Source organism: Nonomuraea sp. NPDC001684, assembly GCF_053596515.1.
The window spans coordinates 1-56,698 of the sequence record NZ_JBSFGJ010000010.1; the positions used below are offsets into that span (position 1 = coordinate 1).

51 protein-coding genes and 1 pseudogene (1 of these 52 cut by a window edge) are annotated in these 56,698 nt (G+C 67.1%); 20 read left to right on the forward strand and 32 right to left on the reverse strand.

Annotated features, from left to right (window positions below):
• Positions 1 to 616, reverse strand: a 616-nt coding sequence (locus tag ACWCSD_RS03770; protein ID WP_449912903.1) for a YczE/YyaS/YitT family protein, incomplete at its 3' end; no start/stop codon positions are given.
• A gap of 75 nt (positions 617 to 691) precedes the next feature.
• Positions 692 to 2,452, reverse strand: a complete 1,761-nt coding sequence (locus ACWCSD_RS03775) for an adenine deaminase C-terminal domain-containing protein (RefSeq protein ID WP_449912905.1) — start codon at positions 2,450 to 2,452, stop codon at positions 692 to 694.
• Positions 2,453 to 2,681: 229 nt separating this feature from the next.
• Between ACWCSD_RS03775 and ACWCSD_RS03780 the strand changes: the two genes are divergently transcribed.
• Positions 2,682 to 3,593: a LysR family transcriptional regulator gene (locus tag ACWCSD_RS03780; RefSeq protein WP_352360897.1), complete on the forward strand. Its 912-nt coding sequence runs from the start codon at positions 2,682 to 2,684 to the stop codon at positions 3,591 to 3,593.
• 26 nt (positions 3,594 to 3,619) lie between these two features.
• On the opposite strand, the gene ACWCSD_RS03785 is transcribed toward ACWCSD_RS03780, so the two are convergent.
• The 3 genes from ACWCSD_RS03785 to ACWCSD_RS03795 are packed head-to-tail and all read right to left on the reverse strand — an operon-like array spanning position 3,620 to position 10,035.
• Positions 3,620 to 9,346: a WXG100-like domain-containing protein gene (locus ACWCSD_RS03785; RefSeq protein WP_449912909.1), complete on the reverse strand. Its 5,727-nt coding sequence runs from the start codon at positions 9,344 to 9,346 to the stop codon at positions 3,620 to 3,622.
• Between the two features lie 6 nt (positions 9,347 to 9,352).
• Positions 9,353 to 9,655 carry a hypothetical protein gene (locus ACWCSD_RS03790; RefSeq protein WP_397155777.1) on the reverse strand — a complete coding sequence of 101 codons (303 nt, stop codon included), beginning with the start codon at positions 9,653 to 9,655 and terminating at the stop codon, positions 9,353 to 9,355.
• On the reverse strand, positions 9,652 to 10,035 hold the full coding sequence (locus ACWCSD_RS03795; protein ID WP_397155779.1) for a YbaB/EbfC family nucleoid-associated protein: 384 nt from the start codon (positions 10,033 to 10,035) through the stop codon (positions 9,652 to 9,654). Before ACWCSD_RS03795 ends, ACWCSD_RS03790 begins: the two co-directional genes overlap by 4 nt.
• A 436-nt stretch (positions 10,036 to 10,471) precedes the next feature.
• Here ACWCSD_RS03795 and ACWCSD_RS03800 point away from each other — a divergent pair, with 436 nt between their 5' ends.
• The 4 genes and pseudogenes from ACWCSD_RS03800 to ACWCSD_RS03815 all read left to right on the forward strand — a co-directional run bounded on the left by ACWCSD_RS03800 (position 10,472) and on the right by ACWCSD_RS03815 (position 12,339).
• Complete coding sequence (locus ACWCSD_RS03800; protein ID WP_352360905.1) at positions 10,472 to 10,624, forward strand: hypothetical protein; 153 nt, start codon at positions 10,472 to 10,474, stop codon at positions 10,622 to 10,624.
• Between the two features lie 549 nt (positions 10,625 to 11,173).
• Positions 11,174 to 11,674: a hypothetical protein gene (locus ACWCSD_RS03805; protein WP_449912914.1), complete on the forward strand. Its 501-nt coding sequence runs from the start codon at positions 11,174 to 11,176 to the stop codon at positions 11,672 to 11,674.
• Between the two features lie 64 nt (positions 11,675 to 11,738).
• Positions 11,739 to 11,972: pseudogene (locus ACWCSD_RS03810) on the forward strand (transposase); the annotation flags it as partial.
• Between the two features lie 34 nt (positions 11,973 to 12,006).
• Complete coding sequence (locus tag ACWCSD_RS03815; RefSeq protein WP_449912983.1) at positions 12,007 to 12,339, forward strand: hypothetical protein; 333 nt, start codon at positions 12,007 to 12,009, stop codon at positions 12,337 to 12,339.
• A gap of 325 nt (positions 12,340 to 12,664) precedes the next feature.
• Here the strand turns inward: ACWCSD_RS03815 and ACWCSD_RS03820 are convergent, their stop codons facing one another.
• The 3 genes from ACWCSD_RS03820 to ACWCSD_RS03830 form a co-directional block, all read right to left on the reverse strand.
• Positions 12,665 to 12,982 carry a hypothetical protein gene (locus ACWCSD_RS03820; protein ID WP_397155783.1) on the reverse strand — a complete coding sequence of 106 codons (318 nt, stop codon included), beginning with the start codon at positions 12,980 to 12,982 and terminating at the stop codon, positions 12,665 to 12,667.
• Positions 12,983 to 13,525: 543 nt separating this feature from the next.
• Positions 13,526 to 14,068, reverse strand: a complete 543-nt coding sequence (locus ACWCSD_RS03825; RefSeq protein WP_352360931.1) for a dihydrofolate reductase family protein — start codon at positions 14,066 to 14,068, stop codon at positions 13,526 to 13,528.
• Entirely contained in the window at positions 14,065 to 14,850 is a 786-nt protein-coding gene (locus ACWCSD_RS03830) for an alpha/beta fold hydrolase (protein ID WP_449912917.1), read from the reverse strand. The genes ACWCSD_RS03825 and ACWCSD_RS03830 overlap by 4 nt, the downstream gene beginning before the upstream one ends.
• A gap of 134 nt (positions 14,851 to 14,984) precedes the next feature.
• Here ACWCSD_RS03830 and ACWCSD_RS03835 point away from each other — a divergent pair, with 134 nt between their 5' ends.
• Complete coding sequence (locus ACWCSD_RS03835) at positions 14,985 to 17,780, forward strand: ATP-binding protein (protein WP_449912919.1); 2,796 nt, start codon at positions 14,985 to 14,987, stop codon at positions 17,778 to 17,780.
• A gap of 159 nt (positions 17,781 to 17,939) precedes the next feature.
• Here the strand turns inward: ACWCSD_RS03835 and ACWCSD_RS03840 are convergent, their stop codons facing one another.
• Complete coding sequence (locus tag ACWCSD_RS03840) at positions 17,940 to 18,329, reverse strand: STAS domain-containing protein (RefSeq protein WP_449912922.1); 390 nt, start codon at positions 18,327 to 18,329, stop codon at positions 17,940 to 17,942.
• A 434-nt stretch (positions 18,330 to 18,763) separates the two neighbouring features.
• Between ACWCSD_RS03840 and ACWCSD_RS03845 the strand changes: the two genes are divergently transcribed.
• Positions 18,764 to 19,204: an ATP-binding protein gene (locus ACWCSD_RS03845; RefSeq protein ID WP_352361107.1), complete on the forward strand. Its 441-nt coding sequence runs from the start codon at positions 18,764 to 18,766 to the stop codon at positions 19,202 to 19,204.
• 23 nt (positions 19,205 to 19,227) lie between these two features.
• Here the strand turns inward: ACWCSD_RS03845 and ACWCSD_RS03850 are convergent, their stop codons facing one another.
• From ACWCSD_RS03850 to ACWCSD_RS03875, 6 genes are all read right to left on the reverse strand, one after another.
• Positions 19,228 to 19,743, reverse strand: coding sequence for a DUF5994 family protein (locus ACWCSD_RS03850; protein ID WP_449912923.1), 516 nt, complete (start codon positions 19,741 to 19,743; stop codon positions 19,228 to 19,230).
• The gene (locus tag ACWCSD_RS03855) at positions 19,740 to 20,696 is read right to left on the reverse strand and encodes an acyl-CoA desaturase (RefSeq protein WP_449912926.1); all 957 of its coding nucleotides are present in this window, start codon (positions 20,694 to 20,696) and stop codon (positions 19,740 to 19,742) included. Before ACWCSD_RS03855 ends, ACWCSD_RS03850 begins: the two co-directional genes overlap by 4 nt.
• A 198-nt stretch (positions 20,697 to 20,894) precedes the next feature.
• Positions 20,895 to 21,980, reverse strand: coding sequence for an AI-2E family transporter (locus ACWCSD_RS03860; RefSeq protein ID WP_352360940.1), 1,086 nt, complete (start codon positions 21,978 to 21,980; stop codon positions 20,895 to 20,897).
• Between the two features lie 273 nt (positions 21,981 to 22,253).
• Complete coding sequence (locus ACWCSD_RS03865; protein ID WP_352360942.1) at positions 22,254 to 22,643, reverse strand: STAS domain-containing protein; 390 nt, start codon at positions 22,641 to 22,643, stop codon at positions 22,254 to 22,256.
• A 95-nt stretch (positions 22,644 to 22,738) separates the two neighbouring features.
• Complete coding sequence (locus tag ACWCSD_RS03870; protein ID WP_352321808.1) at positions 22,739 to 22,861, reverse strand: hypothetical protein; 123 nt, start codon at positions 22,859 to 22,861, stop codon at positions 22,739 to 22,741.
• A gap of 190 nt (positions 22,862 to 23,051) precedes the next feature.
• The gene (locus tag ACWCSD_RS03875) at positions 23,052 to 24,056 is read right to left on the reverse strand and encodes a tyrosine-type recombinase/integrase (RefSeq protein WP_449912930.1); all 1,005 of its coding nucleotides are present in this window, start codon (positions 24,054 to 24,056) and stop codon (positions 23,052 to 23,054) included.
• A gap of 151 nt (positions 24,057 to 24,207) precedes the next feature.
• Here ACWCSD_RS03875 and ACWCSD_RS03880 point away from each other — a divergent pair, with 151 nt between their 5' ends.
• The 4 genes from ACWCSD_RS03880 to ACWCSD_RS03895 all read left to right on the forward strand — a co-directional run bounded on the left by ACWCSD_RS03880 (position 24,208) and on the right by ACWCSD_RS03895 (position 27,618).
• Positions 24,208 to 24,789, forward strand: coding sequence for a DUF5994 family protein (locus ACWCSD_RS03880; protein WP_449912933.1), 582 nt, complete (start codon positions 24,208 to 24,210; stop codon positions 24,787 to 24,789).
• Positions 24,790 to 24,908: 119 nt separating this feature from the next.
• Entirely contained in the window at positions 24,909 to 25,232 is a 324-nt protein-coding gene (locus ACWCSD_RS03885; RefSeq protein ID WP_352360947.1) for an STAS domain-containing protein, read from the forward strand.
• 98 nt (positions 25,233 to 25,330) lie between these two features.
• A complete protein-coding gene (locus tag ACWCSD_RS03890) occupies positions 25,331 to 26,260 on the forward strand; it encodes an acyl-CoA desaturase (protein ID WP_397155804.1) in 930 nt (309 codons plus the stop codon).
• 86 nt (positions 26,261 to 26,346) lie between these two features.
• Entirely contained in the window at positions 26,347 to 27,618 is a 1,272-nt protein-coding gene (locus tag ACWCSD_RS03895; protein WP_449912938.1) for a PP2C family protein-serine/threonine phosphatase, read from the forward strand.
• A gap of 124 nt (positions 27,619 to 27,742) precedes the next feature.
• Here ACWCSD_RS03895 and ACWCSD_RS03900 read toward each other — a convergent pair whose 3' ends face one another.
• The 8 genes from ACWCSD_RS03900 to ACWCSD_RS03935 form a co-directional block, all read right to left on the reverse strand.
• Positions 27,743 to 28,564: a class I SAM-dependent methyltransferase gene (locus tag ACWCSD_RS03900; protein ID WP_449912940.1), complete on the reverse strand. Its 822-nt coding sequence runs from the start codon at positions 28,562 to 28,564 to the stop codon at positions 27,743 to 27,745.
• Between the two features lie 4 nt (positions 28,565 to 28,568).
• Positions 28,569 to 29,213 (reverse strand): TetR family transcriptional regulator, encoded by a 645-nt coding sequence (locus ACWCSD_RS03905; protein WP_449912941.1) that lies wholly within the window; start codon positions 29,211 to 29,213, stop codon positions 28,569 to 28,571.
• A gap of 157 nt (positions 29,214 to 29,370) precedes the next feature.
• Positions 29,371 to 30,345 (reverse strand): LysR family transcriptional regulator, encoded by a 975-nt coding sequence (locus ACWCSD_RS03910; protein ID WP_449912942.1) that lies wholly within the window; start codon positions 30,343 to 30,345, stop codon positions 29,371 to 29,373.
• A gap of 97 nt (positions 30,346 to 30,442) precedes the next feature.
• On the reverse strand, positions 30,443 to 30,655 hold the full coding sequence (locus ACWCSD_RS03915) for a hypothetical protein (RefSeq protein WP_449912943.1): 213 nt from the start codon (positions 30,653 to 30,655) through the stop codon (positions 30,443 to 30,445).
• Positions 30,656 to 30,769: 114 nt separating this feature from the next.
• Entirely contained in the window at positions 30,770 to 30,943 is a 174-nt protein-coding gene (locus ACWCSD_RS03920; protein ID WP_449912945.1) for a CsbD family protein, read from the reverse strand.
• A 132-nt stretch (positions 30,944 to 31,075) separates the two neighbouring features.
• Positions 31,076 to 32,065, reverse strand: coding sequence for an acyl-CoA desaturase (locus ACWCSD_RS03925; RefSeq protein ID WP_449912947.1), 990 nt, complete (start codon positions 32,063 to 32,065; stop codon positions 31,076 to 31,078).
• A 19-nt stretch (positions 32,066 to 32,084) separates the two neighbouring features.
• Positions 32,085 to 32,303 carry a UBP-type zinc finger domain-containing protein gene (locus ACWCSD_RS03930; RefSeq protein WP_449912949.1) on the reverse strand — a complete coding sequence of 73 codons (219 nt, stop codon included), beginning with the start codon at positions 32,301 to 32,303 and terminating at the stop codon, positions 32,085 to 32,087.
• A gap of 137 nt (positions 32,304 to 32,440) precedes the next feature.
• Positions 32,441 to 32,656: a hypothetical protein gene (locus tag ACWCSD_RS03935; protein ID WP_397155822.1), complete on the reverse strand. Its 216-nt coding sequence runs from the start codon at positions 32,654 to 32,656 to the stop codon at positions 32,441 to 32,443.
• 77 nt (positions 32,657 to 32,733) lie between these two features.
• Between ACWCSD_RS03935 and ACWCSD_RS03940 the strand changes: the two genes are divergently transcribed.
• On the forward strand, positions 32,734 to 33,027 hold the full coding sequence (locus tag ACWCSD_RS03940; RefSeq protein WP_449912950.1) for a hypothetical protein: 294 nt from the start codon (positions 32,734 to 32,736) through the stop codon (positions 33,025 to 33,027).
• Between the two features lie 147 nt (positions 33,028 to 33,174).
• Here ACWCSD_RS03940 and ACWCSD_RS03945 read toward each other — a convergent pair whose 3' ends face one another.
• Positions 33,175 to 33,438: a hypothetical protein gene (locus ACWCSD_RS03945; protein WP_387661006.1), complete on the reverse strand. Its 264-nt coding sequence runs from the start codon at positions 33,436 to 33,438 to the stop codon at positions 33,175 to 33,177.
• Between the two features lie 342 nt (positions 33,439 to 33,780).
• Between ACWCSD_RS03945 and ACWCSD_RS03950 the strand changes: the two genes are divergently transcribed.
• Together ACWCSD_RS03950 and ACWCSD_RS03955 are read left to right on the forward strand one after the other, a co-directional pair.
• Positions 33,781 to 34,146: an STAS domain-containing protein gene (locus ACWCSD_RS03950; protein ID WP_449912953.1), complete on the forward strand. Its 366-nt coding sequence runs from the start codon at positions 33,781 to 33,783 to the stop codon at positions 34,144 to 34,146.
• A gap of 109 nt (positions 34,147 to 34,255) precedes the next feature.
• Positions 34,256 to 35,317: an integrase core domain-containing protein gene (locus ACWCSD_RS03955; RefSeq protein WP_449912955.1), complete on the forward strand. Its 1,062-nt coding sequence runs from the start codon at positions 34,256 to 34,258 to the stop codon at positions 35,315 to 35,317.
• Between the two features lie 1,140 nt (positions 35,318 to 36,457).
• Here the strand turns inward: ACWCSD_RS03955 and ACWCSD_RS03960 are convergent.
• From ACWCSD_RS03960 to ACWCSD_RS03970, 3 genes are all read right to left on the reverse strand, one after another.
• On the reverse strand, positions 36,458 to 37,003 hold the full coding sequence (locus ACWCSD_RS03960) for an EF-hand domain-containing protein (RefSeq protein WP_357709954.1): 546 nt from the start codon (positions 37,001 to 37,003) through the stop codon (positions 36,458 to 36,460).
• Positions 37,004 to 37,054: 51 nt separating this feature from the next.
• Positions 37,055 to 38,842, reverse strand: coding sequence for a GMC family oxidoreductase (locus tag ACWCSD_RS03965; protein WP_397155830.1), 1,788 nt, complete (start codon positions 38,840 to 38,842; stop codon positions 37,055 to 37,057).
• Positions 38,843 to 39,355: 513 nt separating this feature from the next.
• A complete protein-coding gene (locus ACWCSD_RS03970; RefSeq protein WP_449912958.1) occupies positions 39,356 to 40,090 on the reverse strand; it encodes an SDR family oxidoreductase in 735 nt (244 codons plus the stop codon).
• 77 nt (positions 40,091 to 40,167) lie between these two features.
• Between ACWCSD_RS03970 and ACWCSD_RS03975 the strand changes: the two genes are divergently transcribed.
• From ACWCSD_RS03975 to ACWCSD_RS03990, 4 genes are all read left to right on the forward strand, one after another.
• A complete protein-coding gene (locus ACWCSD_RS03975) occupies positions 40,168 to 40,440 on the forward strand; it encodes an acyl carrier protein (RefSeq protein WP_397155834.1) in 273 nt (90 codons plus the stop codon).
• Between the two features lie 47 nt (positions 40,441 to 40,487).
• The gene (locus tag ACWCSD_RS03980; protein ID WP_449912960.1) at positions 40,488 to 41,612 is read left to right on the forward strand and encodes a cytochrome P450; all 1,125 of its coding nucleotides are present in this window, start codon (positions 40,488 to 40,490) and stop codon (positions 41,610 to 41,612) included.
• 41 nt (positions 41,613 to 41,653) lie between these two features.
• Positions 41,654 to 43,279 carry an AMP-binding protein gene (locus ACWCSD_RS03985; RefSeq protein ID WP_449912962.1) on the forward strand — a complete coding sequence of 542 codons (1,626 nt, stop codon included), beginning with the start codon at positions 41,654 to 41,656 and terminating at the stop codon, positions 43,277 to 43,279.
• Between the two features lie 351 nt (positions 43,280 to 43,630).
• Positions 43,631 to 44,836 (forward strand): site-specific integrase, encoded by a 1,206-nt coding sequence (locus ACWCSD_RS03990; protein WP_449912963.1) that lies wholly within the window; start codon positions 43,631 to 43,633, stop codon positions 44,834 to 44,836.
• Between the two features lie 350 nt (positions 44,837 to 45,186).
• Here ACWCSD_RS03990 and ACWCSD_RS03995 read toward each other — a convergent pair whose 3' ends face one another.
• The 4 genes from ACWCSD_RS03995 to ACWCSD_RS04010 all read right to left on the reverse strand — a co-directional run bounded on the left by ACWCSD_RS03995 (position 45,187) and on the right by ACWCSD_RS04010 (position 54,047).
• On the reverse strand, positions 45,187 to 48,129 hold the full coding sequence (locus ACWCSD_RS03995; protein WP_449912964.1) for an RNaseH domain-containing protein: 2,943 nt from the start codon (positions 48,127 to 48,129) through the stop codon (positions 45,187 to 45,189).
• Positions 48,130 to 48,160: 31 nt separating this feature from the next.
• Positions 48,161 to 51,481, reverse strand: a complete 3,321-nt coding sequence (locus ACWCSD_RS04000) for a hypothetical protein (protein ID WP_449912966.1) — start codon at positions 51,479 to 51,481, stop codon at positions 48,161 to 48,163.
• Entirely contained in the window at positions 51,478 to 52,749 is a 1,272-nt protein-coding gene (locus ACWCSD_RS04005) for a restriction endonuclease-related protein (protein ID WP_449912968.1), read from the reverse strand. The genes ACWCSD_RS04000 and ACWCSD_RS04005 overlap by 4 nt, the downstream gene beginning before the upstream one ends.
• Positions 52,750 to 52,814: 65 nt before the next feature.
• A complete protein-coding gene (locus tag ACWCSD_RS04010) occupies positions 52,815 to 54,047 on the reverse strand; it encodes a helix-turn-helix transcriptional regulator (protein ID WP_449912969.1) in 1,233 nt (410 codons plus the stop codon).
• A gap of 195 nt (positions 54,048 to 54,242) precedes the next feature.
• Here ACWCSD_RS04010 and ACWCSD_RS04015 point away from each other — a divergent pair, with 195 nt between their 5' ends.
• Positions 54,243 to 55,679, forward strand: coding sequence for a hypothetical protein (locus ACWCSD_RS04015; protein WP_449912970.1), 1,437 nt, complete (start codon positions 54,243 to 54,245; stop codon positions 55,677 to 55,679).
• Between the two features lie 46 nt (positions 55,680 to 55,725).
• On the opposite strand, the gene ACWCSD_RS04020 is transcribed toward ACWCSD_RS04015, so the two are convergent.
• On the reverse strand, positions 55,726 to 56,094 hold the full coding sequence (locus ACWCSD_RS04020) for a hypothetical protein (RefSeq protein ID WP_449912972.1): 369 nt from the start codon (positions 56,092 to 56,094) through the stop codon (positions 55,726 to 55,728).
• Positions 56,095 to 56,249: 155 nt separating this feature from the next.
• Between ACWCSD_RS04020 and ACWCSD_RS04025 the strand changes: the two genes are divergently transcribed.
• Positions 56,250 to 56,698: the start of an integrase core domain-containing protein gene (locus ACWCSD_RS04025; RefSeq protein WP_449912973.1), read on the forward strand. 652 nt of this gene lie beyond the right edge of the window; 449 of the gene's 1,101 nt are visible here — the first part of the coding sequence; it begins with the start codon at positions 56,250 to 56,252; its stop codon lies off the right edge, out of view.

Genomic DNA, 56,698 nt, shown 5'->3' on the forward strand with positions numbered 1-56,698 from the left:
GGTTGAACGAACCGTACGGAGCCGGGACGGACGTGCCGGAGGCGTCGAACACCGTCTTTCCCGTGTACTTCGAGACGTACGGCACCTCGCCGGTGCAGTCGAAGCCGGTCTTGAGGTTGCCCCATTTGAAGCCGGTCCGCTTGAAGACCGTGTTGACGAACATGTCGACCGGCATGAGCACCAGGTTGGCCCGGATCATCAGGAACAGGCCGAACGCCAGCGTCGCGTCCGCGACCACCAGGAGGACGAACTTGGCGGCGTAGGCGTCCAGCGCGATCCAGCTCGTCAGCATCAGGTTCAGATCGAGGAACGTGGCCAGCACCAGGGCCGGGATCAACGCCAGGAAGTTCCTGAGCTTGAAGTCCTTCGGCAGGACGAGATAGGTCAGCAGCAACATCAGCAGCTCAAGGGCGAAGTTGAAGGTCCCCTGGCTGATCGAGGGGAAGACCAGGGTCATCGTCCGGGTGAGGCTGCTCTGCGGCGAGATGCCGATCCCCGCCCTGATGGCCAGGCTGACCCCCAGGGTCAGCAGGTAGATGCCGGCGCCGTAGGTGATCCAACGCCGCACCAGACTTCCGGTGTCGACGACTCCGGCCTCTTTTTCATGCTGTAGCACAGTTGCCTCCTTGGCTGTTAGCTGTTCCGGCCGGAGCCTGCCGGACGACGCGATGTCCGCTTCTCAGAGCACGGCTCAGACCATGAACCCGAAGCGGTCGAGTGAGATGAACAGGGTCAGGAGCTTGTTGACGACCGGCTCGCCCTCGTTGTGGTTGCCCAGCTTCTCCAGGGCGGCGTCGATCGACCGGGTCGCGTCCACCAGCTCGGCCAGGCTCATGTCCGCCATCACGCCGTAGATGTCGAGCGGCAGCGCGGCCCGCACCTGCCCGTCCTCGGTGACGAGGCAGCCGCCGACGAAGGCGTCGAGCTGCCTGAGGTTGTCGCACATCTCGGCGCTGTCGCTGCCGACCACCACGAAGTAGGCGAAGGGCGCGGGCCAGAACGTCGACACGGCGCCCCGGTCGATCGAGACCCCCTTGAACAGCCCGTTGACGACGTGCCGGGTGCCGTCCGCGTACCGCTGGACGACGGAGATGCGGTTCAGCCTGACACCGTCCACCTCGGGCACGACGGCGCCGTCCGCGAACGGCACCCAGACCTCCTGGGAGAACTTCAGGTGGCCGCGGCCGTAGACGTCGAAGAGCAGGACCTTCGCCCGGCTGCCGTCGTCGGAGATCTCGATGGGCGTGAGGTCGAGCTGTTCGGGAGCCAGGCCGGCGAGGCCGGGCCGGGGCTCCTGCACCATGACCGAATAGTCCAGATCGACCGGCTTGAGGAGCTTACGGTCCTTGGCGACCAGCTCGCCGCCCTTGAACACGTACAACGGGTTGATCTTCGACAGGCTGTCGGTCAGCACGATGTCGGCGAAGCGGCCCGGGGCGAGGGAGCCGAAGTCGTGGTCCATGCCGAAGGAGCGCGCGGAGTACAGCGTGCCCATCTTGATCGCCTGGATCGGGTTCAGGCCCATCTCGACGGCCAGGGAGATCACCCAGTCGATGTGCCCCTTGGTCAGCACCCGGTCGACCGAGATGTTGTCGGCGCACATCTGGAAGTTCTCGGCCGGCCAGCGGCGCTTGACGATGGCGCGCAGCATGGTTTTGATCACCTCGGGGCTGCCGACGCCGAACTTGATCTGGGTCTGGAAGCCGTACCGGATGCTCTTCTCGATGTCGTCCTCGTTCCAGACATCGTGGTTGTTGTGCGCGCCGATCGCGGGCATGTAGTTCAGCAGCATGTCGGGCAGCGCCGTCACGCCCCAGTGGCTGTTCACGAAGCCGCCGTTGGCGCGGCCCAGGGCGGACTTGCGGAAATCGTCCTCGTTGCCCGTCATGTAGGACAGGTGGGCGAGCTCGCCCAGCCCGATCACCGGGTCCATCTTCAGCATGGCGTCGGTGACCTCGACCGACGTCTTCTTGCCCGGCGCGAAGGCGTAGATCCGGTAGGGCAGCTTCTCGTAGTCCTTGAACAACGCCGCGGCGGCCTCGACCGCCTCGTCGCCGGCCGCGCTGGCGAAGTCCAGGGTCTCGGCGAAGATGGTGGTCGTTCCGCTCGGGACGATCGCCTCCCCGAACGCCGCCGGGTGGGCCAGCTGGGCGTCGAAGTGCAGGTGCGCGTCGATCAGCCCCGGGATCGCGTAAAGGCCCTGGCCGTCGAACACCTCGCGGACCCGCACGATCGACTCGTCCGGGTTCAACGCGATGATCCGCTCGTTGTAGACGAGGATCGAACCCTGGAAGACGCTCTCGCTGTGCACATCCAGCACGCTGAGGTTGCGCAGCAGCAGATCTGCCTCCCTCTCCCCGCTCAGGATGTCGAAGACCGCCCGCACGTGGTCGTAGTGGACCGAGACCCGGTCCGCCCCACCGGCCTGGCTCGTCTTCTCCTTCTGGAGCATGATTTCCTCGCTTCATTGCTGGGCTGTTGGATTCCGCTCGCGGAACGAGACCCGAGGACGCGGCTCCGGGATGCCGGCAGCCGGTCGCGGAGTTTCAGCACAGGGCCGCCGTGGCCGTGTCGCTCGTACGCGCTGTGGCTATGAAATGGCACAGCACCGTTGCTGACAAGCAGCCGTTTTCGCACGGACTGTACTCTTTTTGCGCACGGTCCAGCCCAGGGAGGCCCCCATGCTCCACTCACGCGTGCTGCACTACATCGACGAGGTCGCGCGGTACGGCTCCATCCGGGCCGCCGGCGCCAGGCTCCACGTCGCCCCGTCGGCCATCAACCGGCAGATCCTGCTCCTTGAGGAAGAGCTCGGCGAGCCCCTGTTCGAACGCCTGCCGCGCGGCATGCGGCCCACCCCGGCGGGCGAGGTCCTCCTCGCCCACGTGCGCCGGACCCTCCAGGAGTACCGCGAGGCCGTGACCGAGATCCGCGACCTGCAGTCACTGCCGAGCGGCGAGGTGGTGATCGCCACGATGACCGGCCTGGCCAGCAGCATCGTCTCCACCGCCACCGTGAACTTCCACGCCCGCCACCCCGAGGTGCGCATCTCCATCCGCGCCCTGTCCACCCACGAGATCCTCCGCGCGGTGGCCGACAGCGAGGCCGACCTGGGCCTCGGATTCAACGTCCCGTCCTCGCCGCAGCTCCAGCTGTGCTGGCAGATGGACACCCGGCTCGGCGCGGTCATCGCCCCCGCCCACCCGCTGGCCCGCCTGGAATCCATCCCCCTGGCCCAGTGCGCGGCCTACCCGCTCATCTTCGCCGACCGCTCGATGGTGATCCACGGCATCATCGCCGACACCTTCGCCGAGGCCGGCCTGAAGGTCGAGCCCGCCTTCCACACCAATTCGATCGAGACGATGAAACGCCTGGCCGCCGCGGGGGAGGCCATCGCCTTTCTCAGCCGGTTCGACATGGCCGAGGACCACCACAACGGAACCCTCGCCTTCCGCCCGGTGCGCGACCGCGCCTTCAGCAACAACATCCTGTCGCTCGTCCGCCGCGAGAAACACGGCCCCGGCCCCGCCGCCCTGCTGTTCGCCGAAGAAATCATCCAAACCCTGGAATCCGTGGCCCACCCACCCCTCTGACGAACTCGCCGCGCGGAAGAAGGGGGTCAGCGGACGATCACGCCGGGGTGTGCGGCCTCGAAGGCGGCGAGTCCGTCGGCGGTGAGCCGGAGATGAAGGCCGCCGGCGACGTCCACCGTCAGGGGCTTGTCCTTGCCGTAGAACACCAGGGAGACATCCAGCTCAAGGTAGGTGTTGTCGTGCTGCTCCTCCAGGAAGTTGCGTTCGACGATGTTGGCGTTCCGCGACGCGGCCTCGTCCGCCGTCTTCACGCTGCCGCCGACGCCGCCGAAGCCGAGGCCCCCGTCCTGCGCCCCGGCGGAGCCGCCCGCGCGGGCCGCCACGCCCCGGCCCTGCTCCTGGCCGTGCCCCACCGTGCTCATGGTCTGGGCGTAGACACGCTGCTTGACCAGCGCGGTGGTGATCTCGCGGGCTCCGGTGACGTCGATGCCCACCCTGCCGATCCCCGGGATCTCGTACTCGTGCGCGAGCAACTGGTCCAGGTGGGCGCGCATGGTCCGTTCCTTGGTGGCCTCGGCGAGTGACATGCCGGCCGGGCGGGAGAGCTCGAACCCGTCGGGCCGGTCGGCCAGGGACGGGACCTCGCCCCGCAGCCTCGGCGGCACCGCGCTCAGCGGCGCCCATTCCTCGACCAGCGAGGCGGCCGGGAACGCGACCTGGCTGACGTCCCCCCTGGGCACGCCGTCGCCCAGGGTGGCGGACATGCGGTTCGGCCCCGTCGCGTCCGCCCAGCGCGGATCCGCCGCGGTGACCGGCGTGCGCCCCGCGACCGGCGTGCCCTGCGGCACCTCCGTGGTGAGATGGCCCGGCACCAGGACGCCGACCTCGCCGTCCACGACCGCCCGGGACGTCTCGGTGACCCCGGCGTGCCGGTCGAACAGCCTTCCGGCGCCGTCGTGCCCGGTCATCTCGCCCACCTTGAGCAGCACGTTGCGGGCCACGTTCTGCACGGGCTCCAGGAGCGGGCGGACCGGGACGTGTTCGAGCGTGATCTCGTACCGGACAGGATGCCTGAACTCCTGCGGGGCCTCGCGCGTCTGGTAGCGGTTGATCGCCTTCGCGATCGTCCCCTCCCCGTCCACGGTGTGGGAGTCGCGGGAGTTCGCGAACCCCGCCTCGCCTCCTCTGAGCTCGCCGTCGGAGGACTCCATGTAACGGGCGATCGCCTCCGCGCCACGGTCCGTCCCCGCCTCGCGCACGCTCAGGTCGCCGCTCAGGCGCTCGTTGCGCAGCATGAGGCCGGTGTCAGGACGCTCACCGACGTGTACGCCGTCGCCGACCTCGGCCGTGACCCGGATGCCCACGCGTTCGGTGACCCGGCCGTTCTCGTCGGTGACGAACAACCAGGAGGACACGCCGTTCCCGCGCAGTTCGCCCAGTTTGGTGCCGAGCGCGTCCTGGCCGAAGTTGCCGCGCAGGTGCTCGGCCACCGGGTGGTTCGTGAGCTCCTGCCCGGGGAGGAGCAGGCCGTCGCGGCGCAGCAGCTCCACGATCTGCGGCAGCACGCCCTCCGCGTCGAGGTGCTGGACGTAGGCGGTGTTCAACGCCGCCTCGGGCGCCGCGTAGGCCCGCGTCGTGTCCCCGGCCGGCCTGACGGGCTCCACGGCCTGCGGGCCGTCGAGCCCGTGCCGGCGGGCCACCTCGTCGGGCAGCACGAGGTCGACGATGTCCTCCACCCGGACGTACGTGGTCGGGCCCTGCTCGACCGTGCCTCCGCTGGTCCTGCTGGGGGTGACCTCCAGGACCAGGTCCGCGCGGTACCAGTGGGAGGTGCTGCCGTCGGAGTAGGTGACCCGCGAGACGTCGCTGCTGCCCAGGTAGGAGCTCTCCACGGCACTGCGCTTGGCGGCGCCGTGCACCCCCGCTCGCGCCACGACCTTGCGCTCGGTCCCGCCGGCTTCCCCGGCTCCGTGCGCGGCCCCCGCGCCCTCGCCGTCGCTCAGGGTGACGCGCAGGCCGGTCCTGGCGTGGCCGCCGACCGCGCGCCTGCCGCGTTCGCCGTCCAGCGCCCTGGAGTTGCTGCTGGAGTAGCTCTCGTGCTCCACCCCGCTCTCCGACTTGACGTGCCGCACCTCGGCCACGTGGGCCTTGACGTGCAGGTCGTGCCGCGTTCCCGCCCGGTCGGACACGGTGTAGTGCAGGCCGTCGGGGTGAGACGTGATCATGGTCTCCAGGTTGATCACGTCGGTGGCGGTCTCGAACACCGGCGGCACGTCCAGCCGCTCCGCGGCCGCCGGCAGTCCCGCCCACCGGTTGTATGCCTCGGCCAGCGTCGAGGGAAGGTCGGGCATGGCCCCCATCCGGACGATGGCCGACAACTCGTCGGCGCCGGGCCGCCACAGGTCGGCGGGCCGCTCGGTGGTCGACTCGACCCGTCCCAGCTGCGCGACGTCCTGCGCGAGCACCGGCCGCTGCGGCAGGTGGACGTCCGGCACCAGGATCTCCGCCCTGCTGCCGTGCACCTCCCACGAGGTGTTCAGCGTCTCCGTGCCGTCCCGCGAGATCCTCATCCTGACGTCGAAGGACAGATCCCGCGTGATCGTGAAGCCGCCGCTGGTCTCCGTGCGGTCGTACCTCGTGTGACCCGAGGAGAAGCCGGTGCTCTCCGACTTCGTGCCGCTCCCGGTGAGCGACAGGTTGACCGGGTCGATCTTGAGCCGTTCCGTCACGTCGAGACGCGCGACCCCGCGCACCTCCGCACGGCCCGTGCGGGAGCTCTCCCGCTGGCTGGTGTCGGTGCGCGAGGTGATGCGGCGTTCGTTGACCGTCAGGTCGGACGCGCCGACCTCGTGCCGCCGGCCCAGCGTGCCCTCGGCCAGGATCTCGATCGTGTAGCCGCCGATCGTCCTGTCATACCTGATGCCGTGGAGGGCGTGCGTCAGGTCGGCCTCCAGCGCCACGGCGCCGAAGCGGCTCTCCAGGTCCCGCACGACCTGCCGTCTGATCTCCGGCGGGAGGTCGGGCAGCGCCTGGTCGACGGCCTGGCGGAGCTCCGCGCTGAGCAGCGTCTCCCCATGGACCCGGACGCCGCTGCCGAGCCCCGTGCCCCGACCGGCGGCGAGCGTCTCCGGCTCCAGGACGTGCGGGTCGTAGCCGCGGTTGGGGTGCTCGCCCCTGGCCGGGTACTCGCCGACCGGTTCGGTCAGCGCGAACTCCGTCCCCACGTCGTCGATCTCCCGGTGGAGGTCGGCGAGCTTGCGCTGGATGTCGTTGAACTCGCCCAGCGGACGCAGATCGTGCCCGAAGACGTCCTGCTCCATCCGGGACGCGTCGCGCGTCGGGACGATCAGCTCGGCGTTCACCTCCACCTCGAAGGCGCCGAGCGTCTCGGTCTCGACCTGCAGCCGCATCCGGGCGTCGTACATGGTGACGTCGCCGAGCCTGGTCAGGACGGTGTGGTTGCCGTGCGCCCGGTTGGTGGAGGTGACGTGGTCCGTCCCGTAGCCGACCCCGCCGACGGCCCGCGCGACGACCTCCGCGTGCTCGCCCAGCGGCAACCCGATCTTGCCGCCCGCGTGGACGCCGACGCTCGCGCCCTGCCGGTGCGAGGTGCCCTCGCTCTCGCGCCGCCCCAGGTCGTCCCGGAACATCGTCTCGACCGGCGCGCGCCCGCTTCCGTCGATCGGCTCGACCCGCGTGATCTCGCCGCTGATCCGGACGGAGTCCTCCTCCGACCGCAGCAGCGACGTCTTGTACCGGATCGCCTCGGAGGAGACCCCGCTCGACAACATCGACTGGCTGCGGTTCTTCATCCCCTGCTCGCTGAGCAGCGTCGAGGTGAGATGGTCAGTGATCTTGACCACCTCGCCCGCGGGCAGCCCCGCCGCCAGCCCCCGGCGCTGCACCTCCAGCACGAGAGGCGTGACGTCCAGCCCGGTGATGGCGATCCCGTGGTCGCGGAACTTGTGCCCCGCCCCCTCCGGCACCTCGTGGCGGGGGAGCGGCGACGGGTGGTCGGTGCTCAGCAGCGGCCCTTCCCGGGTGAACTGCTTGGGGAAGGGGATGGTCAGCGAGAGGTCAGGCACCGCCGCGGTCTGCGTGACCCGCTCGCCGTCGCGGTAGACGTCGAGGACGATGTCCGCGGCGAAGTAGTCGTGGGCGGGGGAGATGGCCTTGTGCCCGCTGATGACCTCCACGCCGTTCGTGTGGGTCGTCCGGGCCGTGCTGGTGACGCCCGACCGGGGCAGGGCGTTCGCCTCGGCCTCGTCCGGTGAGTGGTAGAGCCCCTTCATCAGCCCCGCGGTCCGATCCAGCGAGGAGCCCCGCGAGGACTTGCCCTCCACGCCGTCCCCGCCGAAGGCGACCGGCTTCTCCGGGGGCAGACTCGGCTGTTCCAGGTGCGTGAACTCGTTCGGCCGGAGCTTGAGGTAGATCACCTTGTCGCCGACGCCGAGCGCCACGCCCCTTTGGAGGTGGTTGGTCCAGACCTCGCGGTCGCTGCTGGCGAGCGCCTCCGCCAGCCAGAGGCGGATCACGGCTCGTTCCCGCGGGACGATCCCCGTGATCCCGGCGGTCATGGCGTGCGCCGCCGCCCTCGGGTCCACCGGCACCCTGACGTCGTGCACGGCCGTCTCGCCCAGGGCTCCCATCTCGACGACGCGAGGCGGATGGATCTCCGGCTTCGGCAGCCCCGGGTCGGCGGACGCCAGCTGGGACGTCAGACCCTGGAGCACCTCCGACGGCAGGTCGGGGCTGTGCCAGGCGGGGGACTCGATGGTCCGCTGGTTGTGGTTCACCGCCGCCAGGAGCGTGTCGGCGCCGCTCTTGGGCCCGTGCCCGTTCCCGCCGTCCGGTCCGGACAGCGGATGTCCGGACGAAGAGGACGAGTGGGGCGCGGACGGGCCGTCGGCGCCGTGCGGCAGCGGCGAGGCCAGGTGCTGGCCGTCCGCGCCGAGCGCGCTGGACGTGATGCCCTTGGCCAGCAGGTCCCAGCTGAAGTTGCCCTGGGCCAGCATGGAGCCGGCCGTCGTGATGCCGCCGGCCACGGCGAACTGCGCGGCCTGGCCGTACAACGACGAGTGCGCCGCCGCCAGCAGCTTCTCGGCCGTGGACATCTCGGCCCTGGTCAGCCCGGCCCGCAGCGTGGGCGTGGCCAGACGGCTCAGCCCGCCCGAGGCCACCCCCATGAGCCCGCCCATGACGCCGCCGCTCACCGCCGAGATCACGAGCTGCCGGACATCGATGTCGTCCCTGCGGCCCTGCAGCATCTGGGTGCCCTGGATGCCCAGGTCCATGCCGGCCACGATTCCGGCGAACAGCAGGATGTTGCGCCGGCACTGCCGGGCGATCTGCCCGACCGTCAGCCGGGCGAGCTGCAACCGCGGTGGAATGAGCGCCAGACTCGCCCCGCCGGTGGCCAGGGCCGCGGCCAGCAGATACCCCAGCTGCATGATCAGCAGCCAGACGGTGACCTCGATCATGTACTTGGCGTACTGGATCTGCACGCCCACGCCGTTGAGCGCCACCGCGGCGTCCACGAGCCGCTTGACCGCGAGGGCGACCTGACCGCCCGCCACCTTGTCGACGTGGGCGGCGAAGGCGAGGTGAGCCTCCCCGTCCCAGTCCTTGCCGATCCTGCGCGCGCCGCCCGGCAGGTCGGCGCGGGTGCCCTCGACGATCCGGTGCGCGGCGATCACGCACGCGTCGGCCAGCCGGAAGCAGCCGGTCTCGTCACCCTCCGGCCAGTCCATGCCGACCACCCAGCCGACGTACGGCTTGGCGAAGTCGGGCACCAGGAACCCGTTGAACCCCATGGACGATCAGGTCCACGTGACGGCGGGAGGGGGCTCCGCCGTCTTGTAGTTACGGGCGCTGGCGTTGAGCCCCAAGGCGACGTTCTCAAGCTCGTCGATGAACGCCGTCAGGGCGTCGAAGATGCCGCGTTCCATCTCGGGCAGCTTCTTGGCCAGCTCCGCGCCGTACTCGTCGTCGCCGAGCGTGTTCCGGTCCCGGTTGAAGGCCGCGCGGAGGTCGGCGCGCACCTGCTCGACGTTCCCCGCGAACAGCTCGTACGTCCTGGCCTCCCGGTGCAGCGCCTCCCGCTGCACGTAGTAGCCGCTCACGGGGCCGGCTCCACGGGGCCGGGGAAGAACGCGTCGAGCGTGGCCCGCTCCCCGAAGACGTCCTCGAAGGGCAGGCCGTCCGGCATGAGGGGGTCCAGCAGCTGCCTGCTCTGCTCGGAGACCGCGGCGGTGGCCGCGTTGGCCTGCTGCATGATGGCGTCGGCCAGTTGGGTGGGGGACAGGGTGCGATAGGCCCGGGGGTTCAGCTCGACGCCGCGCAGCTGACCGTGGCGGCCGACGGTCACGGTCACCATCCCGTCCGCCGACCGTGCCGTGTGCTCCAGGGCGGAGAGCTCTCCGAACGCTTCGCGCACGCGGGCCACCTGCTGGTTGATCTCGCCCGCGAGCGCACTGACCTCCGCCTCGAACGCGTCCGCCACAGAAGCACCTTTCACCCGCCTAATACCGCAAGGCATCATACGACACCCTTTTTTACCCGATTAGGGGTGTCCGGATCGTTTACCTTCTGTTAACAAAAGTGTCACGGGGTGTCTGAGTAACGTCCGCCGTGCCGTACAAAGCCGGGCATTCGTCCCTGAAGCCCGCCTTCTTTACCGGCGTCCGGACAATGGCCCGACGCCCGGACAATGGCCCGTACCGGGCCTGGGCCTGCGGTGGCGGCGGCCGCCCTCCTCCCTCCGGCCGGAGACGGGTCCTCCCGGTGGCCGCGGAGGATCACTCTCCGGGAGGAGTGCGGATCGCTCGCCCCGTCCCACAATCGGCAGTACGGCACCGGAGATCATCGGGGCATCCGGTGGCCGCCGCAGATGCAGGACCGCACCTCGCGTACGCCGCGACCTCGCCGCAGGAGTCCATGTGACCCGTCTTCGTCCCGCACTCACCGCCGCGTTGCTGGCCGCGGCCTTCATGGGGGCAATGTCCCTGCCGGCCCAGGCCACCGAAGGCCAGTCGTGCAACACCGGCCCGAACGGCCCGGCGTGCCACTCGCCCGGCTGGGGAACCAAGTGACAGGAAGGCCGCCTGCCAGCATCTGATCAAGAAGGGCTGGAGCCGCGAGAAGGCCTCCGCCGAGACGCTCGAAGTCCCCAAGAAGCGCCCGCGCCTCAACGCCCTCCCCGCCACCGACCACCCCGGGCTGCTTCTACGGACGCCCCAACGCCCGCAGAAGCAGCCCGTCGGCACAGGCCCAAATCGCCATGGCCCGCCATTCCGAGATAGCGACACATCCCGCCTCTGCCACACACGAGAAATGGACGCCAATGGCCTGTTCCGCGCGCGCCAGCGCTGCGGCGATGAGATTGCCCCCGACATGCGACCCCTGAACGGCTCTGAACGACCCAGTATTGCAACCTGAAGTGCAACCCTGGTGCCCGTGGGCTGGGGCTGAGGAACGAAGCCCCAGAGCGTCGATCGCCCCCGGCCCTGCATGGCGACCAACCGACATCAGGCGATCGTAAGGGTGGCATCGGTCTTGCCTTTGGCGACCATCCCGGAGCTGGAACGACCTTGCCTGAGGCAATGGAACCGAATGTGGCCGTTCGGCGATACGGTTTGTTCGTGCAGATCACATATCGTCCACGTTGGTCGATCGCCTTCTTCTCTGGTGGCATCAGTGCCGTAGTGTTCGCTCTTGCTTATTGCCTCCTAGCTATCGCTCTTGGCCAGCCCGCGGGGTTGATTGCCGTGGTTGCTGTGGTGCTGAGCGTTACTTACCTGGCTTTGGTGGTGGTGAGGGTTCGGCGACGAACCCTGACTGTCACCGAGGACAGGATGATCGCTCAGCGCGATGCCTACAGGGTCACCGTGAACTGGGCCGATTTCGTCGACGCGCAGCCCAAACGCATTGGTGGCCTGTATCCAGTCGACGTGATGACCTTCAGCGTTGGCATTGTGGAGCCGATTGACGCGAAAGGGCATCGACGCAAGGCGGTTCCCCCGAAGGTCTACGAGATCGGCGCCGATCGGCGGATTCAAGTAGGCATCTACGTCTCTGACTGGCACATGGAGCCGATTGGTGAGTTGGTCACTCGTCATTCGCCACCGGCTAAGAGCGCCTAACAGAACGATTTCTGTTGTGCCGTGATCTCTTGCTGGAGCCGAGGAGAGGGCGCCGGGGGCCAAGCTGAAGCCGTGGGAGGTCAGCGATGAGCTGTGGGTGATCGAACCGCTTCTGCCGCAGCGTCAGCGGCGGTTCGGCATCAGGGCGTAAGCGGCTGGATGACAGGCTGGCACTGCAGGGCATCCTGTTCGTGTTGCGCACCGGGATCGCCTGGAGCACCTGCCCCAAGAGCTCAGCTTTGGCTCGGGCATGACGTGCTGGCGACGCCTGGCCGAGTGGAACGCCTCCGGCGTGTACGCTCCGCGGCTACCGGCAACTCATCGCCGACCACATCAAGCCCGTCCTCGGCAAGAAGAAGCTCGACAACCTCTCACGGACCGACGTACGTCGGCTCATCGAGGCCAAGGCGGACTCGGGCCTCAAGGCAGCCACAGCCAAGCAGATCCACGCACTGATCAGGAACGCGTTCGCCCGCCGGACCGACATCGATTTCGGCAACGGGCACCACACCGTACGGCAGAGCCTCCAGCGGGCGGACGGAAGCCTTCAACTCGTCGATCCCAAGACCGACCGCTCCAGGCGTACCGTTCCCGTTCCGGATCCGACCCTTGCCGCGCTCCGCAAGCACAGGCGCGTACAGGCCGCCGAACAACTCTTCGGATGACCGTCAGATGACCGAGGGCCGGACTCCCATCAGCGGGATCCCGGCCCTCTTGGCTGTAAAAGATGGCTGTACAACCTCGCCCGACATGATCAAGGTGAGGTGTTCGAGCTGGTAGGGCGCCCGGGGCTCGAACCCGGAACCTACGGATTAAAAGTCGCGAGTTTTTATGTCGCGAGCAATCTTGGCGTATTCGATTGTGTCGCTCTGCCGCGTTATGCCGCCCGGAAAATACCCAGGCCTGTCGCCCGATGTCTACGCGTGTCGCTGACCGAAGAGCACGTGGCGAGCACGGAACACCGGAACGGCGGCCGATCGCTGATATGGGTCAGCTCTGGTCGGTTCTTGCTCTGCCGACGATGGTTGACAGGTGGCCGCGGTAAGTAGTGCCGAGCCTGGTCACCTCGCCGACGAACGTCCCTCGGCCTTCAGTCATCTGGCTGACCCAGTTCTCGGGAAGCAACACTCGTTCGCCGACCGTGAGGGGTGGCTGTCCACGCCACCGATAGGCGTACTTGCCGACCTCGACGACCTGGTCGCCGTTGATCTCGTAGTAGCGCTGGGCGTCGTCGAGATGCTGCTCCAGTTCGGCGACACGCCGCTGAAGTCGCTCGATCTCCTGCCGGGCCGTCGAGCGCGCTGTCATGCCCGCCGGAGTGCCCCTCCCGTCGGCCGCGCTGGTACGCCTCGGACAGGGCCCGTTCATGGTCGGTGATGTGAGTACCGCACGCCACGTCGGATCCGTAGACGCGTTGTTTGCACGAGCTGCCCGAACGGGCCGGTCGCCCGCACAGTCGGACTTCGAACGTTCGCTCGCTCATCGCCCACCCATTCATATCACCGCATTGATCGATCTCGTGGTTGTTCCGGTCAGGCGGAGATGGAGGTGCGGGCGCCGGATATCAATCCTTGCAGGTTGGAGGCATCGTGGACGCTCCATCCTTTTGGATGGGCGCTTCGAGCGCTGCGCCAGACGGAGCCGGCGCACGATCGCCTCGGACGCCGAGGCGATCCGCTCCTGCGCCGTCACCGGCAACGCCGGCACTTGAGCGGGCTCGACGCCGCCGGATGGGTATTCACTTGCGGGGACAGCGATCAGTGAGACGCGACCACTGAGCGGCGCCTCCGCGGCCGCGCAGCGGACGCCTCGAAATCCGTGTCAATCCACCGAGTTTCTGCCCCCGCCTTGTCAGGGGCCAGGGTGGTAGATCAGGTGCAGGACGCCGGTGGCGAAGGTGGCCGAGTGGACCAGTCGCAGCGGGGTCGGACCGCCGTCGGCGAAGAGCCGCTCCCCACGGCCGAGGACGACCGGGTGGATGAGGAGGTGCAGTTCGTCGAGCAGGTTGTCGCGTAGCAGCGATCGCACCAGGGTCAGGCTGCCGCTGATGGTGATGTGCCGGTCCGGCCCCTGTTTGAGGGCGGCGAGTTCGCCGGAGACCGGGCCGGGGATGACGGTGGTGTTCTGCCAGGCCGGGGAGGTCAGCGTGGTCGAGGCCACCAGCTTGGGCATCGAGTTGATCCGGTCGGCGAACGGCACCTCGCCGCCTCTGCCGGGCCACGAGGCGGCGAACACCTCGTAGGTCCTGCGTCCGAGCAGGAGGATGTCGGCTTCGTCGAGCTGGCCGGAGACGGCCGCGGCCATCTCCTCGTCGTAGTAGGGGAAGTGCCACTGCTCGGGGGCTTCCACGACACCGTCCAGCGATACGAACAGCTGCGAGACGATGGTGCTCACGCTGTGGCCTCGGTGAAGAACGCGGCGAGCGCGGGGGCGATGGCCTCGGGGGCCACGTTGTGAGGCTGCCCGGTGAGCGTGGCCCGCCGGACGTCCGGCAGCAGATCGGCCACGGCCTGCGCCGTGCTGCTGATCCACGGGATCGTCTCGCCGTCGATCACCAGCGTGGGGGCCGTGACGCCGGTCAGCCGATCGGCGGGCAGGGAGAAGTCGCCGGTGATGGTGGCGTCGTAGATGAGCGTGTGGGCCACGGCCTCCATCGCCGGCCAGCCCGGGAAGTCGCGCATCGGGGCCACGAACTCGGCCGGGATGCCGACCGCGGCGGTGAGGAACAGCTCGCACATGTCGCCCCGGCGGCCCTCGGCCAGCAGCGCCACGAGCTGCTCGCGGTAGTCGGCCGGCACCGGCGTACGGGTGCCGGGCAGGATGTAGGGAACCTCCCACACCGCCAGCCTGTCGACGGCGAGCCCGCGGGCGGCGGCCTCCAGGGCGATGATGCCACCGCCGGAGGTGCCGTACAGGTGCGCCGACCCGCCCGCCGCGGTGATGAGCGCCTCGATGTCCTCGTATTCGCGGTCCACCGCGTAGGGGGCGGTGTCACCGCTGTCGCCGCGGCCGCGCCGGTCGTAGTTGTAGACGGTCAGGTCCTTGGCCAGCAGCTCGGCCAGGGGCGCGTTGGCGGATCGGTCGGTGGGGCCGGCGCCGATGAGGATCATCGCCGGGCCCTGCCCGATCCGGTCGTAGGCGATCGTGGTGCCGTCCTGCGAGATGACCTTGTCCATGTCGTTTCCCTCGTGTTCGTGTTCGTCGCTTGCATGATCAGAATGCTTCACGTGGCAGCTGTTCGACATCCGTGGACTCCACTGATTCGCCACTGAGACGTCCGTGACGTCCATACGTACGTGATGATGTCCGGATGATCGCAAAGGTGTCCCAGCGCGAGGCCGAGGTGCTGGCGGCGGTGGCGGCGCGGCTGTCGAACGCGCAGATCGCGAACAGGTTGCGCATCTCCGTCCGCACGGTCGAGAGCCACGTCGCCTCGCTGCTGCGCAAGTACGGCGTGGCCGACCGGCAGGAGCTGGCGCAGCAGGCGGTGCAGGCCGGTGTGGACCGCGACATCCCTGACACGCCGCAACCCGGGGTTCCCGCCCCGATGACCTCGTTCGTCGGGCGCGAACGGGAACACGAGGCGGTCCTGGCGGCGTTCGGCGCCTCCCGGCTGGTCACCCTGCTGGGTCCCGGCGGCGCGGGCAAGAGCCGCCTCGCGGCAGAGATCTGCTCCTCGTACCCGGCCGGCGGGACATTCGTGGATCTGGTTCCCGTACGGGACGGGTTCGTCACGCAGGCGGCGGCCAAGGTGCTCGGGGTCGGTGAGCGCGCCCAGCAGCCGTTGGAGGACGCCGTCATCGAACGGCTCCGCCGCGGTCGGGCGCTGCTCGTCCTCGACAACTGCGAGCACGTGCTGGACGCCGCTGCCGGTTTCGCGGAGCGAATGCTGGCAGCCTGCCCGGGCACCCGGATCCTCGTGACGAGCCGCGAGCGCCTCGGCGTGCCCGGCGAACGTACCGTGCCGATCGGCCCGCTGCCCCTGGACTCCGACGCGGAGGCGCTCTTCCTCGACCGGGCCACCGCGGCCGATCCGGAGTTCGACGCCGACCCGGCCCTGCTGACGGAGATCTGCGCCCGCCTCGACGGCATTCCCCTGGCCATCGAGCTCGCCGCGGCCCGCAGCGCCTCTCTGGGGCTTGCCGGACTGCTCGTCGCGCTCGACGACACGCTGAGGCTGCTCACCGGAGGACGGGCCGCCGACCGGCGGCATCGGTCCCTGCGCGCGGTGCTCGAATGGAGTCACGACCTGCTGGACGAGGAAGAGCAGGCGCTGTTCCGGCGGCTGTCGATGTTCTGCGGCGGCTTCGACCTGGCCGCCGCGACGGCGCTCACCGCCGGCCGCCCACCCGGCGCCGTGAGCCATGTGCTGGGGCGGCTCGTCGACAAGAGTCTCGTCGTACGCACCCAGGGGACGGCGAGCCGATGGCGGCTCCTGCAGACCGTCAGAGCCTTCGCCGAGGACTTGTTACGAGGCGCCGGCGAGTACGACGCGGCTCGGGAACTCCATCTGCTGTGGGCCGCCGGTACCGCGACGGCGATGCAGGAGCGGCTGATCGCCGCCAGACAGCACGACGCCGGGGCGGCGGCGCCGGTCGATGACAGCGAGAAGGACGGCGCCGAGGTCTGGCGGCGGGAGTTCGACGAGGTCGCAGACGATCTGCGGGCGGCGCTGGCCGCCGCACCGCCTGGACCGGGCGAGGCTGCGCACGGCCTGGCCCGCTCGCTGGGGCAGCTCACCTTCGCCCGCCGGTTCCTGGCCGAGGCCCAAAGCCACTACCGGCAGGCAGCCGAACGAGCGCCCGGCCCCGCCGAAGCGGCCAAGGACCTGCGGAACGCGGCCGACTGCTCCCTGGACAACATCTCCGGGCAATACGTGTTCGACCTGCTGCTCGCCTCGGCGGCGCAGGCCCACGCCGCGGGCGACGAGAACGGCCGCGCAATCGCCCTGGCCCGTGCGGTGGAGACGGCAGCGAGGTTTCTCGCCTCCTTCCCCGAAGGCATTCCCGGCGAGCGGCTTCGCCGTCATCTCGCGGAAGCCGCCGAGGCCGGAGACCCCGGCGACCCGATCGTGGCGGCGGCAATCGCCGCGGCGGCAGCCTGGACCGAGCGGCCGGGCGCCTTCGACCCGGACCCGGCCCTGGCCGCCCGCGCGCTCGCCGTCGCACGGACGACGGGCGACGCCGTGCTCATCAGCGCGGGACTCGACGCGGTGACGACCGCCGCCGTACGGGCCGGCCGGCATCGCGAAGCCCGGCGGCACACCGAGGAGCGGCTGGCACTGCTGTCCGTGATGGACCGCGACGACCCGCGTTCGGCCATCGAGATCGTGGACACCCTGCACGTGGCCTGCACCGACGCGATCGTCGCGGGAGATCTGCCCGCGGCGATCACCGCCGGTCGGATCATGATGGCCGACGACCTCGTCGGGGACCACCCCTACATTTCGGCCAGCAGGCTGATCCCCGCGCTCGTCCTCACCGGGGACCTCGGCGCGGCCCTGCGCTACGGCGAACGGATGTGGGCGGGCTGGGAACGAGCCGGCCGGCCCCCGGCCGGATGGCTGCTGCCTTCCGTGTCGGCCGTGGCGCTCGCCCACGGGCTTCTCGACGACCGGGTCCGTTTCCGGCTCTGGCGTCACAGGGCCGGCGTGGTGGTCGACCACGCGCAGGCCGGGCATGCCCGGCTGACTTCCTTCGGCGCGTTCGTCGATGCCCGTGCCGCGCTGCAGTCCGGTGACCTGAGCGACGCGGCCGCCCTGGTGGAGAGGGCCTTCGGCACGTTCTCGATGGGACGTTACGCGGCGTACGCGCAGGCGGCGGGAGCCGAGCTGGCCGTCGTCGCCGGGCTGCCTGATGCCCCGGACCGGCTCGCGGCCGCGCTCCTGACAGCCGGTGAGAACCACTGGGCCTCGGCATGCCTGGCTCGCGCCGGCGGCAGGCTCCACGCGGACCCGGACGCGCTGACGGCCTCGGTCGCCCAGTGGGAGGGCATCGACGCCCGGCTGGAACGGGCCCATACCCTCCTGCTGATCCCACATCGCGCCGAAGAGGGCCGAGCCGCCCTCGAAGCACTGATCACGAGGACGGGTAGGAGAACCCCGTAACAGGAGTCCTCCACGGATACTCACATGCTGCTTGAACTGCATGGACGTAATCGTCGGCAGACGCAAGGACCCCATGCGGGCTTCGGCGAAGTCCGCGAGCCACCACGAGGTCACCTGTCAACGTCTTGGTTTCCGGGGTTGACGGTGGTGGTTCGCCGATCACTGCCGTGTTCGGGCCAGCGCGTCCTGTGCCTGCGCCAGAGTGGGGTGGGTGGGAAATATGCGCCCCAGCAGGCCGGTCCTGCGGAGCAGTTGTTCACATGTGCCGTGCAGGCCGATCAAGGCCAGCGCGCCGCCGTCATGGTCGATCTGCCTCCATGCCCGGACCAGGCTGCTCAGTCCGGAGGAGTCGCAGAACTCCACCCCGGACATGTCCATGATGACTAGCGGTGGGTTCTGCTGCCGGCACACCTTGACCACTTCGTGTTCCAGGTGCGTGGCAGTGTTCAGGTCCAGTGCGCCGTGGACGGCCACCACCTGGCCCGGAGGCGCCGCGCGCATGCTGAGCCGCAAGGGCGGCGGGTCGTTCGACATCGGCTGCGAAGGCATCGACGCCTCCTCTCGGGAGGCGCTCTGCCCCGCGCCCGCTTGAGCCTCTTCGAGTGGGCTTGGCGATCTCATGGATGGAGGAGGCTTGTCGATGGGGAGCAAGGGCGTCGCCAGCAGCCGGACCCCTGGGCCGTTTCCCCCTTAGCCGCAGGGGTAGGGGTGTCGCGAGTCAGGATCTGATCGCACTGCGGTTGTCGTCGCTCTCGCAAGTCACGCTGATCGCGCCATCGAAGGGACCATGATGTCCAAGGCGCCGTCGGCCATTCCATTGCCCGTGCCGACCGTCGCGGCCCCTCCGTCGTCTGATGTTCCGACCGCTGTCGACATGTCGCGACGAGGGGGCGGGCGTGCGGCGCGTTCAGATGGCAGCTCCCTCGGAGGGCAGCCGGTCGCCCCCGGTGACCGGCGATGAGCGGGCGTGACCGGTGAGCGGGATGTTCGGGCCGCCGCCGGAATGCCGAGACCCGCTGCTGACCTGGGCACTGAGTACGTCCGGGCCGGGTGGCGCGGCCACGTACGATCAGAGCGCATTGCGGAAGGGCGTGAGCGCCCATGCCACCCAGCAGGGGCTGTCGTCGGCTCGGCGGGAAGATTTTGAACTGGCGGTGCACGAAGGTGTGGCCAACGTGTTCGATCATGGTGGTGGGTCCGGGCGGGTCCGCCTGTGGCAGGCCGATGGCCTGCTGTGCTGCGAGATCAGCGATCATGGCCCCGGGATCCCGGCCCGCCACTACCAGCAGCGGGCATCGATGCCTGCCCGCGACCGTGACCACGGCCGCGGGCTGTGGCTGATGGCCGAGCTCAGCGACTCGCTCACGGTGACCACCGGCCCGGCCGGCACGACCGTCGTCATCGTCGTCCGTCTGCGGGACTGACTTTCCCGCCACCGAACGCGTGATCAGAGTGTGGGGTCCTCGCGGGCGGGCTGTCGGGTCCGGCCGCCTTCGTTGTCCCAACCGGCCAGGCGCTGCTCCTCCTCGGCGGCGGTGTCGGCGGGACCGTCGTGGTCTGCGGCGGTGAGGATGTCGCCGGAGCGGGTGCGGCCTCGGCATCGGGTGGCCAGGTCGAGGGCCTTCTCGGCGGCTGCGGGTGTGGTGTCGGGTGGGATGACGAGCAGGTTGATGTGTTCGATTCCCGGGATGATGAGATTGATCAGGTGGGGGTCGATGGTGCGGAACCAGCCCACTCTGACCTGGCGGCCGGGGGCGGCGATGCGATGCGGGATGTTGTGCCAGGTGTCGACGTGCAGGCCGACGCGCAGGACCCGCCGCTCCAGCCGCTGGTCGATGGCGGCGATCAGTGCGGGCAGTTCCGCGCCGGCGTCGTAGCCGGCGGGCCACCACGCGCCGTCCACCGCGCCGCGACGTGCGAGGTCGGGATCGAGGCTGAGCCGCACCTCCTCGGGGCCGGTCATGGGGAGGGCTCGCGGCGTCGTGTGGCCAGGCGCGCCGGGGTCGGCCAGCGTACGTCGCGGGCCCAGCCGAGCCGCTCCAGCAGTCGGATCAGCCGGGCGGAGAGGTCGATCTGGCCGGGCAGCACGCCGTGGCGGGCGCAGGTGGGGTCGGCGTGGTGGCCGTTGTGCCAGCTCTCGCCGAATGACAGGAGAGCTAGTGGCCAGAAGTTCGCGGCCTGGTCTCCGGCGCGGGTCATCAGCGGCCGTTCGCCGAAGACGTGGCAGATGGAGTTGATCGACCAGGTGACGTGGTGCAGCAGCGCGATCCGTACCAGAGCGCCCCAGAAGAATGCGGTCAGCGCGCCACGCCAGGTGCCGGTGACCAGCAGGCCGATCGCGGGCGGCAGCAGCAGCGAGGCTGCCACCAGCGGTCCGAACAACCGGTCCACCCGGCCGATGCCGGCGTCGTTGAGCAGGTCCTTGGCGAAACGTTTCCGATTGGTGAGGTCACGCCCGAACATCCAGCCGACATGCGCGAACAGCAGCCCCTTGGCCAGGCCGCGCACGCTGCTGCCGTAACGCCAGGGCGAGTGCGGGTCGCCGTCACGGTCGGCGAAGGCGTGATGGCGCCGGTGGTCGGCCACCCACTGGATGACCGAGCCTTGCACCGCCAGGGACCCGGCTACGGCCAGACCGATCCGCAGCCACCGCTCCGCCTTGAACGCGCCATGGGTGAGATGGCGGTGAAAGCCCACCGTGACGCCGAGCCCGGTCAGTACGTAAGCCGAGGCGGCTATCGCCACGTCGGTCCAGCTCAGCCCCCACCCCCAGGCCACCGGCACGGCGGCGGCCAGCGCCGCGAACGGCACCAGCACGAACACCCACAACGCGACCATCGCCGCGACCGGTTTACGGCCGCCGATGAGCGGTGCCGCGCCGGCCCGCTCGATGACACCTGTTCCTGACGAAGCCATGCCGACTTCCTCCCCACACGGCAGCGTCCTCCAGCCCCCTGGACAGCAATTCACCTGCCCACACGCACGGAAGCCACTCCCGTGTCGATGCCAAGCTTCGGACGGGCGGGGGACATCCCACCGCCAACGGATCGGGCGCGCCCGTCCCGCATGAGGCCGCCACGGCCCGGACACCACTCGCGCCCGCCTCCGAGCCCGTCAATCCTTCTGTTCGGGTTCCTTCCCGGGAGGCACCGCCTTCGCCGGCGGTTCCGGGGCCGCTCCTGCCGGGAGGGCGAGCGGGTCGTCCTTGAAGAGTTCGGGCACGGCCCGGTAGAGGATGGCGGTGATCGGCACGGCCACCACCGCGCCCGCGATCCCGGCCAGGATGCCGCCGACGGCCAGCACGATGATGATCGCCAGCGGGTGGAAGTGCAGCACCCGGCCGACGATCAGCGGCTGGAGCACGTGGTTCTCCAGTTGCTGCTCGACGATCAGGATGCCGACGAAGATCAGCGCGTAGATCGGGCCCTTCGCGCCGAGCGTGACCAGCGTCGCGACCGCGCCGGCGAAGAGGATGCCGACGATCGGGACGAAGCTGGCCAGGAAGATCAGTACGGCCAGTGCCGCCCACAGCGGTACTCCCATGACGGCCAGCACCACACCCATGAGCACGCCGTGCACCGCGGCCACGGCCACCGTGCCCTGCACGTAGTGCGACAGCGTGGTCCAGGCGGTCCGCCCGGCCCGGTCGACCCGCGGCGCCATCCGGCCGAACCCCTTGAGGAACCAGGACCAGATCTGGTCACCGTCCTTGAGCAGGAAGAACGTCACGAACAGCAGGAGCACGATCGAGGCCAGCGCCTCCACCACCACCACGGTCCCCGCCAGAACCGTCGAGGTGATCTGCTGCTGCCGCTCGGTGACCAGCTTGGCGATCTCGTCCACCCAGCCGCTGAGCTGAACGGGCTTCACGTGCAGAGGGCCGGTGTAGAGCCAGCCCTCCACCGTCTTGGCCGTCTGCCTGACCTGTGTCAACAGGCCGGGGAACTCCTCATTGGCCCGCACGCCGATGATCCAGCCCGTCCCGCCCAGCACGGCGAGCGCGACCAGCATGGTGACCCAGGTGGCGTAGATCGTCCGCAGCCCCGACTCGCGCAGCCGCCGGGTGAGCGGGAACAGCAGCGCGGTCAGCAACAGGGCGACCGCCACCGGCAGGGCGACGATGCGCATCGTCGCCACGAAACCGAGCACGTAGTTGGCCACGATGCCGATGACGATCAGGCACGCGCACCACGCGGCCATCCTCGCCAAGGTCGCAGGCACCAACCGCAACAGGCGCTCCTGAGGTGAGTCCACGCACGGGAAACTTCCCCACCGGTCGGAAATAGGCGCACTTCCCGACTTCGGTAAAGGAAAGTTGAAGCAGAGAATTTGCGTCACGGGCCCGGCGGCCTGCGTGGTGCCGGCCTGGCTTGCGGTGAGCACCGCGGGGGTGAACGCCATCGGGGCGGCCGACACGCGCGAGGTCACCTGCCGACGTCTTGGTTTCCGGGATTGACGATGGCGGTTCGCCGATCACTGCCGTGTCCGGGCCAGCGCGTCCTGTGCCTGCGCCAGAGTGGGGTGGGTGGGAAATATGCGCCCCAGCAGGCCGGTCCTGCGGAGCAGTTGCTCACATGTGCCGTGCAGGCCGATCAAGACCAGCGCGCCGCCGTCATGGTCGATCTGCCTCCATACACGGACCAGGCTGCTCAGCCCGGAGGAGTCGCAGAACTCCACCCCGGACATGTCCATGATCACTAACGGTGGGTTCTGCTGCCGGCACACCTTGACCACTTCGTGTTCCAGGTGCGTGGCAGTGTTCAGGTCCAGTGCGCCGTGGACGGCCACCACCTGGCCCGGAGGCGCCGCGCGCACGCTGAGCCGCAAGGGCGGCGGGTCGTTCGACATCGGCTGCGAAGGCATCGACGCCTCCTCTCGGGGGCCCTCTGCCCCGCGCCCGCTCTCTGATGTGTCGCGACGCCCGTCCTGTCACCGGTGCGGTTCGGTACGGCCGGTCGTCATGGCTTCTCCTCAGCAGTGGGTACGCGCAGGAGCAGCAGGGCGGTGTCGTCGCTGTGGTGGTCCCCGGCATACTCGCTCAGGGCGGTCGTGATGCGCTCCAGCGTCTGCTCGGCGTTCAAGCCGTCGTTCAGCCGGCCGGCACAGCGGGCCAGGCGCAGGCGTCCGGGTTCGGTCAGCGGCGCGTTACGGCATGAGGGCCTTTCTGGTCGGCGTGTAGATGTCGCAATCCACACCGAACCGAAGGCCCTCACCCCTTTACAAGATCATTTTTCGCGTGTCGTCTCGACCTAACCTCTGTGGTCAGTACAGCTAGTGGTCGCTGATCAGGGCGTTCAAGGCGGCTGCCTTGTCCGCTTCGGTCAGCAGGCCGTAGCGGCGGGTGGTGTCCAACGAGCCGTGGCCGAGGAGGTCGGCGACCAGGACGGGGTCTGTGCCGTGGCGGATGAGCTGGGTGGCGAAGGTGTGGCGCAGGACGTGCGAGCTGAAGGGCTCGGTGGGGTCCTCGCCCAGACCGACGGCGTCGCCGAGGCCGGTGATGATGTCGCGGGCTGCGCGGTCGCTCAGGCGACCGCCGCGCTGGTTGAGGAACAGCGCTGGGTGGGTGCCGGCTCCCTTCCAGCCGGCGCGGGTTGCCAGCCAGTCGGTCAGGGCCTGGCGCAGGTCGGGGTGGACGGGCAGCAGGCGGATCTTGCCGCCGTCGCGGCCCTGTCCGCGGATGCGTAGTTCGCCCGTGCGGGCTGAGAGGCGCACGTCGGTCAGGTCGAGGCCGACGACTTCGGAGATTCGCAGTCCGGCGTAGTAGGGCAGCAGGGCGACGGCTTTGTCGCGCGGGGAGGCGGTGAGCTGGACGTGGCGGACGTAGCGGCGGGTGCGCCGGGCGTCCAGGACTCGGGGGGCGGTGCGCCGGGAGTCGCGTTCGCGCTGGGTCTGGGGCTTGCCGAGGCCGCGGCGGGCGTAGAAGTCGTCGATGGCCGACAGGTAGGCGTCGATGGTGTTGGGAGCGCGGCGGCCGTCCTTGAGGTGGCGGCGGAAGTCGCGTACCGCGCCGGCAGCCGCGACCGCATCGGTGAGCGGATCGCCGTCCAGGGCGGCGGCGTCGGCTTGGACGGCCAGCCAGTCCAGGTAGCCGCGCAGCCGGGAGGTGTACTTGGTCTTGGTGGAGTCGGCCAGCGGGGCGCGCTCAAGTGCGGCGGTGTAGTCGGCCAGGACGGCGGCGTAGGGAGCGGGGAGCGGGACGGCCCGCGACCGGCGCGGGTTTCCGGAAGCGACTCCGGCCGGCTCCGTGATTCCCGAGGGCGAGTTTCCGGAAGTCATCCACAGAGTCTACTTCCGGAATTATGTGATTCCGGAAGTAGGAGGTAGACTGAAGGTACCGAGGACTTATCGAGCGTTGGCACTCAGGTCTGCGTCGCCCCCGGCGAACCACCACAGGCCCCTTCTGAGGGGCCCGGATAGGTCAGCGACCATGACGCCGACACTTCTTTCTCAGCCCGCACCGCTCAGCCCCACTTCGTCCGCGATGCCTCGGGTCGATTCCGCGCTACGGCTCAGTCTCCACCCGGTGCCGAATCGTCGATCGGTGGTGGACGGGGCCTGGTGGCCCTACTCCAGTGACACCGCCGCGGAGTTGCCCGGTCTCATCGCCGCCGTCGACCGACTGCTTGATCGGGTCACGCTCCGCGTCGGCGTGCATTGCGATGCGTGGCAGAACATCCCGCGCCGCATCCCGGCCCGCGGTCGGCAGGTCCGCGTCGGCTGGTTCCGCCACACCGACCCGCGCATGATCACTCTCAGCTTCGCGTCCGGCGAGCCGGTCGTCCTGCTGATCATCCCGTCAGGAACCGCCGCGGGCGTCGCCGAGGCCGTGCTCAAGCTCACCGCCCAGGACACCGCCGGCTTGACGGCCGACGCCATTCTCACTCTGGCGCACCTGCCGGCGGGCCCCGGTCCGCGTGCGACGGCCGGCTCAGCCCGCTGGGAGAACGAGGGCGGGTCGGTCAACGGGCACAAGGCGGCCTCGTTCACGGCACGGCCGATCCTGGCGTGACCCGCGTGCCGCCTGCCGGCCGGATTGAGCGGTCCAGGCATCGCCCGTTGTCCGGCGGCGGGCCGATCTCCGGCCGGCAGGCATCTCATCGCGTTCCAGCTTCTCCACAGGAGACTTCCATGACCGTCATCGACACCGCCCCACTCGGCGAGGCGAGCGCCTCGGCGCCGACCATCGTGCACCTGGCAGGGGACATCGACATCTTCACCACGGCTCAGCTGCGCAGGCGGCTGATCAACACTCTCGCCCACAGCACCGACCTGCTCGTCCTGGACCTGTCCCAGGTGACCTTCTGCGGCGCCGGCGGGCTGGGCGTGCTGGTCGGCGCTCAAGGCCGGGCCCGGTCACTGGGCATCACGCTCGCCCTGACCGGCGTTCCGCCGCGCATGGCCCGGCTGCTGCACATCACCGGCCTGGGCCACCGATTCCCGATCATCGCATGACCGGCATACCACTCACCCGTGAGCTCACCCCGGCCGGCTATGACGGCAGTTCGCCGTTCCCTCGGCCTGCGACACCGGCGCGGGCCGGTATCACCCCGGTGACACTGACCGCCGCAATCGTGATCGCGCCGTTCCTCGCGCTTGGCGCCGGCATCTGGCTGGCGTGGGGAGTCGGTGTCAGTCTCACCGACCTGCTCCTGGCCGTCGTCTTCTACGTCGTGACCGGGCTGGGGGTGACGGTCGGCTTCCACCGCCTGCTGACCCACCGCTCCTTCACCGCCCGTCCGTGGCTCCGCGCCGTCCTGGCCGTGGCCGGGTCGATGAGCTTCCAGGGCAACCTGATCGACTGGGTGGCCGTCCACCGCCGCCACCACGCCTTCACCGACCGGCCCGGCGATCCGCACTCCCCCTACCGGTACGGCACCGGTCTCGGCGGACGACTGCGCGGCCTGGCCCACGCCCACCTGGGCCGGCTGTTCTCCAGCGAACCCACCTCGGCCACGACGTATGCTCCCGATCTGCTGCGCAACGACCCGGCCATGCTGCGGATCTCCCGCGCCTACCCCGCCTTGTGCGCCGCCTCCCTGCTCCTGCCGTTCGCGGCGGGCTGGGCGATCAGCGGCAGCCTCTACGGCGGGCTGACCGCGTTCATCTGGGCCGGCCTGATCCGTATCGCCCTGCTGCAGCACGTGACCTGGAGCGTCAACTCCCTGTGCCACATGATCGGTGAGCGGCCGCACAAAGCCCGCCGTCATGACCGCTCCACCGACCTGTGGCCGCTGGCCCTGCTGTCCTTCGGAGAAAGCTGGCACAACGGCCACCACAGTGAGCCCAGTTGCGCCCGGCACGGCCGCAGCGGCCGCCAGATCGATCCCTCAGCCGCACTCATCAGCCTGTTCGAACGCCTGAACTGGGCCAGCGATGTGCACTGGCAGCCCCCTGACGTCCTCGGCCACCATCGCACGGTGGCCGGCAAGCACACGCTGCGCACCAGCGCCCCGCGCCAGGGCGGAACCAAGAGGCGTTAGCCCTGGTCAGCACGTTGGGGGAGAAGCTCGTACAGCTGGGAAGAGGAACTAGTGCAAGGGGAAGGGCCTCCAGGGAAGGCATCGCGGTGACCGGTGATGGCGAGCAGCTGCTGGGCGGCTTGCTGAGCGCCAGCCAACTCTCCTCGCTGGAGGATCTGCCAGCCCTGGTCGCCGAGTACGGACGGTCGGCGGGCTTCTCCCAGACCATGGTCTACGTAGCCGACCTGCAGCAGCAGGTGCTGGTCCCGCTGACCGGGCAGCGTGACGTGTTCGGCGAACCGCTCGAACCGATCCGGATCGACGCCACCATGGCAGGACGTGCCTTCCGCAATATGGAGATCGTCGAGGCCCGGCACGTGCTGGATCCCGCCGCGCCCGAGACCGCGCCGACGTCGACGGCAGGTGATGGGCCGCAGCGCCTGTGGGTGCCGTTGCTGAGCGACACCGAGCGGGTCGGCGTCCTGGGAGTGACCGTGGCGCAGGGGTCGGAGAGCGTGGGGTTGCTGGCCGGCCGGCTGGCCTCCCTCGTCTCGCTGCTGGTGATCAGCAAACGCCCGCACAGCGACTCCTATGCGCGCCTGGTACGCGCTCGGCCGATGACGCTGTCGGCCGAGGTGTTGTGGAACCTGCTCCCACCGCGAGCCTTCGCCGATGACGACGTGGTGGTCAGCGCCGCGCTGGAACCTGCCTACGAGGTGGGCGGCGACGCCTACGACTACGCGATCGACAGCGGCACACTGCGCGTGTCGATCTTCGACGCGATGGGACACGACACCGCGGCCGGCCTGACCGCCACCATCGCCATGGGGGCCGGTCGCACCAGCCGCCGCCAAGGCAAAGACCTGCCCGCGACGAGCGAGGCGATCGACGCGGCGATCGACGAGCAGTTCATCGACCGCTTCGCCACAGGCGTCCTGGCCGATCTGGACCTGCGGACTGGTTGGCTGAGCTGGGTCAACCGAGGGCACCATCCGCCCTTGGTGATCCGCAAAAGCCAGCAGGTCGCGACCCTGGACAGCGTGCCCGATCCGCCGATGGGCATCTGCCTGGGCCTGTCCACCGGATTGCTGCGCTACCAGTTGGAACCCGGGGACCGGCTGCTCTTCTACACCGACGGCGTCATCGAGGCTGAGAGCCCGGACGGGCAACCCTTCGGGCTGGAGCGCTTCATCGACTTCATCGTCCGTCACGAGGCCGACGGCACCTCCGCCCCGGAAACACTCCGCCGGCTGATCCACAGCATCCTGCAGCACCAGCACGGCCGGCTCCAAGACGACGCCACCGTGCTGATGGTCGAGTGGCGCACCGGGCGGCAACAGCAACTCGTCCTGGGAAAGGTCGCGGTGCCGGGACCGTAGGACGCAACAGCATGGGCACCGAGCCGGTCGACATCGGTGAGGCCGACGGCGGCCTACCAGGATCACATGCCGCGGCGCGAGCAAGCCATCTGGTCACCAGTCTGTCCGGGCCCGCCTGAAGCCTCTAGAAGCGATAGTGCTGGATGGCGGTGCCCTTGCGGGAGATGGAGGTGCTCCAGGCCGTCAGGAAGCTGGCCAGGCGGGTCGTCCACGGGTAGTCGGCGACCTCGGGCTCGCGGCCCAGCAGGATCTCGCGTACCAGCTTCAGGCGAGGTTCCAGGCGCTCGATGTCCTGCGGGGTGTCGAAGCCGGGAGACCTCAGGAAGGGGACGACGGACTGGGTGCCGGCGTACTTCCTGGCCGCCCAGACGTGGAACCTCGTGTAGCCGTTGAAGCAGATCTCGCCTGCGGGGAAGTGGCGGATGAGGCGGTCGAGGAGGGTGGCCAGTTCCTCCTTGGACAGGAACCCGATCAGGCCGTCGGCGACGATCACGGCGGGACGGTCGGCGGGGATTTCGCTGATCCATCGGGGGTCGTTGAGGTCGGAGCCGATGGTGTGGAGGTGGGGACGCTCGGGGAGCAGTAATTGCCTGGTCTTGGCCACGCCGGGCAGGTCGACGTCGTACCAGTCGACGGTGGCGGGCGGGTCGACGCGGTAGACGCGGGTGTCAAGTCCGGCGCCCAGGTCGAGCCCGACGGCGTCGGGATTCTTGACGATGAACTGCCGCACGATGTTGTCCATGACCAGGGAGCGGTGCGCGATGCCCACGACGGGGCTGGCGGAGAGCTTGAACTGCCCGGCGTCGTAGTCGAGCTTCTTGACGATGTCGAATGCGGTCTTGTCGTGCAGGATCGAGTGTTTGGCCTGGTAGTCGAGCGCTTTGCCGGCCAGGGTCAGCCAGAGCGTGTTCTCCAGCGGCGTGAGGTCGGGGAGGGTGATGGCCATCGTGTCAGTCCTCTTCCTGTGGTGAGTCGTCGAGGGCGGCCCGGGCCGCGTTGAGGGCGGCGTCGTCGGTGAACAGCCCGTGGGTGTAGAGCTCCAGCGTGGGCAGCGCGAGGCGGCGCAGCACGTCGGGCCCGAACTGCTCGTGGCCCAGTGCCCGCGCCAGCGACGGCGGCATGGTCAGCGTGGCCACGCTGTTGAGCACGGTCAGCACCGCCAGCGCCCGCACGTCGCAGGACGGCCGCATCGAGCCGTCGGCGATCCCGGCCCGCAGGACCTGCTCCGACTCCGCCACCAGCGTCTCGACGAACGTGCCCGCGGCGGGTGTGTCCTCCTCGATCGCGCGCAGCATGTACTGCACCTGGAGGCGGTATTCCTCCGGGTTGGACAGGTATTCACGAAAGAGGTCCTGCATGCCGCTCGGGCCGGCGTTGTCGGCCCGCTGGACCAGGATGCGCAGGACGTGGTCGTCGCAGACGCTCCGGAGCTTCTCCTTGCTGCCGAAATGGTGGATGACCAGGCCGGGGCTCACTCCGGCGGTGGCCGCGACGGCGCGCAGGTTGGTCTTGGCGAAGCCGTCCCGGGCGAAGTGTGCGATGGCCGCGTTGCGGATCTTGGCCTGGGCGGTCAGGTCCGACGATGCTGAACACATGTTTAGTAGACTAAACAGATGTTCAATGCCTGGCAAGTCGAGGGCAGGCCCGTGATCAAGGGCCTGAAGCGCTTCATGACTCGTCGAGTGGTGCTTGATCCGCGGCTTTGACCTCCAGCCACAACAACCATCGCCCGCACCAGTCCCGCCAGGCGGGTCAGACAGCCTCGTCGCTGCGGCTGCTGGTGGCTGCCGGCGCGTCTTCGCCGGACGGCGGTTCGGTGGCCAGGGCGGCGGGTTCGAGCCAGTCGAGCTGTTCGGCCAGGTGGCGGGCGGTGTCTATGACGCCGGCGATGTGCGGGGAGGGGTTGGCGTCGTGCCACAGCAGGGACCAGGGGTAGTACGTGATGGGGTCGGTCAGGGGCCGCCAAGTGGTGCCGGGCCGGTTGGAGGAGCGGAAGGAGGAAGGGACGCAGTGCACGCAGCGGTGCTGGAGTACGAGGTCGGCGGCAGCCCGGGAGCTCTCGACGGTGCCGTCGTAGAGAGTGGGCTCGAACCCGGCCGAGCGGCACAGCGCGAGGACGAACTGGTTGAGCTCCGGCGTCTGCGATTCCTCGCCGAGCAGGAGCAGTTCGTCGGCGAGGGCGGCGACGGGTACACCGTCGAGGACGGCGAAGCGGTGGTCGTCGGGGACCAGCACGCCGAGGGGATCGAGCCTGATGAGTTTGGAGGTCATCTCGGCCGGGGTCTGGGAGGCGCGTCCGATGGCTATGTCGAGGCGGCCGTCGGCCAGTTGCCGGTACTGCTCGGGGGTGCCTGCTTCGATCTGGTGGATCGTGATGCCGGGATGGTTGTCCTGGAGTTCGTGCAGGATCTGCGGCATGGTGTCGTAGCCGGCGTCGATGATGCCGACGCGTAGCGTGGGCGCGGACGCGGCGGCGTTGCGTGCGGCATGCCCGGCCCGGCTGACGTGATGGAGGATCTGGCGCGCCTCGACGAGGAAGGCGGCCCCGGCGGGGGTCAGGTCGACGTGGTGGGTGCTGCGGTCCAGGAGCCGCACACCGAGCTCGCGTTCCAGCCGCTGGATCTGTTGGCTCAGCGCCGACTGCACGATGTGCTCGCGGGCGGCGGCGCGGCCGAAGTGCAGCTCTTCGGCCAGCGTCACGAAATAGCGCAACTGCCGTAACTCCATGCCCGACACCCTTCCTCTCCCAGGCGGTGCCGATGCGGCCAGCGTCTCCCACTGTAGGTCCTCGTGGGTGTGTCAACTTCTGAAGGTGGGCCTGGCCTCACTTGCCGGGCTGAGGCGTCCGGCAGTCGATCTTCGGGTTCGTGCCGAGGTAGTTGAGGGGGCCGGCCAGGATCGTCACCGCGATGGTGGCCACCTGGTCGCAGTTCTCCACCGGTGCCGTGTAGTACTTGCGCCGGCCTGCGGCGACGGCACCGACGATCGGCCACAGGATCAGCACCAATGATGCGACGCGCATCGGTTCTGCCTCCATCTTCGTCCTTGCGAGGCTGGCGGGGACGACGGGACCGTTGTCGGATTCGCCCGCGTCCGGGCGGGATCCCGATCCGAGATCTGGGACCCGCCGGGCGGTTCGTCGAAGTGGGGATCAGCGTTTGAAGGCGTCCCTGGCCTTTCTACCGGCCTGCTTCAGATTGCCGGCGACCCGGTCGCTCTTGCCCGCGACCTGCTGGCGCCGGTTGCCGGTGACACGGCCGAAGCGTTGCCTGGCCCAGCCCTTGAGTACCTGGACCTTGTTGCTGATTTCCCAGCGCAGACTCATCGCGATCTTCCTTCACTGCTCCGCCGCGGTCAGGCGGCTTGGAGCCCCAGTGTCTGCTCTGGCTTGGGAGGGGGAAACGAGCAATGGCCGTGCCGGTTATCACAGGAACTGATGAGCGGTGGGGTATCGGGGTCAGTCTCCGGCCGGTGAGAGCGCGCCGGTACGGTGGCGCCGGACGCGTTCGGGATCGGGCCAGCGTACGTCGCTCGCCCAGCCGAGCCGCTCGAACAGGCGGATCACCCCGCTGGACGGGTCGATCTGGCCCCGGTCGAGACCGTGGCGGGCACAGGTCGGCTCGCTGTGGTGGCCGTTGTGCCAGCTCTCGCCGAACGACAGCAGGGCCAGCGGCCACAGGTTCGTCGCCCGGTCGTGGTCGCGGGTCTTGAAGGGCCGGCTGCCGATGAGATGGCACAGGGAGTTGACGCTCCAGGTGACGTGCTGGAGCAGCGCGATGCGGATCAGGCCAGCCCACAGGAAGGCGGTCAGGCCGCCGTACAGGGTGCCGGCGATCGCCCAGCCGGCTGCGAACGGCAGCGCCGGCGACAGCGCGCACAGCGCGGGGAAGGCGCGGGCCACGCGGGTCATGGCCGGATCGGCCAGCAGGTCAGGGGCGTAGCGTTCGGCGGACGTCTGGTCGTCGGTGAACAGCCAGCCGAGGTGGGCGTGGGCAAGCCCCCGAAGCTGCCCGCGCAGGCTGGTTCCGTACCGGTAGGGCGAGTGCGGATCGCCCGGCCGGTCGGTGAAGGCGTGATGGCGGCGGTGCACCGCCACCCAGTCGATCACGTTGCCCTGGAAGCCCATCGACCCGGCGACCGCCAGCACCACGCGCAACCATGGCCGGGCGGTGAAGGAGCCGTGGGTGAGCAGCCGGTGGAAGCCGACCGTCACTCCCAGCCCGGTCACCACGTAGAAGGCGGCGGCCAGGAGCAGGTCGGTGAGCGCGACCCCGTGCCCCCACGCCAGATAGATCACCGCACCGAGCGCGGCGAACGGCGCGATCACGATCGCCCCGGTCAGCGCGGTCTGCGACCGCCCGGCCGGCACGTGCTCGCCGGCCCCGGGGAAGGGCGAGGTTCCGTCGTAGTCCCGCCGGCGTCGCACCGGTCGTTCAGAAACAGCCATGAAGCAGCCTTCTTCTCGTCTATACGGTCCGCCGGTGCACGTAGCACCAGCGCCAGGTCGACCTCGGCCCCAGGGCGGCGGCCACCGGGTGGTCGGTCTCCTGGTAGTGGGCCTTGGCGTGGCCGCCCTGGGAATCGTCGGAACAGGCGATCCAGCCGCAGGTCAGGCACGCCAGCAGGCGCGTCCAGGTCTGGCCGAGAGCCAGGCATTCCTTGCATTCGGGTGGTCCGTGCCGCACTTGGGGGAGTTGGTCGATGTGATTGCAGCGCGGGGTCTGACCGTTCAGGCCCGCGCGGTTGGTCGCGTCCGTTCCTTGTGCGTCCAGGGTCATGACGACCCCCTCACGGTGACAGCGACGCAAGGTGCGCCGGCTGGTCACTTGCCAGTCAACGTGCTCAGCCGGGCCGGCGGAAAGACGCGATCCCAGTCAGCCTCATCAGTTGCGGCGATGGCGGGGCCTGCGGGCGATTTGACGAGAGGCCACCGGATCATGCGGACCGCGACGTCGAGAGGCCGCCGGACCGCGAAATCGGCCGGATGTTTCACCTGGCGGGCCTCCCGCCACTTATGCCGAGAGCGGATTTCGCTCATTTGAGCGAAATTTCCTTGCTATTTATTTCGGAAGGGTATTGACTGGGGAATGCAAGCAAGGAAAAGGGGAGGCTCTTATGAGCTTCGTACAGATTCTGGAATTCAGCACCAAACGCGCTGCGGAAGTCGAGTCGCTCATGAACGAGTGGCGGACGCAGACCGAGGGAAAGCGCCATGTGCAGCGCGAGGTCGTGGCGAAGCACCGCGATCGCCCCGACCACTACGTGGCCCTCGTCGAATTCTCCTCCTACGAGGAGGCCCAGCGTAACAGCAGGCTGCCGGAAACCGACCGGTTCAACGCGCACATGGTCAAACTGTGTGAAGGCCCGATCAAGTTCTCCGACTACGACGTGATTCGCGACAAGAGCTGATCGCCGGCTGAACATCGCGAAAGCTCAACCTGTGCTGTGGCGTGCGAGAACATTCTCGCGTCATGGCACGGGGCATTTTTTTGTGTCGGTTCATCGTCGCGCGAGACGTGAAGGGGCCGGCGCCGGCCGACCGGAACTGCCCGACCGCTACGAATTCCTCCTGGCGAGCGCCTGCTCGGCCGCGGTGCTCAGCAACCGGGCGGCGGCGGCCACCTCGGCGAGCCGGCCAGGCCCCATCGCGTCCAGGCAGACGGCCAGCCGCTGCCGGTCGCCATGGCAGGCCATGTTCGTCGCACGCTGAACGGCGAGGGCGCGCGAAGCCGTGCCGAGCGCCGTCAAGACGTCGGCCAGGGCCTGATCCACGCCGTCGTTCGGACCCGGCGGCTGCGCAGGTTGAGCGGTCAACGCCATTCACCATGCCGTCCTTGAGCTCCGAGCGCGATCCGATGCCGCCGGCCGGTCTGCTCCATCTGCCGGCCGAGGACAACGGGAGAGCACCCCAGTGGTCCCCATGACACGCCACGAGCGATGCGGCCGTCAAACCATTCGGGTCACCACGCCGGCGCCGGCCCCGGTGATCACGGCTGATGATAAGCGTGGGGCAGGTTGCCGCTTTCCGCCTGGCCGAGCCCACGGGATGATCAATACATCGCACCGGACTGCTCCACTCACGCTGGCTCCCACACCACGTGTTCATGGCCGCCTCACACTCGCGGCCACCTCATTCCGTACTCCCCGCCCGTAGGAGCCAGCATGGACACCGCGGACACAGCCGGCATTCGCGCGCCTGACACGGCCGCCGATCCGCCCTTGCGCATTACGCCGCTCGTCGATCCCGCGGGCCTGCGGATCGAAGGCGAGCTCGACTACGCCACCCTGCCTGCCCTGACCAGGGCACTGGTCTCGATGGCGAGCGGTGGCAGCCTCTGCGTCGATCTGAGCGGCCTGGCGTTCTGCGACGTCGGTGGGCTGCGCGCGTTGGTCTCCGCGGCCGCCGGTATGCGCGACGGCCAGGTTCTGACCTTATGCTCGCCCTCTCCGCAGGTGCGACGCCTGCTCCAGCTCACCGGCTGGTACCCGAAGGCCGGTCTTCGCCTGCAGGATCGGAGCGCCTCATGACGACCCTCGATCCCCGCGCTGGGGCAGGTCTGTGGCCCGTCCCCGCCACCCGTCCGGTGCCAGAATCTGGCAATGAGGGTCTGACCTGGTCTTCTAGGCTCGTCTCTTTGTGTTGTTTCGGCTTCTGTATCTGCTGGTGATCAGGGTGTTCGGCTGGCTGGTGCTGCTCACTCGGGGCAGCGCCTCCAAAGAGGTGGAGATCTTGGTGTTACGGCATGAGGTCGCGGTGCTGCGTCGCCAGGTCGTCCAGCCCAGGCCGGACTGGGCCGATCGGGCGCTGTTGGCCGCGCTGGCCAGGCTGTTACCCGGTCGCCTTCGGCTGCATCGCATCGTGACGCCCGGCATGCTGCTGGCCTGGCACCGCAGGCTGGTGAAGAAGAAGTGGACCTACCCTGCCAAACACGGCCGGCCGCCTCTCTCTGAGGAGATTCGCGATCTGATCGTCCGGTTGGCGCGGGAGAATCCACGATGGGGCATCGGCGCATTCGGGGCGAGCTACTTGGCCTTGGGGTGCGGGTGGGGGGAAGGGACGGTCCGCCGGGTTCTGGCGGCGGTGACGCTTGGGCCCGCGCCGCGTCGGGCTTCACTGAGCTGGCGCCAGTTCCTGACTGCTCAGGCCTCCGGCATCCTGGCGTGCGACTTTCTCCACGTCGATACGGTGTTCCTCAAGCGCCTGTACGTGTTGTTCGTTATGGAGATCGAAACGCGGCGCGTGCACATTCTCGGCGTCACGGCTCATCCGACCGGTGCCTGGACAGCGCAGCAGGCGCACAATCTGCTGATGGACGTGGGCGAGCGAGCCGACGGGTTCAAGTTCCTGATCCGCGACAGGGACGGGAAAATCGGCGGGCGGTTTGACGATGTGTTCGCCGGTGCGGATGTGCGCATGCTCAAGATTCCGCCGCGCTTGCCACGGGCGAATGCGTTCGCCGAGCGGTTCGTCGGTACGCTCCGACGCGAATGCCTCGATCACCTTCTGGTCCATGGCGAGCGGCATCTGAGACAGATCCTGGCTGAGTATGAGCGCCACTACAACCAGCATCGGCCGCATCAGGCGCTGTCGCTACGGCCACCTGTGCATGATCCAGCCGAGGTTGTCGATCTCACGGTTCGAATACAGCGACGACCGGCCGTCAGCGGTCTGATCAACGAGTACGGCCGAGCCGTATAGTCGAGCGAAGCCACAGGTCAGGCGTGTGATGCCGGTATTGGCACCGCACAGCTCGACCGGGCCTATGATCAGGCCGGACACGAGCCGCCCGTCACCCCTTCTGGTTTGCCCTTGCCTTGCGTTCTGGCGGGGTCTGCCTTGACCTGCGGGGTTCAAGGGCCGATACGCGTGCCCGCTGTCGAGCCCGCCCGCATGTCGGACGCGTGCCGAAGAGCACTGTCCGAGCACCGACTCGGCCATTTCCGCCTCTCGGAAACGAGTCGAGAATCGAGAAAGCCCAGGTCAGATGGGGTATTGAGTGGTAGGGCGCCCGGGGCTCGAACCCGGAACCTACGGATTAAAAGTCGCCGTTTAAAATGCCGACCACTATCGAATCGTGTCTCATTGTGTCGCGGTGTCATGCATTGCCCGCACTCGAAATGTCCAAGAATGCCGCCCGGTGTTATGCCGTATCAGGTGCCGACGAGCATCGAACGAGCAACCACGGGGCGGATGGCATCCCTTGACCGTTCTTACTTTACCTCCGATTGGCGAGCTGATACCCCGGATGGTTTGCGGTCCGGGAGGGGTTTGATGCGGTCCCTAACGGACCTGTGATGATCGTTCAGAAACGAGCGAATCCGGGATGGGGCCGCCACGCACAGTTCGACGACCACGTCACGGCGCCTGGCCGGCAGATCGGCCAGGCGCCGCTGGTAGGGCCACGAAAGCCGGATGACCTGCGCGGATGGCGTTATCGGCAGGCGCACTGGTGTCCAAGCGGCTGCTGGGGCGGGGCCGTTCGGCTCGGCACCGCGCCCAGCAGATCCTCACCAAGGGCAACGGCATTCCGTACGCCGATGTGCCGCTATGGAGCATGGCCCTGGTCCGCCTCTGCACACCGACGCGGGCGTCGGGCAGCTGCACCCCGACCCGTGGCAGCTTTACCTCCTGCTGGCTGACTGGGCCAACGTGCGCGGCCAGGTCGCTGCAACCTCGGCACGGATCGGAAAGCAGCTCGGCGTCAGCGGCCGAACCGTCCGTAGAGCCTCCGGCACCTCCTGGCCGCCGAGGGGGCACTTCTCCCACAGGACGCCATCGCGCTCTGCCGCCGGCTTGCCGTCGCCGAGCTCACCACAGCTCACGGCGGCAATGGCCGATTCAGTAGGTGCCGTAGAGCCAGTTCCCAGGGGCGTCGGAGTCCGTGCTCGTGAAGAACTCTTCGACCAGCTTGCGCCACTCGTCCAGGTCCAGGTAGCCCCGACCTTGGAGATCCAGGCGCTGGAACGCCTGAACCATATCTCGCCGCGCCAGCCCGCATCCGACGGCGAAGATGTCCACATACTCGTCCTTGATCAGGCGTCCGTCCCCGTTGACGTCGGCGACCTCGAAGAACGCGTCGCCAGCACCACGGAACGCCTCGGCTCCCTCGGCGTCGGAGAGCGCCGCCGCCACCCTCTGCGAGACCTCCTCGCGGGTGATTCGACGGTCGCCGTCGGCGTCCATGGGGGACAGGACCGTCTTCCACCAGTGCTCCAGAGCCGCGCGCAGGCGCTGCGCCTCGGCGGAAGTGGGGGCATAGCCGCGGATCCGGGCGTAGCGGTCACCGATGGCTACGATTGTTGGCAAGGTCAGCGCGCCGGCCCCATCCGGGTCGAGTACGTTGAAGAAGTGGTTGATTTTGCGCTCTTGAAGCTTGGTGAACATGGAGGATCCTTTCCGTTGTGACTCTCCGATAACACACCGTTGCGTCGATTTTTAGTCGCCTGCATCATGAAGAATGTCGATACTGGCCTTCTGAGAGAGGGTTTGGACAGCTGCGATAAGGAACAGGCCGGGCATCTTCGGAAATACCGAGGCATCTACGATGCGCAGCCCTTCCACTCCGTGGACCTTGAAGGAGCTGTCGACGACCGAGTCATCGATGGTCCTTCCGAGCGGGTTGGAGCACGCCGCATGGTGGCCGTAGTGCTCCTTACGAATGAAGTCGCCGAGATCCTGGACGTCGGGGCCGGGGAAGATTTCGCCTTCGCCGGGTTCGACGCGATTCAGCTCGCGGCACATCTCGATGGCCTGTGTCAGTGCGGCAAGGTCCTTTTCTCCACCCGCACCGTTGCCGAACGCGCGGAAGTTGATATCCGGACAGCGGGTTGGGTCGCCTGAACGCAGGCGCACGTAGCCGTTCCGGTCCCCGGTGTACCCCATGAGCGTCAACCAGGTCCAGGACTGCCCGACGTGTGCGAACGCCTCCTTGACCCAGTCCGGGTGGTGGGCCCGGAACTGGATAGGCACCCCTATCGTGACGCAGTTGGTGGCGGATCCGTCGGCGCCCTCGGTGCGATAGGTGATGCAGGGAATGCCGAACTGGCCCAGCTGAGAATTCTCTGGGTCGGCCCGCCACCCGGACAGGCAGACGCTCAGCCGTGGTCCTGTCGGGCTGAGCGACTTGATGAGTGCGCCTACATAGGGATTTTCCGCCAGCTCCGGTAGGGCGTAGCGGTCGATGACTGAGATTTCACGCCGGTCCTGCAGGTTGGTGCCGACGCAAGGTGAGTCGACGAGGACTTCGATGCCGTGGGCCCGCAGGTGGTCGGCGGGGCCGATTCCACTCAGCATGAGGATCTGCGGGCTGTTGTAGGTGCCGCCTGCGATGATGACCTCGCGACGAGCTCGGACCACCTGTCGAAGAGCTGCCCGCTCCTCCTCGGTCGTTTCCTGAAATTTTGGTGAGGCTTCGTATAGATGACGTCCGTTCAGGAACTGGACGCCTACCGCCCTGGGGCCTGTCTGTCCGGGCTCGAAGAGGATTTTCTCTACCAATGCATCGCACTGGATTTCGAGCGTCGGGCAGTTTCGCTCGGCCGAGATGAGGCGATCCCGGACACCTTGGCGCACGCCGGCCTTGATCCCGATCTGGAGGTTCCAGGGTCCTGAAGTGCCGACGTTGTCCTTGTCGTTGAGCTCGCCCGAACGTTCGGCGTCCCCCATTGACTTGAGGAACCAGTTCGGGCCCTCAAGTGACGTGATCAGGCTGCCAGGATCGGTTCGCGGAGACTCCAGTTGGGCGAACGGGTCCTTGGAGGAAACGGCCTGCCATTCGAGCACTTTTTGCCAGTGCTGCCACATGGCTTCGTGGTGCCATCCATTGTCACCCGTCAACTCCATGATGTCGTCCCAGTCGCTGTGCGCTGGGTACATGATGATGCCGGAATTGTGGATGGCACAGCCGCCGAGGGCTGACGCTCGGGGGTAGAGGACCCCGTCCTTTTCATCGACCCACATGTCACCGTGAGCGGCTTTGCCCCCGTCGTTATGCTGAACCCAGTACTCCCAGGCCACCTCAGGGTCCTCGGTGGCTTGTGCGAAGAATATGGGAACGTCCCGGTAGACCTCGTTGCCGCTGGGCGGACCCGCCTCGAGAACGAGCACCGAGAAGCCGGCCTCAGCGAGATTTGCGGCGACAGGTCCGCCGCCAGGCCCAGAGCCGACGACGATGTAGTCGTAGGTTGACGTTTCTGGCGAATCATCTGCTAGAAAGTTTTCCATTTGATGTCCCGGAGAATCGCAGGTCCGGTCCCATGCGCATTGCACTGCCGCAGAACCGTCGAGTACGGACAGTGGTCAGTTAAGCACTTAGAGTAATCAGCGTCTGTGGCTGCTTGGTAATCCTTTGGTGGCCGGCTGGGCGGCGAAGGGCCCGGTGGCTGCTGGCAAGGGTGGAGCGATCTTCAGGGCAAGATCCACGAATGGCCCGTGATCGTCGTTCTGGTCGGTTTCGATCTTGCCCTCCTGGTGGGCCGGGCAGCCCTGTGAGCCGTCTGCCGCTGCGGTGGGCGGAGGCTCCACGGGCCTCGGGGGTCTCCGGATCGAAGGGGCGGATTAGTCTTGGTTAGCCGGGGTCGGGCAGGAGGGCGAGCCGGTTCAGGACCGTGCTGAGGAGCCGTGCTCCAGGTGGCAGGCGCACCTGGAGGCGGCGGGCGTGGGTGGCGATCCGGGCGGGCGCGGACCCGAGTGGCGGGCCTTTCAGCTCGCAACTCGGTGACTACTCGTGGATCCGGGTCAGAGAAGGCCTCCGGTGGCGCTGATGGTCTGCCCGGTGATCCACCCGGCATCGGGGCCCGCGAGGAAGGCGATGATGCCGGCGATGTCGTCACCAGTTCCCAGACGGCCCAGGATGGTGTTGCGTGCGGCGCGTGCGTGGAGCTTTTGCGGCAGCGATTGCTCGAGCATGGCGGTGTCGGTGGCGCCGGGGGCGACACAGTTGACCGTGATGCGGCGTACTCCTAGTTCCAGAGCGGCGATGGCGGTGAACTGCTCGACGGCGGCCTTGCTGGCCGCGTAGATGGCGTTCCCCGGGGCCGGACGCTGCGTGCCGATCGAGGACATGTTGATCACGCGGCCATCGTCGGCGAGGCGGGTTGCCGCGTGCTGGAGTGCAAGGAATGTGCCTTTGGCGTTGACGGCCATCACTGTCTCGTAGGTTGCTTCGCTGGCCTCTTCGATCCGTCCGCTAGGCAGCCAGACCGCGGCGTTGTTCACCAGGATGTCGAGGCGCCCGACAGCCTGCTCGGCCAGGTCGAACAGGCGGGCGACGTCGGAGGCTACTCCGATATCGGCTTGTATCGGCCGTGCGCCGGTGGCGGCCGCGACCTCGTGGGCCGCATCCGTGGCTTGGCGGTAGCCGAAGGCGACCTGTGCTCCTTCTGCTGTGAGCCTTTCGACGATGGATCGTCCGATACCGCGAGATCCGCCAGTGACCAGTGCCGTCTTACCCGACAGTGAGCCCATGCCCATCCCTTGACTCTGAGTTTTGATACACCTACACAGGGTAACCATCAGGGCGAGAAACCCTACGTCTGGGAGGGCATCTGTTGAGTGCCCAGGAAATGGACAGCCAAGCGATCCTTGAGGTTCTGGTGGCAGCGGTCCGCAGCATCCGGCCGGAGTTGACCGGGCCGATCAGCGGCGAGGAGCACATCGCCGCCGAACTGGGCCTGGATTCGATCGATCGAGTGGAGCTGCTATTGGCGCTGGAAGAGGCGTTCGGCATGGAGGAGGAAGTGGATCCGCGGATCTTCATGACCCCCCCGACCCTCAACGGCCTGGTGGAGCAGATCTGTGTCTCACAGGTGGCTTCCCGATGAGCGGTTGCCCGGTTCCTGGATCGCGGATCTACCTACGTGGCTCGGCCATGGCCGAGCACTTCTTCAATGCCGCCGACTCGGAGCTGTCCCACGCTCATGGCTGGGACCTGATCTTCGGTGAGCGGTTCGGCAGAGGACTGCTCAACCTTGACGATGAACCGCACAGAGCAGCCCGCAGAGCGTTGATGGCGGTCCTGAACCGGAAGGCGACGGCCGAGTACGCTCCGGTGGCCAGCGAGATCCTCGATCGCGTCGTCCCGGCACTGCCCGTCGATGAGCCCGTCGACCTGCACGCCTTCACCAAAAAGGTGACATTCGAGGTCGCCGCGGCTGTCTTCGCGGGGCTGTCGGCGTCGGAGGCGTCGGAACTCCTTGGTTTGTTCGTCACGCTGCAAGCGCCCGATCTCGAACTCGGCACACCCGGCGGAGACCGTCTGATCCGTGACATCGCCCGGAGCCGCCGCCGGGTTCGCGCGCTTTTGCTGACCGGGGTCGACCGGGCACACGCCGTGGAAGACGAGCGGAGCTACGGGGTGGCGAGGTTGGTGGCGCGCCTGCGCACATTGCCCGGCCCTCCGACGGATGAGGAGATCGCCGGCCACATCGCGATCTTGCTTCTCGCTGGATTCGAGACAACGGCGTATCTTTCGGCCCGATTGTTGTGGCTGCTCGCTCGCCACCCGGCAGAGCAGAGCGCCGTTCGCAGGGATCTCGCTGCCTCGGAGCCAGGCGACTCACAGCTCATGGAGGCTGTCTTCTCCGAAACCGCGCGGCTGCACCCGCCGCTGTTCTGGTTGCCGCGCCGAGCCGAGACGGACCTGGTCTTCGGAGACACATTGCTACCTGCCGGCACTGAAGTGTTCTACTCCATCGCCGACACACAGCGCGATCCCGCGTCCTTCGCCGATCCAGACGAATTCCGACCCCAGCGGTTCACCTCAACCGACACCACGCGCAGCCGCTTCGCGATGACTCCGTTCAGCGCAGGCCGACGGCTCTGCGCAGGTATCCACGTGGGAACAATGGAGACCAAGCTGATCGCCGCTGCCGTACTGCACCACTTCAGCCTCCATGCTCCACCAGGCCCTCACATCGGCGACACATCGCCTAACGGCACCAGTGTCACCCCCGCCGAGCCGCTCCTGGTGCGGCTGCAGGAGGTCATGCGATGAGTAGCGGAGGCGACAGGGGCCGAGCTCTGGACTGTGCCACCTTGGCCGAAGCGGCGTCCTTGCTGGATCCCGGTGTGACGGTGTCCTTCCCCGGCACGGGAGAGCGGCTCACGGCTGCCGACCTGGACCGCGGATCCGAGCGATTCGCGGCCGGGCTGGTGGCTGCCGGAGTGAAACCGGGTGAGGTCGTCGGACTGCTGCTGCCCACCGGTCCTCAGGTGTTGCTCGGGTTGCTGGGCGTGGTGCGCGCCGGCGCCGCAGCCAGCATGCTGAGCGCGGCGGCCGGGACACCCGAGCGGTCCGCCGAGAGGCTGGCGCTCGTTGTCAGCACTGCTCGGATGCGTTACCTCGTCGTGCATGAGGACCACTCCGACATCGGGCACGCCCTCCAGCGGATGTCGCCCGGCCTTGTGGTGCTGGACGCGAACCTGGCCGCGCCACCCGGCCGGCTTCCGGAGGTCGCCGAGGGTGATCTGGCCGTCCTGCAGTACACCTCGGGCAGCACCGGCCATCCCAAGGGGGTGATGCTGCCGCACTCGGCCGTGCAAGCCGCGCTCCGGTCGATCGTCGCCTCCGCGCGCCTGACCCGGCAGGACACGATGGTGACCTGGCTGCCGCACTACCACGACATGGGCCTGTTCGGCCTGCTGGCGCCGCTCATGGCCGGTGGCAGTGCCCAGGTCCTGTCCCCGCTTGCCTTCATCCGGCGGCCGGCCCGCGTCCTGCAAATCCTGTCCGACCACGGCGGAACCCTGCTCATGGGGCCGAACTTCTCCTACGACCGTATCGTGGCCGCCGCCACCCCCGAGCTTCTGTCCAACCTTGATCTTTCCCGCTGGAGGCTGGCGTTCAACGGCGCCGAACCGGTGAAGGCCTCCACCGTGGAAGCCTTCACCAAATGCTTCGCCTCGGCGGGAGTACCGGAGTCTGTGATGTACCCGGTGTATGGAATGGCCGAAGCCACGCTGCCCATCACGTTTCCCGAACCTGGGACCGTCCCGCGCATCATCCACGTGGACCGGACGGAACTCTCCGACCACGGCCGGTGCGCGCTGGTGGCCCCCCACCATCCAGCCGCTAAACCAGTGGTGAGCGTCGGCCGCCCGGTTCAGGACATGCGATTGAGACTCATCGATGCGACCGGAGCCGAGTGTGCGCCGGGACAAGTCGGCGAGATCCAGATCAGCGGCCCCTGCGTGACCTCCGGCTACTACGCCAACCGATCCGCCACCGCCGCACTTTTCGAAGGCCCATGGCTGCACACCGGCGACCTCGGATTCCAACTCGACGGCGACCTGTTCATCGCCGGCCGCACCAAGGAAATGATCATCGTTCGGGGGCAGAACTACTTCCCTGAAGACGTCGAAGACCTCGCTGCCCGGCAGACCGGTGTGCATCGCGGCCGGTGCGTCGCCTATGCCGAGAACGAACACGTCGTGGTCGTCGCCGAAATCGCCCCTAGCTACGACCCGTCCGTCGTCTGCACCGAAATCCGCCAGTTGATAGCCGATCACCTGGCTCTGACGGCCGTGCACGTTCACCCAGTGCGGCCGGGCTGGCTGTCCCGCACCACCAGCGGAAAATGGCAACGTGCCCTGACGCAAAGGCGGATCAGAGAACAGAACACCCTCTTCACCAGCACCGACCCCGACGCCCCAGGCGACTAGCGATCTTTGGTCGCGGCTTTCTGTAGTTCACGACGCCCGGGAAGGCGAGCTTGGGCGGCGTAGCCGTCGGCGCCCAAGTAGCGACAGACTTCGATCTATTCGTTGGTCTGCTCGGCCGGCACCGCGTCGACCAGCCGGATGATCGAGGCCCGGTCCGTGTGGATCCGTTTGGTAGCTCGTCCTGAGTCTTTGCTCTCGCCTGGTTGTCGGCGGCCGATGTCGGTGTTGTCCTGCCCTTAATGGCGATCAAGAAAGGACGGGACAATGAGACACCGCCAGGATCGCATCGTGGTGTACAAGCGATGTGGATGCGTCGATGCGCGTACGAGTAGGCAGCTGGGCGGAAGCTGCGTGCGGCTGGAGGAGGACGGGCATGGTAGCTGGTACTTCGCAGTCCAGGTAAGTGGCCCGGCCGGGCGTCGCGAGCGGCTCCGGCGTGGCGGGTTCACCACTGCCGAACAGGCTTACCGCGCGGGTGGTGAGGTGATCGCCGCCGATCGGGACGGCGGGCTGGGGGCGGGATATACGGTGGCGCGATGGCTGCGCTGCTGGCTACAGGCTCAGCAGGGACTGCGGCCCAGCACCCGCGAAGGCTACGCCGATCACGTACGCCTGCATCTGATCCCGTACTTGGGCCGGATCGAGCTGGCCCAGCTCACAACCCTAGACCTCAGCCGCATGTTCGCCGCCCTCGCCGGACGGCGCACCCGCTACGGCAAGTCGATCGCGCCCTCCACCCTGCACCGGATCCGGGCAACGCTGCGCGCGGCATTGAACGCCGCAGTGCGTGAGGGCCTGATCGCCTCCAACCCGGCACGCTTGATCCGGCTACCCGCGCCCTCCCGGCCGTATCCGCAGGTGTGGACCGACCGGCGGGTGGCCGCCTGGCGGCGCGAGGACGAACACCCGACGGTAGCGGTGTGGACTGCCGACCAACTAGCCGAATTCCTGGCCTTCGCCCGACGCGATCGGCTGTACACGTTGTGGCAGCTGATCGCGCTGCGCGGGCTACGCCGCGGAGAGGCAGCCGGGCTACGCTGGATCGACCTGGATCTGGACCGGCGAAAACTCGCGGTCAACCGGCAACTGGTGCGCACCGACGCCGGCCTGATCGCCTGCCCGCCGAAAAGCGCCGCCAGCCAGCGGATCATCGCCCTGGACCCGCAGACGGTTCGCCTGCTATGCCGTCACGAGCAGACCGAGCGGCGGCGACTGGGCGACGCTTGGCGGGAAACAGGCCCGATCTTCACGCGGGTGGACGGATCTCCCCTACGACCGGACTATCTCACCGTCCGGTTCCGAAACCTTGTCCGCGCGAGCGGCCTGCCACCGATCCGGCTGCACGACCTGCGCCACGGCACCGCCACCCTCGCCTTGGCCTGCGGCACCGACCTGCGGGTCGTGCAGGGCACGCTCGGACACGGCAGCATCGTGGTGACCTCCGACATCTACACCTCGGTGCTGCCAGAGGTGTATCACCGCTCAGCCCAGGCGATCGCGCGGCTGGTGCTGGGCAAGGCGCGCAGGACCGGCCGCAAACTCCGGAAGGCGGCCTGACCAAGTGACCCAGGTGTGACCCACATGTGTCTCACGATCAGCAAGAAACTTTCCCATAAGGGAAGGAACCGCAGGTGGGGGTGGTAGGGCGCCCGGGGCTCGAACCCGGAACCTACGGATTAAAAGAGGCCGCCCGGATTTGCCGCTGTCAAAGTGCCGGCTGGTGGTCAGCGATGTTGCCCCGTATCGCATACCAATGAGCAACCGCCGAGCAACCAATCATTACCAGCCCCGCCTTTGCCGAAACGGGATCGTGTGATCTGGACTGTTTCACCTGCAGTCTGGACTACCGAATCAGCCGTGGGCCAGTTCTCCGAATATAGCTGGTTCGGCAGTCGAGTTAGCGCAACCTATTCGCCGACGGCATCGTCTTCCTGCTCCTCGGGTGGTGCTGAACGTCGGTACTGGGGATGGTCGAGATCCATCTGTTTCGCTGCATGAAGAGGCACGGGATAGCGGGAACGGTCAGACCAGGCGATGGTCTGGTGGCACAGACGTGCGGTCGCGCGAGCAAGCATCGTCTTGTCGACGCCCTTGGCGATACCAACAGGGTAGATCTCGGTTGCCGTCATGGCATACCACGGGCTTTTGAGCTGGTTAGTCTCCCGTTCCCCGACCTCGCCGGCCCTGCCCGGATCCGCGTCCCAGCGTGTGAAGGTCCTGCCCAGGTCTCCGCCCTTTGCCTGATAGTTGCGCGGGACGTTGAAGAGGACCCAGAAAGGGTCTCCGAAGTCCACCTCGGCCCGGTGCAGCTTGGCCGATGTGAAAGCGATCGAATCCGGCTCAGTGTCCGAGTCGCTCTCACGAGCAACAGGAACGTACTGGGGCACCTCTTCAGGTTCGACGTTCATCCGGATGACGGCGCTCGGCCTCTTGCGCGGTGCGTTCTTACCCTTGCCATGCCCTGGCAGCCAGGTGCGCGGATCGCTGATGTCATCTTCGTCGTAGCTCTGGTTCTCGTTGTGTAGGCCCGTCCACATTCGACGGCAGGCAGGCCCATCGACCATGACGACGTACCTCATGTCGGGTTCCAACTCGTCGCGGACGAGGCTGGCGAGGGCGTCTTCGACGTGGGCCGCTGCCTCTGCCCAGCGTTCCTTGTCCGTTTTGGCCTTCCCGTCGACATGAAGTGCGTAGTCACTGGCGTGGAAAGCGGTGATCGCCTTTCGGTAAGGCACCCAGGATCCCGTTAGCGGTGTCCACGCTCGCATTGTCCAGACACCGCCCTCCTCTTCAGGAGGGAACAGGGCAGTGGCGAGGACGATTCGCTTGGTCTGTTTGTCGTCGACCGTCTTGGCCTGTCGGCGCACGTGGATGCCGCAGTAGACGATACTTCCGGCCTCTTTCCCCTTCTTGTCCTTGGCGATGGCTCGTGCTAGGCGCTGGTCGATGATGCCGAGGGAGCGATACAGATCCAGAAGTGCCATGTAAGCGGCGTGATCTTTCCCCGGCAGCGGCGGGCTGATCTCTGTGGCGAGATTTCCGAACGACCCCTGCTTCATCCCCTTCGTGAACTGGCAGACGAAGTCCTTTTTGGCCAGCAGGCGGCGGACTTGGAATTTCCCGTCATACTGCTCCTTTCGGAGCAAGTATGCGTTCCGCTTCTCTCCTTCTCTCCTTTTCACAAGCGGGATCTCGGTCTCGCACCAGGCAGCGACCATCACGTTCGAGTCGCTACCAGCGAAATCACCTTCGAAGGATCTGAACTCCTCGATACGGTTGATGTCGTCGCCGTGCGACAGGAAACGCTCCGCCTTGCGGAATACCACGCTGATGCCGGGAACGAGGAAGACCTCCTCGCCTGACTGCGGATCACCGATGGGCGCGCCGTCCGGGAAGGCCAAGGACAGCGCATTGATCATGCGCAGGCGGGTGCTGTGGCGATACCAGAGGCAGACGATCCGCAAGTGATCGAAGCCTTGAGCGCTGACGGAAGCGGCAATCTCCTCGGGTGAGGGAAAGCCGATGCTGTGGAGGAGCTCGCCGTCTTCGATCCGTTGAGCCCGTTCCTGAGAGGACATCTTCTGTTTGTCGGTGGGGCGAGGCTCGAAGATCATCGGCTCCACCGCGAAGCTCACCCAGTTGGCTTTCTCTCCGAGCACCTTGGTGACATGCTCCGCGAGAAGCCGCAGGTGAAGGGTCCCTGGTCCCGTGCCCACTGCGAAGTTTTCGTTCTTCGGCATGAGGGGGCGGATAGTGCCGGCGTCGGGAGTGATGAACGATGGGAATTCCCCATTTGCGGCGGCCTTCTCGAGCACAGTCCGTTCGTGCGTGACGCGCGCCTGAAGTTCCTGCAAAAGACTGACGTCCATCTTGTCGCGCGCGAGCAACTCCAGCGCCCGATGGTTGACTTCTCGGACGCTACCGCTGCGCACCAGTTCGGTGTAGAGGATCGGAAGACCTTCGCTGCCCTGGTAGATGTTCGTCGACTTGGCGAAGACCATGTTGCTGTGGACGCGTGTAACGTGCGCGTCCAGGAAGATGACGGGGTCGACGACGTTAGGCACGGTCTTCATGACCACCGAGAATCTGGACATTGCGTACTGGGCTGCGGTGGCGTCCTTCACCACGGTCCCGTCGTCACGAATGTTGTACTTGCGCCCGAAGGGGTGGTCCCACGCGATGAGCCCACCACTACTGTCGGGGAGGTATGCGACCTCCCGTTTGTTCGGGTTGGCCTTCCAGCCCTTCGTGTGGTCCTTGAAGACTTGCCGGCCGTCAGTGTCCAATTTGAGAGAGCCGTCCGTCTCCTTGGCAGGAACCTGCTTAGTGATCGGGACGAGGTCATAGATGGTGAACTTCTGCTCAGCGAGCTTCCTGGAGACCACCCAAGGCACAGCCACGTACATCCAGTCAGGGCACTTAGGCTGCCTGCCCTGCATCGGTCTGAGAAACCGCGCCATCTCAAACTCCACCTCAGATGTGCTCGCGATGGCCTCGGCCACCGGCGGGACGTCTAGGAGGATGGCCTGATCGGTGGACAGCCCCCTGCTGTAGCCGACGATGCATCGGAAAACATGACGCAGGGTGTCGTCGTCGATCTTCTCCAGCGAGACCAGGAAGTCGAGGCCCCGGTCGAGGTGGACGTAGCCGCCGGTTTTGAATTTCAGGTAAGTGATGGCGGTTGAGTAAGGCAGGTTCCTCTTCTCATCGTCCCCTTCCCCTCTCAGCTTCTCCCATTCGTCACGCACGCTCCGCGGGAAGTTGCGTACGTACACTTTCTGACCCTGAACGAGTTCGGGGGTACAGCGCAGGGTGAGGGCCCGCGGAAGGGCAGCAGTGCTGTCGCTCAATGCTGTGACTCTTTCGGGATGAAGCGCTGGGCTATGCGGAAAGGGTGAGGTCGACGCCTGCGTAGGCTAGGAAGGCGTTGACCGCTTCGCCGTACAGTTCGGTCATCTGCCGGCGTTCTTCCGGCAGCCACCGCGAGGCCATGCGTTCGATGATGCTGGCCAGGTCGGAACTCCAGGTCTCATCGTGGAAGGCATAGTCCACAAAGTGCAGTTCCATATTGGTGCCGCCGCGTCGAGCTCGGCCAGCGAGCTGGATGAGGGACACCAGCATTCCGGCGACCATTTGCTCCTGGAGGATGAGGTCCATGGTCGACAGCTGCGGAGAGGAACGCATGATGGTGGCCAGGTGATCTCGTGCTGTGGTGCGGGCCGTTTGCAGAACCTCGATTGGATCTGCGGCACCTGACGTGGGTAGTGAGTTGATGCCAGCTGCGTTGACGCTGCCGTACATCCAAGCAGGATCATCGATGATCAGCGGGGGCCTCACGCACAAATAGATGGAGTGGATGGCTGAACGAAGATTGACGACGATGTTAAGTCCTCTGGCGATGTTAGCCAGGGGAGCAATCAGGATGTCGCCGAAATGGGGAAATTCCTCCACCTCTTCGACCGTGATGCGGCGGACCAGCGACGGGTCGGGGAGGTGGCGGACGTTGCTGAGACGATCTTCCTCCCGAACGAGGACGCACACCTTGTGAGAGAGCCCTTTCGCCTTGGCGAGGCCGGTGGCGATGTGGCCGCACTGCTCGTAGCTGTTGGCTGTAAGGATCACTCGTGCACGATCCTTATCGGTCTCAGTCTTGGCCAGGCGTGCGAGCTTCTTAGACAATTTTGTCTCGTAGAGGCGCTCGCCGATCTCTCGCAGGGCTTCGGGTTTGTCCGAAGGGAATTGGCCAGCGATCGGGATGCGTTCCCCAGCCTTTCTGTGCCCCTCCCCATAGGTGACAGCCGAGGACTCAACCAAGATCGATTCCTCTTGGGCGTCGGTCATCCACCACATGACGGGCGCGTGGACGTGTTCCTTGACCGCCTGGGGGAAGTAGGCAGTGGCCGAAAGGCCGAAGATAGGCCGCTCCACGCCGGCAGTGATCAGAGAGACCAGCCCACCGAGCTCCGATACGTAGGTGTGCGGGTCGCCAGCCATATGCTGCGTGGAAAGCTTGGCGTCCTTCTCCGGGTTCTTCATGCCGGTGACCCGATAGCCGTTTATCGGCCTGCCGATCATTCCATGCGGGAGGACGTCGGCGATGCCGCCGGAGTGCATGGTGTCGATGATGCGGTTGGCGGAGAGTAGGTCGGAGTGGCGCAGAGACTGTGCGATGTCGCGTAGCTGGGCAAGAGACCAGTCCAGTTCGCTCATCAAGGTACGGATGAGGAGGTGGTCGATGGCCCAGCTGCGTGCACGTCCGTCGCTGATCACCGGCGTGAGCGCCTCGTGCAGCCTGAGTTTGAGTTCGTCGCGCTGGTTGATGCCGCGTGGTGACACGGCTGTGCCTAGGATGCGCCTGACGCGCTCCCATTCGGGGTCCAGAAGTATGGGTGTGAGGGCTGCCTCGTCGTCTGCACCGAAGTCGGGGGCGGGGACGAGAGCGTTGAGCCGATCGATAGCTTCGATCGGAAGCGGCTCTCCGTCGCCTACCTGGTGTTCGGGGAAGAGTAGGCGTATGAGTTCGCGGTCCTTGGCGCGAGCTAGGCGCCATCCTTCGTAGTCATATTCGTGACGCAGTCTCGGGACTTTAGAGTCGTCGCGGTGGTTGAGCCGGAATACCTTGGTGCACAGTCCGGTCAGCAATGACTCTGCCATGAGCCGGACGTGGCTGACCGGTTCAATGAGCTGGTCCTCGTATCGCAGGGGAAGATGCTTGGCCGCGGTGTCGAGAATTTGCGGTTCTGCGGTCCACGGGCGCCGGGAGTGCAGGTCGACTGTGGTGGCGCACCGATCTACGGCGACGGACTGGAAGGCATCGATCTCGTCGATGATGACGAAGTCACTGGCGCGGAGCACGAACTCGCGGACGGTGACAGAACGGACCGGGCGTCCATCGATCTGGATGCCAACCCGCATGGTGCCTTGGATGAAGTTATGGTGATTCGTGACGATCACTGTGGCATGGGCGGCCTGGTAGGCGGGCGTGAACTTGCCGCAGGTCGGGATCCAGGGGCAGGCCAATATCTGTCCGCCGCTGTGGAGACTGAGGCAGTTCTCCCTGCCGGGACGGTAGATGCCGGCAGATTCGAGCCAGTGCTGCTGTGCGCATCCGTAGGCGAGGTGATCGACGTCACGGTGCCCTCGCTTGCCCCATTTCCCGGGGGCCTCGGGGTCTTCCTTGACCAAAGAGGCATGCTTGAGGGCCCGCTCGTACCGCGAGGACGGCGACATCAGTGGGGCGCACGTCGCGAGATGGCTGATCTTGCCTTCCCTGTGCAAGATCTCCAGGTCGCGGTTGATATCCCAGGCCGAGGCGAGCGTGGCTTTGACGTCGGGGACGAGGAGGGCGACGCGGTAGTCGTTAAGCGCGGCCCAAGAGCCCAGGAGGCGAACCAGTACAGACTTACCGGTTCCCGTGGGTGCATGGAAGATCTGCGTTCGGCCAGTCAGGAGGTCCAGCACGTCGACGCTGTCGGTATCGCGAGCCTTGAGCCGGTCGAGCAGACCTGTCAGCACCTTGTACAGCCAGGGGCCTGTTTTCGTGCCGTCGTACTGCGTGTCCAGGAGTTGTGCGATGTCCTTGAGTTCCTGGACGGTCACTCGGACCGAACCCAGGCCAGGGCGGGTGGTGATGGCGGGAAGCGAATCGTGGCCCAGCGGCTGAGTGAAAGCGGGAAAGCGGGGGATGGTGACGCGCCCGTGAACAATCTCATTGCCTTCGGTGCGTTCGCTCGTCTCGTATGTCTTGCCCGGCGCTGCGAACTCGTGGGGCTTGCGTCGGCTGCTGGGTCGGCGGAAGGGAGCGAGAAGGCGATTGGCGTAGCCGAGGTAGTCCTCTCCCAGATGGGGATGGGCAGCTGTCGCGGCGAGCGGATCCCCGACCAGGGTGAACAGGTTGAGGGGGATCTCCTCATCCTCGTGTTCGGAGTCCAGGGCTCCAAGGAGAATCCGCGCGGCGGTAGCGAAACGGTTTTCGTCGACGAGGTCGGGATTGCCGAGGTTCATCACCTCCGCCACGAGCAGCCGTTCCTCATTGCTCAGCTGGTTCCATCGCTCCCACGCCTGTGGCTTGCGGCTGGCGAAGAAAGCCGCGTGGCGGAAGGAGGCCACAGGCTTGCCGTTGTCATCCTGCTCTGGGAAGTATTCGGCGGCGAGAGCCAGCGCGGCATGGATGAAAGCGTCCTTGGCGGTTATCTGACTCATGCCCACTCCACCCCGGCGCTCCGGCAGACCATCTGGGCAAAGTCGGTCATGGTCGCGACCTTCATTCTGTACTTGTCGCAGGTCACAGTGAGAAGAGGGATCTGGTCGGCTCGGTGGTCGGGAACGACGAGCCATTCGGCGCCGCCCTTGTCACCTTCATTGCGATGCAGGCTCTGCGCCAGGACACGGCCATGGGTGTAATCCTTCACATCCACGGTGAAGACGTGAGTGCTCCCGTCGGGGCCTCTGACCTCGATGCGATGGTCGTACGCATCGCTCATCGGCCAGAGCCTGACGGCCTCGTCCACATCTGCATGATTGGCGGCCAGCCGCTCACGCAAGACGGAGTGCAACCGCAACTCGTGTAGGCCAGGCACGCAGGTGTATCGCCACACTCCGCGTTTGAGGGCCAGATGTCCTTCCACTGGCCTCGCCTCTGGCACGGCACCGACAGCGCCGAGCGCGAGTGCCGCCTCGCGCGGAGCGGGAGTGTCGGGGCTGTCAGAGTGCAGCTGTGGCGCATCTCCGGATGTCGGCCGGAACATGAAGCTGGCACCGATCTCTGCGTGACGGGCGTAGAGGCAGGCGACGCGGTAGTACTCGCGGCCCGCACTCATCCGCTTGCTGATCTTCATGGGCCACTTACACACCGTGCAGGGGTACCACCAGGTGCGATAGATGGCGTGGTAGGGGATCGCCTCGTAATAGGCGATCGCGTTGAGAGGTAGGCCGCGCCCGTTCAGCTCAGCGGCCGTGCCAGCAGGGCATTCCACCAGCGTGGAACGGTCCTTGACGTACTGGGTGTCGCCGCGGCCTTTGAGGATCTCGTACATCTGATCCTGATCGATCTCGTCCTGGAGTTGTGCCTCTGTAAACCGCATCCCGCCGGTCCTCTGAAGCCGCTTCAAGATCCGGTGCAGCTGAGAGATCTCCCACTGCAGGTCGAAGGCGTCGGCGGTGACGCAACCCTCGGCATCGACGACAGGGAAGTTGAGATCGTCGAAGTCCGAGCGGTCCAGCCACGGCGGGAGCAGGCCGTCGATCGGGCCGCGCAGTCTTTCGCGGAACTCGCCGAACGACAACGGCACTCCAGGGCCGTAGGCGGCGAGTAGATCGCCGTGATACTGCATCAGCTTCTCGGCCCGGTGCCTCGGATTCAGGCCCGGGGTCGCGATCGTCTCGCAGGCTTTGATGAAGGTGAAGTTGATTAGGCGGAACGCCTCGAAATGAGAGAACGTCAGGCCGTCATCGTCGGCATGGGTCGTCACGGGAGACACCGTAGAGCACGGGTCCGACAAAAGCCGGAACAGCTTCGGGCGGCCCTAAATGATCACTAAGGTGGAGGGGCTACATTTGGATAGATATCTGTGTATATGTGATGGTAAGCGGCAATATGCTGCCGTCCGAGCGCAGTGGCGTGCCACCGGTACTCAAGGACGTGCGTATCACCTGGCGCCATTCGGGGGCGCAGTTCGATGAATCCTCTGCTGGGGTGCGCTTGCCGTTTGGGCCTGTAGCCGACAGCCAGATAGAACAAAGACTTACCAGCCAACTCGCTCTCATGGAGGCCCTCTACGCCGGTGCTGGCGACACGCAGCAGGACGCCCCACAGCCATTCGGACAGCAGATGTGCGGGTGTCGCCGACTCTGCAGGTTCCCCCAGCCCAGCACGTGCGCAGGCACGTCCCCTGCGAGTGATCTCCACCAGAGTGCGATCTACCTCGCCGACCCCGGGAATCTCCACGCGGTCCTTGGCCACCTTGACCAAGCCCAGTCGCTCCAGGGTGTGGAGAGTAGCTCCGGCGCCCTGATCGTGAACGCCAGCGCTCCGCAGGCGCAACTGCAGGCGAGTGTGTCCGACCAGCTTGGCGGGTGCGTCGAGGGAAAACGGTAGCCTCCGCCACAGCCTGGCCGGTGGAACCCGGGCCTGGTTCTGACGGCGCATCCACATTTCAGCCTCGGTCATCCGGTCGTCTCGCAGGATCTCGCCGAGATAGACCCGCTGTCGATCGTTCAAGCCCTCCCAGCCCTCGACAGCTGAGGTCGGCGGACCGTGTCGCTCATGTTCGGGCAGGCTCGGAGGCTCATCCATGGGCCGAGTACGCATCCACGCGTCCATGACCATGCGTACTGGCACCTCGTACAAGGCGGCCAACTGCTGCACAAGCCGGCCCGTGCACTCCGGCTTCCTCCAGTTCCACCCAGACACCTGGCGATTCCGCTCCAGGCTGCGGATCTTGTGGGCGTCCACGAACAGCTCACCGCCGACGGTAGTGGCGCGAAGTCGGGTGGCGGCCTCCTCCGCAGTGAGACCAGCGGCATACCTGAGGTCAACCAACATCTCGGTTCCGCTGCGTGTACCCGTGAGGTCGGTGGTGGCGCAGCCGAGAGCATGAGCGAGACGTCGCATGTTTCTGGCTTCGGGCACATACCTGCCCTCCTCCCAGTACACAACCAGGCGATACGTGACCCCCACGCGATCAGCAAGCTCCTGTGGCGTGAGTCCAGCCTGCTCGCGCAGCGCCCGGATCTTGGTGTGCTCAACAGACAGCAGACGTCTCGACATACCCTCAGCAGACTTCAGTGAAGACTTCATTGCAACTACCGGCCGATGTCTCACCCGAGACTGCCAAAGAGGGAGTTCGCTGCCACTGTGGCACCTGCCGGAGAAGTCATGACGGCTCACCGTTGCATCTGTGGATGAAGGATGTGGTGAGCCGGGGGTTGGCTGTACCAACGGGTCAGAGTCCGGGGGCGTGGAATGCCCAAGATGTTCTTGGTGTGGCCCGCTTTGGTGAAGAATGGCGTGGTGGCAGACGTGGAGAGCTTGATCGGCCAGGTATGGAGTCCGGATGTTCGACCGCTGGTCGAGGAGGCTTGGCGCTGCTACAACGCCGGCGCGATCCGCGCCTGCATCACCACGACGTGGAGCGCCGTTACCGCCGATATCATCACCAAGCTCGTCCGGCTGGCCGATGACGGCGACGGCCAGGCTGTCTCGTTCCGCGCCGCTCTGGCCGATGCCCAGAAAAAGGGGCTGAGCAAGGACGGGGTGCGAGCCATGCAGAACATCGAGGCGAGCCTGCTGGACAAGGCGGTGGAGTTCGAACTCATCGACTCGATCGGCTCACGCGAGCTGGAACGTATCCGCGAAGATCGCAACCTCTGCGCCCATCCCTCGCTCCGCACGCTCGGGGACGTCTACGAGCCTCGCCCAGAAATCGCCCGGGGCCACCTGGCCGTCGCGCTCGCGACGCTGCTCACCCATCCTCCGACGCAGGGCCGCAAGGTTCTCGACGAGTTCAGTACCTATATCTGCGATCCATTCTTCGTGCCCACGCATCCGCACATGCAGGCCACCTTCTTTGACCGAGTCCGCTCGGCGACTCGCAAGACTCTCATCGGGTTCGCCGCCAAGCATGCCCTCCTCGAGCTCGATCCCGGCGGGCGCCTGCCTGCCGCTGAGCACTCTGACCGGATGGCTCTGGCTCTGATCGCCTTCGCCCAGAGGGACCGAGAACTGGTCAGCTCGGCGGTTTCCGCACAAAGCGAGAGGTTCCAGGTGCTCGAAGGCGCCGCGCAGTTGCGCGCCTTGGTACGACTAGGAGATCAGGACTTCTTCTGGAGCATGGTAGACCAGGGGTTGGCCACAAGACTCCAAGAGATGGTGGCCAAGCTGCCCACCGCCGCCGGGTGGGAGTCGCTGCCACCCGCAACGGCCTCCGCCTTCGCCGTGGTCCGCAGCCCGTACGCGCGCGAACGGATGTCAGGGCTGGAAACGCGGTTCACCGAGTTGCCGTGGACGCATCGCCTTGGCGTAGCCTCCGTTCACCCCGACCCGTACTTCGTACCGACAGCGATCCAATTCATCGAAGAAGCCGGCAACTGGCGTTCGGGCGAGCAAGCTGGGCGAATGCTCGTACAGCACGCTCCTTTCCTCACCATCGAGACCTTGCGAGAGGCCCTGAACGGCTGGTTGGAAAATACAGATTGCCGGACCGCGGCAGATATGCCGCAACTCGCCGTTCTCCTGTTCCACAGAACATCGCACCTCGGCCCCCAGCGCGCCCCTGTGTTCGGGGAGTTTCTGACCAACGTTCGGGCGCTGGAAGGCGAGAGCGACTACTACAGCTACCCCGCGCTGCACGAAGCTCTGGTTCGCTCGGGATATGATCCCTCGGCTGTTCTAGCGCCCTGACATCGTCTCCAGTGGAGACTTGAAGAGTCGCCTGTGTGAGAGCGAATCAGGCCTCGCGGGCAACGATCAGGCGGCTGGTGAGTTCCACGGTGGCCAGGTACCACCAAAAGATCCAGTCCAAGAAGGCGGGGTCATAGTCACCGAACTGGTCGGCCCTCCGATGGCGCAGAGCGAAGCGGTTGGCGATTTCGAACAGTGCCCCATCGTCCGGTTTGCCAATGCCATCACGGATCAGCTGTCGCCGTTCCTCAAGGATGCCAGCCAGTGTGACGATCGCTGAGCGCTTGCTCTCCAATGAGGTGGAACGGCTGCGGAATAAGGCGATCGCATGCTCGACGCGGTGTGTGATGTCAGGCGCCGGTGTATGCAAGACCTGATGGATGAGCTCGCTGCGCGCGTCATCGGTCACCGCCACCAGACGCCCGAGGTCCTCGCCTTCTGTGGCGATTTCGTACTCGGCACCCTGTGCCTGCCGATAACTCCATCCGTCCAGGTCACGGCCTTGCAGTGCTTCTCTCGTAGGCAGGCTTCGACTCCTGAAAAGGAGCCAGTGCGGCAGGATGACCGGTCGTGCTCCTTCGCCTGGCCTATCTCGCTGTCACGAACACCTTCGCGGCGCTGCGGTTGCTCCCGATGGGTGATCGGGACAAGGACGTCGAGATTCTCGCCCTGCGTCACCAGATCACGATCCTCGAACGGCAACTCGGCGTCGGCGCCCGGGCGCGGTTCGCGCCCGAGGATCGAGCCTTCCTCGCAGCCCTCCTGGCACCGCTACCCCGTGACGTCCTGCGTCGCCTGCGACTCCTCGTCCGGCCCGACACCGTCATGCGGTGGCACCGTGATCTCGTGCAACGGTGTCATGCTCGTGCCTCCGTGCCGAAGCGGCGCGGGCGCCCGCCAACCGTCCGTTCCATCCGCGCCCTCGTCCTGCGCCTAATCCGGGAGAATCCATCCTGGGGCTACAGGAGGGTCCACGGAGAGCTCACCACGCTCGGCATCAAAGTGGCGCCGTCCACGGT

What these genes read in the sequence shown, in the direction of transcription:
- ACWCSD_RS03775 (WP_449912905.1), bottom strand. Translation starts at nt 2,452, where the DNA reads ATGCTCCAGAAGGAGAAGACGAGCCAGGCCGGTGGGGCGGACCGGGTC.
- ACWCSD_RS03780 (WP_352360897.1), top strand. Translation starts at nt 2,682, where the DNA reads ATGCTCCACTCACGCGTGCTGCACTACATCGACGAGGTCGCGCGGTAC.
- ACWCSD_RS03785 (WP_449912909.1), bottom strand. Translation starts at nt 9,346, where the DNA reads ATGGGGTTCAACGGGTTCCTGGTGCCCGACTTCGCCAAGCCGTACGTC.
- ACWCSD_RS03820 (WP_397155783.1), bottom strand. Translation starts at nt 12,982, where the DNA reads ATGACAGCGCGCTCGACGGCCCGGCAGGAGATCGAGCGACTTCAGCGG.
- ACWCSD_RS03830 (WP_449912917.1), bottom strand. Translation starts at nt 14,850, where the DNA reads ATGGACAAGGTCATCTCGCAGGACGGCACCACGATCGCCTACGACCGG.
- ACWCSD_RS03835 (WP_449912919.1), top strand. Translation starts at nt 14,985, where the DNA reads ATGATCGCAAAGGTGTCCCAGCGCGAGGCCGAGGTGCTGGCGGCGGTG.
- ACWCSD_RS03840 (WP_449912922.1), bottom strand. Translation starts at nt 18,329, where the DNA reads ATGCCTTCGCAGCCGATGTCGAACGACCCGCCGCCCTTGCGGCTCAGC.
- ACWCSD_RS03845 (WP_352361107.1), top strand. Translation starts at nt 18,764, where the DNA reads ATGTTCGGGCCGCCGCCGGAATGCCGAGACCCGCTGCTGACCTGGGCA.
- ACWCSD_RS03850 (WP_449912923.1), bottom strand. Translation starts at nt 19,743, where the DNA reads ATGACCGGCCCCGAGGAGGTGCGGCTCAGCCTCGATCCCGACCTCGCA.
- ACWCSD_RS03855 (WP_449912926.1), bottom strand. Translation starts at nt 20,696, where the DNA reads ATGGCTTCGTCAGGAACAGGTGTCATCGAGCGGGCCGGCGCGGCACCG.
- ACWCSD_RS03860 (WP_352360940.1), bottom strand. Translation starts at nt 21,980, where the DNA reads ATGGCCGCGTGGTGCGCGTGCCTGATCGTCATCGGCATCGTGGCCAAC.
- ACWCSD_RS03865 (WP_352360942.1), bottom strand. Translation starts at nt 22,643, where the DNA reads ATGCCTTCGCAGCCGATGTCGAACGACCCGCCGCCCTTGCGGCTCAGC.
- ACWCSD_RS03875 (WP_449912930.1), bottom strand. Translation starts at nt 24,056, where the DNA reads ATGACTTCCGGAAACTCGCCCTCGGGAATCACGGAGCCGGCCGGAGTC.
- ACWCSD_RS03880 (WP_449912933.1), top strand. Translation starts at nt 24,208, where the DNA reads ATGACGCCGACACTTCTTTCTCAGCCCGCACCGCTCAGCCCCACTTCG.
- ACWCSD_RS03885 (WP_352360947.1), top strand. Translation starts at nt 24,909, where the DNA reads ATGACCGTCATCGACACCGCCCCACTCGGCGAGGCGAGCGCCTCGGCG.
- ACWCSD_RS03900 (WP_449912940.1), bottom strand. Translation starts at nt 28,564, where the DNA reads ATGGCCATCACCCTCCCCGACCTCACGCCGCTGGAGAACACGCTCTGG.
- ACWCSD_RS03905 (WP_449912941.1), bottom strand. Translation starts at nt 29,213, where the DNA reads ATGTGTTCAGCATCGTCGGACCTGACCGCCCAGGCCAAGATCCGCAAC.
- ACWCSD_RS03910 (WP_449912942.1), bottom strand. Translation starts at nt 30,345, where the DNA reads ATGGAGTTACGGCAGTTGCGCTATTTCGTGACGCTGGCCGAAGAGCTG.
- ACWCSD_RS03915 (WP_449912943.1), bottom strand. Translation starts at nt 30,655, where the DNA reads ATGGAGGCAGAACCGATGCGCGTCGCATCATTGGTGCTGATCCTGTGG.
- ACWCSD_RS03920 (WP_449912945.1), bottom strand. Translation starts at nt 30,943, where the DNA reads ATGAGTCTGCGCTGGGAAATCAGCAACAAGGTCCAGGTACTCAAGGGC.
- ACWCSD_RS03925 (WP_449912947.1), bottom strand. Translation starts at nt 32,065, where the DNA reads ATGGCTGTTTCTGAACGACCGGTGCGACGCCGGCGGGACTACGACGGA.
- ACWCSD_RS03935 (WP_397155822.1), bottom strand. Translation starts at nt 32,656, where the DNA reads ATGAGCGAAATCCGCTCTCGGCATAAGTGGCGGGAGGCCCGCCAGGTG.
- ACWCSD_RS03940 (WP_449912950.1), top strand. Translation starts at nt 32,734, where the DNA reads ATGAGCTTCGTACAGATTCTGGAATTCAGCACCAAACGCGCTGCGGAA.
- ACWCSD_RS03945 (WP_387661006.1), bottom strand. Translation starts at nt 33,438, where the DNA reads ATGGCGTTGACCGCTCAACCTGCGCAGCCGCCGGGTCCGAACGACGGC.
- ACWCSD_RS03950 (WP_449912953.1), top strand. Translation starts at nt 33,781, where the DNA reads ATGGACACCGCGGACACAGCCGGCATTCGCGCGCCTGACACGGCCGCC.
- ACWCSD_RS03960 (WP_357709954.1), bottom strand. Translation starts at nt 37,003, where the DNA reads ATGTTCACCAAGCTTCAAGAGCGCAAAATCAACCACTTCTTCAACGTA.
- ACWCSD_RS03965 (WP_397155830.1), bottom strand. Translation starts at nt 38,842, where the DNA reads ATGGAAAACTTTCTAGCAGATGATTCGCCAGAAACGTCAACCTACGAC.
- ACWCSD_RS03970 (WP_449912958.1), bottom strand. Translation starts at nt 40,090, where the DNA reads ATGGGCATGGGCTCACTGTCGGGTAAGACGGCACTGGTCACTGGCGGA.
- ACWCSD_RS03980 (WP_449912960.1), top strand. Translation starts at nt 40,488, where the DNA reads ATGGCCGAGCACTTCTTCAATGCCGCCGACTCGGAGCTGTCCCACGCT.
- ACWCSD_RS04000 (WP_449912966.1), bottom strand. Translation starts at nt 51,481, where the DNA reads ATGAGTCAGATAACCGCCAAGGACGCTTTCATCCATGCCGCGCTGGCT.
- ACWCSD_RS04010 (WP_449912969.1), bottom strand. Translation starts at nt 54,047, where the DNA reads ATGTCGAGACGTCTGCTGTCTGTTGAGCACACCAAGATCCGGGCGCTG.
- ACWCSD_RS04015 (WP_449912970.1), top strand. Translation starts at nt 54,243, where the DNA reads ATGCCCAAGATGTTCTTGGTGTGGCCCGCTTTGGTGAAGAATGGCGTG.